Origin of the sequence: Streptomyces sp. NPDC002779, assembly GCF_042888685.1 — a bacterium.
Classification (GTDB): domain Bacteria; phylum Actinomycetota; class Actinomycetes; order Streptomycetales; family Streptomycetaceae; genus Streptomyces.
Genome location: NZ_JBIAQC010000002.1, coordinates 670,274 through 727,126, shown reverse-complemented (window position 1 = coordinate 727,126; position 56,853 = coordinate 670,274). Strand labels below are relative to the sequence as shown.

52 protein-coding genes and 1 pseudogene (2 of these 53 only partly in view) are annotated in these 56,853 nt (G+C 71.7%); 35 read left to right on the top strand and 18 right to left on the bottom strand.

From position 1 onward, the window contains the following. Positions 1-191, bottom strand: partial view of an NADP-dependent oxidoreductase gene (locus ACFYW5_RS08830; protein ID WP_389416237.1) — the 5' end (the start) only. 832 nt of this gene lie to the left of the window's left edge; 191 of the gene's 1,023 nt are visible here — the first part of the coding sequence; it begins with the start codon at positions 189-191; the stop codon falls past the left edge of the window. Between the two features lie 90 nt (positions 192-281). On the opposite strand from ACFYW5_RS08830, the gene ACFYW5_RS08825 reads away from it, so the two are divergent. Further along, the gene (locus ACFYW5_RS08825) at positions 282-719 is read left to right on the top strand and encodes a MarR family winged helix-turn-helix transcriptional regulator (protein ID WP_389416236.1); all 438 of its coding nucleotides are present in this window, start codon (positions 282-284) and stop codon (positions 717-719) included. Positions 720-740: 21 nt separating this feature from the next. Here the strand turns inward: ACFYW5_RS08825 and ACFYW5_RS08820 are convergent, their stop codons facing one another. Next, the gene (locus ACFYW5_RS08820; RefSeq protein ID WP_389416235.1) at positions 741-1,520 is read right to left on the bottom strand and encodes a hypothetical protein; all 780 of its coding nucleotides are present in this window, start codon (positions 1,518-1,520) and stop codon (positions 741-743) included. A gap of 279 nt (positions 1,521-1,799) precedes the next feature. Here ACFYW5_RS08820 and ACFYW5_RS08815 point away from each other — a divergent pair, with 279 nt between their 5' ends. The 8 genes from ACFYW5_RS08815 (at position 1,800) to ACFYW5_RS08780 (ending at position 11,891) form a co-directional block, all read left to right on the top strand. Beyond that, a complete protein-coding gene (locus ACFYW5_RS08815; RefSeq protein ID WP_389416234.1) occupies positions 1,800-2,960 on the top strand; it encodes a mandelate racemase/muconate lactonizing enzyme family protein in 1,161 nt (386 codons plus the stop codon). Further along, the gene (locus ACFYW5_RS08810) at positions 2,957-3,961 is read left to right on the top strand and encodes a zinc-binding dehydrogenase (protein ID WP_389416233.1); all 1,005 of its coding nucleotides are present in this window, start codon (positions 2,957-2,959) and stop codon (positions 3,959-3,961) included. The genes ACFYW5_RS08815 and ACFYW5_RS08810 overlap by 4 nt, the downstream gene beginning before the upstream one ends. A 113-nt stretch (positions 3,962-4,074) precedes the next feature. Then, positions 4,075-5,043 (top strand): hypothetical protein, encoded by a 969-nt coding sequence (locus ACFYW5_RS08805; RefSeq protein ID WP_389416232.1) that lies wholly within the window; start codon positions 4,075-4,077, stop codon positions 5,041-5,043. 87 nt (positions 5,044-5,130) lie between these two features. Further along, positions 5,131-6,243, top strand: coding sequence for a multiple monosaccharide ABC transporter substrate-binding protein (gene chvE, locus ACFYW5_RS08800; protein ID WP_389416231.1), 1,113 nt, complete (start codon positions 5,131-5,133; stop codon positions 6,241-6,243). Between the two features lie 32 nt (positions 6,244-6,275). After that, a complete protein-coding gene (gene mmsA / locus ACFYW5_RS08795; protein WP_389416230.1) occupies positions 6,276-7,826 on the top strand; it encodes a multiple monosaccharide ABC transporter ATP-binding protein in 1,551 nt (516 codons plus the stop codon). Then, positions 7,823-9,067, top strand: coding sequence for a multiple monosaccharide ABC transporter permease (gene mmsB, locus ACFYW5_RS08790; protein ID WP_389416229.1), 1,245 nt, complete (start codon positions 7,823-7,825; stop codon positions 9,065-9,067). Before mmsA ends, mmsB begins: the two co-directional genes overlap by 4 nt. A gap of 54 nt (positions 9,068-9,121) precedes the next feature. Further along, on the top strand, positions 9,122-10,267 hold the full coding sequence (locus ACFYW5_RS08785; RefSeq protein WP_389416228.1) for an aldose epimerase family protein: 1,146 nt from the start codon (positions 9,122-9,124) through the stop codon (positions 10,265-10,267). Positions 10,268-10,406: 139 nt separating this feature from the next. Continuing rightward, complete coding sequence (locus ACFYW5_RS08780; RefSeq protein WP_389416227.1) at positions 10,407-11,891, top strand: pyridoxal phosphate-dependent aminotransferase; 1,485 nt, start codon at positions 10,407-10,409, stop codon at positions 11,889-11,891. Positions 11,892-11,963: 72 nt separating this feature from the next. Here ACFYW5_RS08780 and ACFYW5_RS08775 read toward each other — a convergent pair whose 3' ends face one another. The 10 genes and pseudogenes from ACFYW5_RS08775 to ACFYW5_RS08730 all read right to left on the bottom strand — a co-directional run bounded on the left by ACFYW5_RS08775 (position 11,964) and on the right by ACFYW5_RS08730 (position 21,393). Further along, positions 11,964-13,397 carry a family 43 glycosylhydrolase gene (locus tag ACFYW5_RS08775; protein WP_389416437.1) on the bottom strand — a complete coding sequence of 478 codons (1,434 nt, stop codon included), beginning with the start codon at positions 13,395-13,397 and terminating at the stop codon, positions 11,964-11,966. Next, entirely contained in the window at positions 13,379-14,377 is a 999-nt protein-coding gene (locus tag ACFYW5_RS08770) for an arabinan endo-1,5-alpha-L-arabinosidase (protein WP_389416226.1), read from the bottom strand. The genes ACFYW5_RS08775 and ACFYW5_RS08770 overlap by 19 nt, the downstream gene beginning before the upstream one ends. 153 nt (positions 14,378-14,530) lie before the next feature. Beyond that, entirely contained in the window at positions 14,531-14,725 is a 195-nt protein-coding gene (locus tag ACFYW5_RS08765) for a hypothetical protein (protein ID WP_389416225.1), read from the bottom strand. A 73-nt stretch (positions 14,726-14,798) separates the two neighbouring features. Next, positions 14,799-15,080 (bottom strand): annotated as a pseudogene (locus tag ACFYW5_RS08760) (sulfite exporter TauE/SafE family protein); the annotation flags it as partial. Positions 15,081-15,180: 100 nt separating this feature from the next. Then, a complete protein-coding gene (locus ACFYW5_RS08755) occupies positions 15,181-15,639 on the bottom strand; it encodes an RrF2 family transcriptional regulator (RefSeq protein WP_389416224.1) in 459 nt (152 codons plus the stop codon). Positions 15,640-15,673: 34 nt separating this feature from the next. Beyond that, positions 15,674-17,179 (bottom strand): alpha-N-arabinofuranosidase, encoded by a 1,506-nt coding sequence (locus ACFYW5_RS08750; protein ID WP_389416223.1) that lies wholly within the window; start codon positions 17,177-17,179, stop codon positions 15,674-15,676. Between the two features lie 104 nt (positions 17,180-17,283). Beyond that, complete coding sequence (locus tag ACFYW5_RS08745; RefSeq protein ID WP_389416222.1) at positions 17,284-18,255, bottom strand: arabinan endo-1,5-alpha-L-arabinosidase; 972 nt, start codon at positions 18,253-18,255, stop codon at positions 17,284-17,286. After that, on the bottom strand, positions 18,252-19,109 hold the full coding sequence (locus ACFYW5_RS08740; protein WP_389416221.1) for a carbohydrate ABC transporter permease: 858 nt from the start codon (positions 19,107-19,109) through the stop codon (positions 18,252-18,254). The genes ACFYW5_RS08745 and ACFYW5_RS08740 overlap by 4 nt, the downstream gene beginning before the upstream one ends. Next, positions 19,106-20,047, bottom strand: coding sequence for a carbohydrate ABC transporter permease (locus ACFYW5_RS08735; protein WP_389416220.1), 942 nt, complete (start codon positions 20,045-20,047; stop codon positions 19,106-19,108). The genes ACFYW5_RS08740 and ACFYW5_RS08735 overlap by 4 nt, the downstream gene beginning before the upstream one ends. Next, the gene (locus ACFYW5_RS08730) at positions 20,044-21,393 is read right to left on the bottom strand and encodes an extracellular solute-binding protein (RefSeq protein ID WP_389416219.1); all 1,350 of its coding nucleotides are present in this window, start codon (positions 21,391-21,393) and stop codon (positions 20,044-20,046) included. Before ACFYW5_RS08730 ends, ACFYW5_RS08735 begins: the two co-directional genes overlap by 4 nt. Before the next feature lie 248 nt (positions 21,394-21,641). Between ACFYW5_RS08730 and ACFYW5_RS08725 the strand changes: the two genes are divergently transcribed. From ACFYW5_RS08725 to ACFYW5_RS08715, 3 genes are all read left to right on the top strand, one after another. Further along, positions 21,642-22,253 (top strand): toxin-antitoxin system, toxin component family protein, encoded by a 612-nt coding sequence (locus ACFYW5_RS08725; protein ID WP_389416218.1) that lies wholly within the window; start codon positions 21,642-21,644, stop codon positions 22,251-22,253. Continuing rightward, complete coding sequence (locus ACFYW5_RS08720) at positions 22,250-23,479, top strand: MAB_1171c family putative transporter (RefSeq protein WP_389416217.1); 1,230 nt, start codon at positions 22,250-22,252, stop codon at positions 23,477-23,479. Before ACFYW5_RS08725 ends, ACFYW5_RS08720 begins: the two co-directional genes overlap by 4 nt. A gap of 152 nt (positions 23,480-23,631) precedes the next feature. After that, on the top strand, positions 23,632-25,044 hold the full coding sequence (locus tag ACFYW5_RS08715) for an FAD-dependent oxidoreductase (protein ID WP_389416216.1): 1,413 nt from the start codon (positions 23,632-23,634) through the stop codon (positions 25,042-25,044). Here the strand turns inward: ACFYW5_RS08715 and ACFYW5_RS08710 are convergent, their stop codons facing one another. The 3 genes from ACFYW5_RS08710 to ACFYW5_RS08700 all read right to left on the bottom strand — a co-directional run bounded on the left by ACFYW5_RS08710 (position 25,045) and on the right by ACFYW5_RS08700 (position 27,404). Further along, on the bottom strand, positions 25,045-25,890 hold the full coding sequence (locus tag ACFYW5_RS08710) for an SMP-30/gluconolactonase/LRE family protein (protein WP_389416215.1): 846 nt from the start codon (positions 25,888-25,890) through the stop codon (positions 25,045-25,047). It abuts the gene before it with no gap. Next, entirely contained in the window at positions 25,887-26,660 is a 774-nt protein-coding gene (locus ACFYW5_RS08705; protein WP_389416214.1) for an IclR family transcriptional regulator, read from the bottom strand. The genes ACFYW5_RS08710 and ACFYW5_RS08705 overlap by 4 nt, the downstream gene beginning before the upstream one ends. Before the next feature lie 123 nt (positions 26,661-26,783). After that, positions 26,784-27,404, bottom strand: coding sequence for a TetR family transcriptional regulator (locus ACFYW5_RS08700; RefSeq protein WP_389416213.1), 621 nt, complete (start codon positions 27,402-27,404; stop codon positions 26,784-26,786). A 119-nt stretch (positions 27,405-27,523) separates the two neighbouring features. Between ACFYW5_RS08700 and ACFYW5_RS08695 the strand changes: the two genes are divergently transcribed. From ACFYW5_RS08695 to ACFYW5_RS08640, 12 genes are all read left to right on the top strand, one after another. Next, positions 27,524-28,225, top strand: coding sequence for a DUF2993 domain-containing protein (locus ACFYW5_RS08695; RefSeq protein WP_389416212.1), 702 nt, complete (start codon positions 27,524-27,526; stop codon positions 28,223-28,225). 144 nt (positions 28,226-28,369) lie between these two features. Then, on the top strand, positions 28,370-30,694 hold the full coding sequence (locus tag ACFYW5_RS08690; protein WP_389416211.1) for an MMPL family transporter: 2,325 nt from the start codon (positions 28,370-28,372) through the stop codon (positions 30,692-30,694). A 351-nt stretch (positions 30,695-31,045) separates the two neighbouring features. Further along, complete coding sequence (locus tag ACFYW5_RS08685; RefSeq protein ID WP_389416210.1) at positions 31,046-32,131, top strand: type III polyketide synthase; 1,086 nt, start codon at positions 31,046-31,048, stop codon at positions 32,129-32,131. Positions 32,132-32,239: 108 nt separating this feature from the next. Next, positions 32,240-33,352 (top strand): sulfotransferase, encoded by a 1,113-nt coding sequence (locus ACFYW5_RS08680; RefSeq protein ID WP_389416209.1) that lies wholly within the window; start codon positions 32,240-32,242, stop codon positions 33,350-33,352. Continuing rightward, positions 33,349-33,897, top strand: coding sequence for an adenylyl-sulfate kinase (gene cysC, locus ACFYW5_RS08675; protein ID WP_389416208.1), 549 nt, complete (start codon positions 33,349-33,351; stop codon positions 33,895-33,897). Before ACFYW5_RS08680 ends, cysC begins: the two co-directional genes overlap by 4 nt. After that, complete coding sequence (gene cysD / locus ACFYW5_RS08670; RefSeq protein ID WP_389416207.1) at positions 33,894-34,802, top strand: sulfate adenylyltransferase subunit CysD; 909 nt, start codon at positions 33,894-33,896, stop codon at positions 34,800-34,802. Before cysC ends, cysD begins: the two co-directional genes overlap by 4 nt. Positions 34,803-34,935: 133 nt before the next feature. Beyond that, positions 34,936-36,174 (top strand): sulfate adenylyltransferase subunit 1, encoded by a 1,239-nt coding sequence (locus ACFYW5_RS08665; RefSeq protein WP_389416436.1) that lies wholly within the window; start codon positions 34,936-34,938, stop codon positions 36,172-36,174. Continuing rightward, on the top strand, positions 36,161-37,306 hold the full coding sequence (locus tag ACFYW5_RS08660) for an ABC transporter substrate-binding protein (protein ID WP_389416206.1): 1,146 nt from the start codon (positions 36,161-36,163) through the stop codon (positions 37,304-37,306). Before ACFYW5_RS08665 ends, ACFYW5_RS08660 begins: the two co-directional genes overlap by 14 nt. A 19-nt stretch (positions 37,307-37,325) precedes the next feature. Next, positions 37,326-38,114 carry an ABC transporter ATP-binding protein gene (locus ACFYW5_RS08655; protein WP_389416205.1) on the top strand — a complete coding sequence of 263 codons (789 nt, stop codon included), beginning with the start codon at positions 37,326-37,328 and terminating at the stop codon, positions 38,112-38,114. Continuing rightward, entirely contained in the window at positions 38,101-39,000 is a 900-nt protein-coding gene (locus ACFYW5_RS08650; protein WP_389416204.1) for an ABC transporter permease, read from the top strand. The genes ACFYW5_RS08655 and ACFYW5_RS08650 overlap by 14 nt, the downstream gene beginning before the upstream one ends. 43 nt (positions 39,001-39,043) lie before the next feature. Further along, positions 39,044-40,330: a PucR family transcriptional regulator gene (locus ACFYW5_RS08645; RefSeq protein ID WP_389416203.1), complete on the top strand. Its 1,287-nt coding sequence runs from the start codon at positions 39,044-39,046 to the stop codon at positions 40,328-40,330. A gap of 161 nt (positions 40,331-40,491) precedes the next feature. Further along, entirely contained in the window at positions 40,492-41,604 is a 1,113-nt protein-coding gene (locus tag ACFYW5_RS08640) for an MBL fold metallo-hydrolase (RefSeq protein WP_389416202.1), read from the top strand. Positions 41,605-41,624: 20 nt separating this feature from the next. Here ACFYW5_RS08640 and ACFYW5_RS08635 read toward each other — a convergent pair whose 3' ends face one another. Both ACFYW5_RS08635 and ACFYW5_RS08630 read right to left on the bottom strand, forming a co-directional pair. Next, entirely contained in the window at positions 41,625-42,869 is a 1,245-nt protein-coding gene (locus ACFYW5_RS08635) for a helix-turn-helix domain-containing protein (RefSeq protein WP_389416201.1), read from the bottom strand. Positions 42,870-42,872: 3 nt separating this feature from the next. Next, a complete protein-coding gene (locus tag ACFYW5_RS08630; protein WP_015660618.1) occupies positions 42,873-43,025 on the bottom strand; it encodes a hypothetical protein in 153 nt (50 codons plus the stop codon). Positions 43,026-43,223: 198 nt separating this feature from the next. Here ACFYW5_RS08630 and ACFYW5_RS08625 point away from each other — a divergent pair, with 198 nt between their 5' ends. From ACFYW5_RS08625 to ACFYW5_RS08575, 11 genes are all read left to right on the top strand, one after another. Continuing rightward, entirely contained in the window at positions 43,224-44,198 is a 975-nt protein-coding gene (locus ACFYW5_RS08625) for a DUF3068 domain-containing protein (RefSeq protein ID WP_389416200.1), read from the top strand. 225 nt (positions 44,199-44,423) lie between these two features. After that, complete coding sequence (locus tag ACFYW5_RS08620) at positions 44,424-45,572, top strand: glycosyltransferase family 4 protein (protein ID WP_389416199.1); 1,149 nt, start codon at positions 44,424-44,426, stop codon at positions 45,570-45,572. After that, complete coding sequence (locus ACFYW5_RS08615) at positions 45,569-46,333, top strand: class I SAM-dependent methyltransferase (protein ID WP_389416198.1); 765 nt, start codon at positions 45,569-45,571, stop codon at positions 46,331-46,333. The genes ACFYW5_RS08620 and ACFYW5_RS08615 overlap by 4 nt, the downstream gene beginning before the upstream one ends. Next, positions 46,330-50,610, top strand: coding sequence for an alpha-(1->3)-arabinofuranosyltransferase family protein (locus ACFYW5_RS08610; protein ID WP_389416197.1), 4,281 nt, complete (start codon positions 46,330-46,332; stop codon positions 50,608-50,610). Before ACFYW5_RS08615 ends, ACFYW5_RS08610 begins: the two co-directional genes overlap by 4 nt. Beyond that, positions 50,607-52,151 (top strand): condensation protein, encoded by a 1,545-nt coding sequence (locus ACFYW5_RS08605; RefSeq protein ID WP_389416196.1) that lies wholly within the window; start codon positions 50,607-50,609, stop codon positions 52,149-52,151. Before ACFYW5_RS08610 ends, ACFYW5_RS08605 begins: the two co-directional genes overlap by 4 nt. After that, on the top strand, positions 52,148-52,891 hold the full coding sequence (locus tag ACFYW5_RS08600; protein WP_389416195.1) for a methyltransferase domain-containing protein: 744 nt from the start codon (positions 52,148-52,150) through the stop codon (positions 52,889-52,891). Before ACFYW5_RS08605 ends, ACFYW5_RS08600 begins: the two co-directional genes overlap by 4 nt. Before the next feature lie 28 nt (positions 52,892-52,919). Next, the gene (locus tag ACFYW5_RS08595; protein WP_389416435.1) at positions 52,920-53,831 is read left to right on the top strand and encodes a hypothetical protein; all 912 of its coding nucleotides are present in this window, start codon (positions 52,920-52,922) and stop codon (positions 53,829-53,831) included. Continuing rightward, positions 53,828-54,055, top strand: a complete 228-nt coding sequence (locus ACFYW5_RS08590; RefSeq protein WP_389416194.1) for a Trm112 family protein — start codon at positions 53,828-53,830, stop codon at positions 54,053-54,055. Before ACFYW5_RS08595 ends, ACFYW5_RS08590 begins: the two co-directional genes overlap by 4 nt. After that, positions 54,052-54,858 carry an FkbM family methyltransferase gene (locus ACFYW5_RS08585; RefSeq protein ID WP_389416193.1) on the top strand — a complete coding sequence of 269 codons (807 nt, stop codon included), beginning with the start codon at positions 54,052-54,054 and terminating at the stop codon, positions 54,856-54,858. The genes ACFYW5_RS08590 and ACFYW5_RS08585 overlap by 4 nt, the downstream gene beginning before the upstream one ends. Beyond that, entirely contained in the window at positions 54,836-55,477 is a 642-nt protein-coding gene (locus ACFYW5_RS08580; RefSeq protein WP_389416192.1) for a hypothetical protein, read from the top strand. The genes ACFYW5_RS08585 and ACFYW5_RS08580 overlap by 23 nt, the downstream gene beginning before the upstream one ends. A gap of 87 nt (positions 55,478-55,564) precedes the next feature. Further along, entirely contained in the window at positions 55,565-56,386 is an 822-nt protein-coding gene (locus ACFYW5_RS08575) for an MEDS domain-containing protein (protein WP_389416191.1), read from the top strand. Between the two features lie 3 nt (positions 56,387-56,389). Here the strand turns inward: ACFYW5_RS08575 and ACFYW5_RS08570 are convergent, their stop codons facing one another. Beyond that, positions 56,390-56,853, bottom strand: partial view of a MerR family transcriptional regulator gene (locus ACFYW5_RS08570; RefSeq protein ID WP_389416190.1) — the final stretch only. The gene runs 583 nt beyond the window's last position; the window shows 464 of its 1,047 coding nt (coding positions 584-1,047); its start codon lies beyond the right edge, outside the window — the gene reads right to left on this strand; it ends in the stop codon at positions 56,390-56,392.

Genomic DNA, 56,853 nt, shown 5'->3' with positions numbered 1-56,853 from the left:
GCGGCGCTCATCCGGCCGCGCATGTACGGGTCGACCGAGAGGTACGCGTTGCGCACCAGCACCTCGTCCGGTCCGGGCTGCCGGATCTCCGCCTCCACGAGGGCGAAGTCCTCGGGCTTGGGCCAGCCGACCGGGCGGCTGAGCAGGTGCCACTCGCGGCTGACGGCGGGGCGGGCGGGGGATTCGGGCATGGCGGGTGACCTTCCTGAATACTTCATTACCTGAAACAACCATGCGCCTGAATATTTCATGATGTCAAGTAACGGGATACGCTGGACGCCATGGCCACCCCGCACCCGCCCCACCGCCCCGACGAGCTGACCATGGAGGTCGTCGACCTGATCGGGTCCGTGGTGGCGCGGTACCACGAGGAGTACGAAGAGGCCGCCGGCACACATGCGCTGACCGGGGCGCAGGCCCGGCTGCTGGGGCTGCTGTCGCTGGAGCCCCTGCCCATGCGGAAGCTGGCGCAGCGGCTCAAGTGCGAGCCGTCGAACGTGACCGGGATCGTCGACCGGCTGGAGGCACGGGGGCTGGTGGAGCGGCGGCCCGATCCCGCGGACCGGCGGGTGAAGGTCGCGGCGGCGACTCAGGAGGGGCGGCGGGTCGCCCTCAGTCTGCGGGAGTCGTTGCGGTTTGCCCGGGAGCCGCTCGCGGGGCTCTCCGAGGACGAGCGGCTGGCGCTGCGGGATCTGCTGCGGCGGATGCTGGAGTCCTGAGCCGGCCGCACTCCGGTCACGTCAGCCGCACCACCACAGGAAGCGTGTGCACGTCTCCTCCGGATCCGGCTCGGGTTCCGGTGTCGTCGGGTCCGCCGTCGGAGTCGGGTCCGGGTCCTGCGTGGTGGGCTCCGGGGCCTGGGAGGTCTCGGGGACCGCTCCCCCCGTCGCCGACGACTGGGCGTCCTTCGTCGGCTTGTCCTCCGGCTGCGCCGACTCCGTGGCCTGCGCGGACTCCGACTCCGACTCCGAGGGTGACGGAGAGGCGGAGGTGCTCGGGGACGCGGTGGCCGGTGTGTCCGTGGTGTCGCTGATCGGCTGCGCCGTTTCGACCGCCTCCTCCTCGGCGCCGCCGTCCGTGGAGGCCCCGCCCGCCGCGGCCGGGGCGGGGGACGAGCCGGGGGCGTCCAGGCCCAGTTCGGCGAGGCTCAGGCCGCCGGCGGCGAGCAGGAAGCCCGCGGTGACCAGCAGGGTGCGGCGGCGACGACGGCGGTGCGCCGCCGCCTTGCGGTCGCGGCGACTGGCGCCGGTGCCACCCTCGGGCGCGACCTCATCAGCGGCCCCGGGCTCGTGGAGGTCCGCGCCACGTCCGCCCCGGGCCGACCGGCGGGCCGCCGCCCGGCCCCCGGCCCCCGCGCCCGCCGCGACCGGCTCCGGCGCGCGCTCGGCCTCCTCGTACGCGGCGTACGCCTGCGGGTCCTCCTCGCTCGGGTACGCGCGGAGTTGTTCGGCCGGTGCGCCGCAGCCCGGGCAGGCGAGGGCGCCATTCAGGTGCCGTCGGCACGGGTGGCAGTAGTCCATGACGCGGGAAGACTAAGTTCCGGGGAGATCACGTTCATAGGGCAGCCTGTGAAAGTTATGTGCGGAACTACCCCCTCCGCAGCGCCTGTTGAGGTATACGCCCCATCCGTCACCGATGCCGTACCGAAAGGCGTATCGAAAGCGGTGTCGAAACCGTTATGCGTGCGACCCATTGACACCCCCGCCGCCCCCTCCCTACTGTCACGTCAGCATTTCGAACGTGTGTCGAAATCTCGAACACACGCTAATGAGCCGACGACGCAGCAAGGGACAACTGCCGTGCGCATCACCGGAATCAGCACACACGTGGTCGGAACGCCGTGGCGCAACCTGACCTATGTACAGGTGCACACCGACGAGGGAATCACGGGAGTCGGTGAGACCCGGATGCTGGGTCACACCGACGCGCTGATCGGCTATCTGCGAGAGGCCGAGACCAACCACATTCTCGGCTCCGACCCGTTCGCCACGGAAGACCTCGTGCGCCGCATGAAGTACGGCGACTACGGCCGCGCGGGCGAGATCGTGATGTCCGGGATCGCCGTCATCGAGATGGCCTGCTGGGACATCAAGGGCAAGGCGCTCGGGGTGCCGGTCTGGCAGCTCCTGGGCGGCAAGGTCACCGACCGGGTCAAGGCGTACGCCAACGGCTGGTACACCACCGAGCGGACGCCCGAGGCCTACCACAAGGCCGCCCAGGGAGTCATGGAGCGCGGGTACAAGGCGCTCAAGATCGACCCCTTCGGCACCGGGCAGTTCGAGCTCGACCACGAGCAGAGCCTGTACGCCGTCTCCCTCATCGAGGCGGTCCGGGACGCCATCGGCCCGGACGCGGAGCTGATGCTGGAGATGCACGGCCGGTTCTCCCCGGCCACCGCGGTCCGGCTCGCCCACGAGCTGGCGCCCTTCAAGCCGGCCTGGCTGGAGGAGCCCTGCCCGCCGGAGAACCTGAAGGCGCTGGAGAAGGTGGCCGCCAAGGTGGACATCCCGGTCGCCACCGGTGAGCGGATCCACGACCGGATCGAGTTCCGGGAGCTCTTCGAGAGCCAGGCCGTCGACATCATCCAGCCCGACGTCGGTCACATCGGCGGCATCTGGGAGACCCGCAAGCTCGCCGCCACCGCCGAGACCCACTACATGCTGGTCGCCCCGCACAACGTGGGCGGCTCCGTGCTGACCGCGGCCTCCCTCCAGGTCGGCTTCAGCTCCCCCAACTTCAAGATCCTCGAGCACTTCAACGACTTCGCGGACTCCGAGATCAAGAAGGTCGTCAAGGGCGCGCCGCAGGTCGTGGACGGCTACTTCCACCTCTCCGACGCCCCCGGTCTCGGCGTCGAGCTGGACGTGGACGCCGCCGCCGAGTTCCCGCAGCAGCAGGCCCGCTTCGACCTGTGGGCCGAGGGCTGGGAGCGGCGCCAGCCGAAGGGCACCCAGAAGTGAGCAGCGCCGTCGTCGTCGAGGCGCCCGGCGAGCACCGGCTGGCCGAGCACACGCCGCGCGAGCCCGGCCCCGGGGAGGCGCTGGTGCGCGTCCACGCGGTCGGCATCTGCGGCAGCGACCGCGAGGTGTACCAGGGCAACCGGCCCGAGGGGTACGTGCGGTACCCGCTCACCCCCGGCCACGAGTGGTCCGGGACCGTGCAGCGGGTCGGCGCCGGGGTGCCCGGGTCCCTCGTCGGCCGCAAGGTCGTCGGGGAGGGCTTCCGCAACTGCCAGGTCTGCGACCGCTGCCACGCCGGCGAGACCACCCTGTGCACCGCCGGGTACGAGGAGACCGGGTTCACCCAGCCCGGCGCGATGGCCACCACGCTCACCCTGCCCGCCCGGCTGCTGCACGTGCTGCCGGAAGACTGCGATCTGACGGCCGCCGCCCTGCTGGAGCCCGCCGCCTGTATCGCCGCCGCGGCGATCAAGGCGAACGCCCGCCCCGGCGAGCGGGTCGCGGTGGTCGGCACCGGGACGCTCGGCATGTTCGCCGTGCAGTTCCTGCGGGCCGGATCGCCGGGCGAGCTGCTGGTGGTGGGCACCCGGCGGGACCGGGAGGCGCTGTCCCGGGAGTTCGGCGCCACCGGCTTCCGCACCCGGGACGAGGAACTGCCCGACACCTTCGACGTGGTCATCGAGACCGCCGGGTCCGCGTCCGCCGCGCGCACCGCCGCCTGTCTGCTCAGGCGCGGCGGACGCCTGGTCCTGACCGGGATCCCGGCGCCGGGCGCCGAGGGTCTGGACCCGACGGACCTGGTCGTACGGCAGCTGGAGGTGCACACCGTCTTCGGGGCCCCGCCGGATGCCTGGGCGCACACGGTGCGGGTGTTCGCGGCCGGGCTGCTCGATCCACTGCCGCTGGTCACGCACGAGCTGCCGCTGGAGGGGTTCGCGCGCGCCATCGAGCTGGTCGGGTCGGGCGATCCGAAGGTCGGGAAAGTCCTGCTGCGCCCCTAGCCGTGCGCCGGTGCGGGGGCGACCTGACGGCCCCCGCACCGGCGTACCACCAAGCCTTTGCCGTACCCAGAGCCGCGAACTTCGTCCGAAATAACGAACAAGAAGGACAGCTTGTGACCGACGCTTCCGCCACGGCAGCCCGTCGACCCGGCGAGCAGGCGCTCGCCGCCCTCGGCCTGGGCGCGCCCGACCTCTCCCCCGCCGACGCCTCGCCCCACTCGTTCCCGGGCGGCGGCCGCTGGCGCACCGAGATTCCCTCGTGCGAGGGTCCCGAAGCGCTGGCCGTTGTCCTGAAGGAAGCCTCGCGGCTCGACGTGCCGATCCACCGGATCAGCCAGGGCAGCGGCGTCTGGATGCTGACCGACGCCGAGATCACCGAGATGGTCGAGGCCACCGGCGAGCGCGACATCGAGCTCTGCCTGTTCACCGGCCCGCGCGGCACCTGGGACATCGGCGGCTCCACCCGTACCGACTCCCGGGGCGCGGGGCTGCGGGCCCGCGGCCACGACGCGGTGGCCGGCTGCGTCGAGGACGCCGTGCGCGCCACCGAGCTGGGTGTGCAGTGCCTGCTCGTCGCCGACGAGGGCGTGCTGTGGACCCTGCACCGGGCGCGCGCCGCCGGGATCATCCCGGCCGACACCACGCTCAAGGTGAGCGCGCTGATCGGCCCGGTCAACCCGGCCGCCTACGCGGTCTACGAGCGGCTCGGCGCGGACTCGGTCAACGTGCCCAGCGATCTGACGCTGGACCACCTCACCGAGATCCGGCGGGTCTCCGCCGCCCCCATGGACATGTACATCGAGGCCCCCGACGACCTCGGCGGCTACGTCCGGATGTACGAGGTCGCCGAACTCATCCGGCGCGGCGCTCCGCTGTACCTGAAGTTCGGTCTGTCCAAGACGCCCGGGATCTACCCCTACGGCCACCACCTGCGCGAACTCACGCTGTCCACCGCCAAGGAGCGGGTGCGGCGGGGCCGGCTGGCGCTGGACCTGCTCGCCCGGCACGGGGCCGACGGGGAGATGGCTCCCCTGGGCTCACGACTGCCGGGGGACCTCCGACGTTTCGAAACATATTCATAAAGGTTTCGGCGCCCCCTTCACAGAAGGCGACGCAGCCAAACAGAATCCCACACACCCAGCCGTGCTGAGACATCAAGGAAGATGACCATGCGCAACCGCAGAGCCGCTCTCGCCGCGATAGCCACCGCCGCCTCCCTCGCCCTCACCCTGACCGCCTGCGGCCAGGACGGCGAGGGCGGCAGCGAGGAGGGCAAGGGGAGCACCGAAGGTGCCACCATCGGCATCGCGATGCCGACCAAGTCCTCCGAGCGCTGGATCGCCGACGGAAAGAACGTCGAGACGCACCTGAAGGACATGGGCTACAAGACCAAGCTGGTCTACGGTGAGGACGACCCCGACCAGCAGGTCTCGCAGATCGAGAACCTGATCACGCAGGGTGTGGAAGCGCTGATCGTGGCGGCCATCGACAACAAGTCGATGAACAACGTCCTGCAGCAGGCCAAGGAAGCCGACATCCCGGTCATCTCCTACGACCGCCTGATCCTCGGCACCGAGAACGTCGACTACTACGCCTCCTTCGACAACGAGAAGGTCGGCGAACTCCAGGCCACCTACATCGTGGAGAAGCTCGGCCTGAAGGACGGTTCCGAGAAGGGCCCGTTCAACATCGAGCTGTTCGCCGGCTCCAACGACGACAACAACACCCGCTACTTCTTCCAGGGCGCGATGAACGTCCTGCAGCCCTACATCGACAAGAAGCAGCTCGTCGTCCGCTCCGGCCAGACCGACCTGACCCAGGTCACCACCCTGCGCTGGGACGGCGGCACCGCCCAGAAGCGCATGGACGACATCCTCACCTCGGCCTACAAGTCCGAGCGGGTCGACGCGGTGCTCTCGCCGTACGACGGCATCTCCATCGGCATCCTGTCGGCACTGAAGTCGGACGACTACGGCTCCAAGTCCAAGCCGCTGCCGATCGTCACCGGCCAGGACGCCGAGGTCGCCTCGGTGAAGTCGATCATCGCCGACGAGCAGTCGATGACCGTCTACAAGGACACCCGCGAACTCGCCAAGGTCGCCTCCAACATGGTCGACGCGGTGCTCAACGACAAGAAGCCCGAGGTCAACGACGAGGAGACCTACGACAACGGCTCCAAGGTCGTGCCCGCCTACCTGCTGGAGCCGGTCAGCGTGGACAAGGAGAACTACCAGAAGGTCGTCGTCGACTCCGGCTACATCAAGGAAAGCGACCTCAAGTAACCTCCGGCACCCACTGATTGGAAGGCACGACCATGGCGGGACCCGTCCTGGAAATGCGCTCGATCGTCAAGACCTTTCCCGGCGTCAAGGCGCTGTCGGACGTCACACTGACCGTCCGGCAGGGCGAGGTCCACGCCATCTGCGGGGAGAACGGCGCCGGCAAGTCGACCCTGATGAAGGTCCTCTCCGGCGTCCACCCGCACGGCACGTACGAGGGCGAGATCCTCTTCGAGGGGGCGGCCTGCGAGTTCAAGGACATCCGGGCCAGCGAGCAGCACGGCATCGTGATCATCCACCAGGAACTGGCGCTGATCCCCTACCTCTCCATCGCCGAGAACATCTTCCTCGGCAACGAGCACGCCACCCGCGGGATCATCAGCTGGACCGAGACGCTCCGGCACGCCACCGAGCTGCTGCGCCGGGTCGGGCTGAGCGATCACCCCGACACCCGCGTCGCCGACATCGGCGTGGGCAAGCAGCAGCTGGTGGAGATCGCCAAGGCGCTCTCGAAGAAGGTGAAGCTGCTCATCCTGGACGAGCCGACCGCGGCCCTGAACGACGAGGACAGCGGCAAACTCCTCGATCTCATCCTGGAGTTGAAGAACCAGGGCATCACCTCGATCATCATCTCGCACAAACTGAACGAGATCCGCAAGGTGGCGGACTCGGTGACGATCCTGCGCGACGGCCGGACCATCGAGACCCTCGACGTGAAGGCCGAGGGGACCACCGAGGACCGGATCATCAGCGGGATGGTCGGCCGCGACCTGGAGCACCGCTTCCCCGAGCGGACGCCGCACCAGCCGGAGGAGGGCGCGGCGCCGGCCCTGGAGATCCGCAACTGGACCGTGCACCACCCGATCGACCAGCAGCGCAAGGTCGTCGACGATGTGTCGATCGAGGTACGGCGCGGCGAGATCGTCGGGATCGCGGGCCTGATGGGCGCGGGCCGCACCGAACTCGCGATGAGCGTCTTCGGGCGGACCTACGGCCGGTACGCGGGCGGCACGGTCCTCAAGGACGGCACGGAGATCCGTACCAAGTCCGTCCCCGAGGCGGTCAAGCACGGCATCGCCTACGTCACCGAGGACCGCAAGCACTACGGCCTCAACCTCATCGACACCATCAACCGCAACATCTCGCTCAGCGCGCTGGGCAAGGTCTCCAAGCGGGGCGTGGTGGACGAGCACGAGGAGCGGCAGGTCGCCGAGGGCTTCCGCAAGTCCATGAACATCAAGGCGCCCACCGTCTTCGAACCGGTCGGCAAGCTGTCCGGCGGCAACCAGCAGAAGGTCGTCCTCAGCAAGTGGATCTTCGCGGGTCCCGATGTGCTGATCCTGGACGAGCCGACGCGCGGTATCGACGTCGGCGCCAAGTACGAGATCTACACCGTCATCGACCAGCTGGCCGCCCAGGGCAAGGCGGTCGTCTTCATCTCCTCCGAGCTGCCGGAACTGCTCGGCATGTGCGACCGCATCTACACGATGGCCGCGGGGCGGCTGACCGGTGAGTTCTCGCGGGCCGAGGCCTCGCAGGAATCGCTGATGCGCCGGATGACCAAGGACAAAGAGGTATCCCGATGAGCACGGATGTGACCGCGAAGACGCCGGCCCCGGCGCCGCCCGGCAAGGGCGGTTCGGCCACCGCCGACGGACTGTTCCAGCTGGTGCTGGACGGTATGCGCCGCAACATGCGGCAGTACGGCATGCTGTTCGCGCTCGGGCTGATCGTGGTGCTGTTCGCCGTATGGACCGACGGTGATCTGCTGCTGCCCCGCAACGTCTCCAACCTGGTGCTCCAGAACAGCTACATCCTGATCCTCGCGATCGGCATGATGCTGGTGATCATCGCGGGTCATATCGACCTGTCGGTGGGGTCGCTGACGGCGTTCATCGGTTCCATGGCCGCCGTGTTCATGGTCAGGAACGATCTGCCCTGGCCGGTAGCCGTCATCCTCTGCCTGGCCATGGGGGCCATCGCGGGCGCGGTCCAGGGGTTCTTCATCGCCTACGGCGGCATACCCTCGTTCATCGTCACCCTCGCGGGCATGCTGATCTTCCGCGGTCTGACCGAGATCTTCCTGGAGGGCCAGACTCTCGGCCCGTTCCCGGAGGGGCTGCAGAAGGTCTCCAACGGCTTCATGCCCGAGGTCGGCCCGGACACCAACTATCACAACCTCACCCTGTTGCTCGGGTTCGCGCTGATCGCCTTCGTGATCTTCCAGGAGTACCGCGACCGGCGCCGCCAGCAGGAGTTCGCGCTGGAGGTCGCGCCGCGCAACCTGTTCCTGCTGAAGCTGGTCGCACTCGGCGCCGCCATCCTCACGCTGACGATGCTGCTCGCCAGCTACAAGGGCGCCCCGTACGTCCTGCTGGTCCTCGGAGTGCTGCTGGTCGGCTTCGGCTACCTCATGCGCAACGCGATCATCGGCCGCCACATCTACGCCATCGGCGGCAACCTGCCCGCGGCCAAGCTGTCGGGTGTGAAGGACAAGAAGGTCACCTTCCTGGTCTTCCTGAACATGGGCATGCTCGCGGCCCTGGCGGGTCTGGTCTTCGCCGCCCGCTTCAACGCGGCCTCGCCCAAGGCCGGCCTCAACTTCGAACTGGAGGCGATCGCCGCCGCGTTCATCGGCGGCGCGTCGATGAGCGGCGGTGTCGGCACGGTGCTCGGCGCCATCATCGGCGGTCTGGTCCTGGGCGTGCTGAACAACGGTATGAACCTCGTCGGCATCGGCACCGACTGGCAGCAGGTCATCAAGGGCCTGGTCCTGCTGGCGGCGGTCGGGTTCGACGTGTGGAACAAGCGCAAGGTCGGTTCGTAAGTCGCTCGGGCCCCGCCGGAAGGCGGGGCCCGCTTCCTTTGCAGGAGCCGCAACATGGAACTGAGCAGACGTACCGTCATCGCCGGGGCCGCAGCCGCCGGTGTCACCGCCGCCATGAGCGGCACGGCCCATGCCACAGGGGGGCACAAGCCGGTGAAGTCGCTCTTCGGCAAGCTCGCCGACGGCACCAAGATCTACCGCTGGTCGCTGGAGAACGGAGGGACCCGGCTGAAGGTCCTCTCCTACGGCGGCATCGTCCAGTCCCTGGAGGTCCCCGACCGCCGCGGCCGCCGGACCAACGTCTCGCTGGGCTTCGACACCATCGAGGAGTACGTCGCCTCCAGCCCCTACTTCGGCGCCCTGATCGGCCGCTACGGCAACCGCATCGGCAAGGGCCGCTTCACCCTGGACGGCAAGACCCACCAGCTCTCCGTCAACGACGGCGAGAACAGCCTGCACGGCGGGTCCAAGGGCTTCGACAAGGTCGTCTGGGACGTCGAGCCGTTCACCAAGGGCTCCGATGTCGGCCTGTACCTCTACTACACCTCCGTCGACGGCGAGATGGGCTACCCCGGCACGCTGCGCACGAAGGTGACGTACACCCTCACCCGCTCCGGCGACTGGCGCATCGACTACGAGGCCACCACCGACAAGGCCACGGTCGTCAACCTCACCAGCCACGTCTACTGGAACCTGGCCGGCGAGTCCAGCGGCACCATCTACGACCACGAGCTGTCCATCGCCGCCTCCCGCTACACGCCGGTCGACTCGGGGCTGATCCCCACGGGCGAGCTGGCCAAGGTGGCGGGCACCCCCTTCGACTTCCGCCGCACCAAGACCGTCGGCGAGGACATCCGGGTCGCGCACCAGCAGCTGCTGTACGGCAAGGGCATCGACCACAACTGGGTGCTGGACAAGGGCATCACCGCCAGGCCGGAATGGGTGGCAACCCTGCGGGACCCCTCCTCCGGCCGCACCCTGAAGATCGCCACCACCGAGCCGGGGCTGCAGTTCTACTCGGGCAACTTCCTCGACGGCACCCTGGTCGGCAGCGGCGGCTCGGTCTACCGCCAGGGCGACGCCCTGTGCCTGGAGACGCAGCACTTCCCGGACTCGCCGAACCAGCCGTCGTTCCCGTCCACCACCCTGCGCCCCGGCCAGACGTACCGGACGACGACGGTGCACTCCTTCAGCGCCTGAGCCGCACAGCGCCTGAAACCTCACAAGGCGTTCACAACTTCCCGGCGAATTCACAGAGGTTGAACAGCGCCACACCGGCATCCGTATCCCAGGGTGGCCCGCGCTCCCCCGCGCGGGCCACCCGGACCCGGAGGTTGCCTTGGCTGAGAACGTCACCTCGCTGTTCCGCAGCACGGCGGCGCACAGCCCCTCGATGGCCGCGCTGACCCGTGAAGGCGGTGAGGATGCCGGGCCGATCGACTTCTGCATCCCGTGCAACCCGTACTTCCCCACGCCCGCCATGTTCGACGACATGGCGGGCCGGCTGCGCGACATCATCACGTACTACCCGAGCAGCGCCGACACCATCACGGCAGAGCTGTGCAACCTCCTCCGGCTCCCCCCGCAGGCCGTCGCCATGGGCAACGGCTCGACCGAGCTGATCACCTGGATCGACCATCTGCTGGTGCGGGAGTCCCTCGCCGTCCCCGTCCCCACCTTCGGCCGCTGGACCGACCAGCCCATGGAGACCGGCAAGCGGGTCGACATGTTCCCGCTCCAGGAGTCCAGCGGCTTCGCCCTCGACCTCGCGCAGTACGCCGAGTTCATCCGGGCCCGCGGCACGCGTGTCGCGGTGATCTGCAACCCCAACAACCCCGACGGCGGCTTTCTGCACCGGCACGCCATCGTGCAGTTCATGGACGCCATGGCCGACCTCGACCTCGTCGTCATCGACGAGTCGTTCCTGGAGTTCGCCGACGCGGAGGCCGAGCCGTCGGTCGTGCAGGAGGCGATGCTGCGGCCCAACGTGGTCGTGCTGCGCAGTCTCGGCAAGAACTTCGGTCTGCACGGCATACGGTTCGGATACCTGGTCGCGAACCCGGCGCTCGCGGGGCGCGTCCGCTCGATGCTCCCCAAGTGGAACCTCAACGCCTTCGCCGAGCACGTGGTGTTCATGCTCAAGCACCATGGGCCCGAGTACGCGGAGAGCCTGCACCAGGTGCGCCGGGACCGGCTGGACATGGCGAGCCAGCTGGCCGCGCTGCCCGGACTCACGGTCTACCCCTCGCAGGGCAACTTCCTCTTCGTACGGCTGCCCGTCGGCGCCGAGGGCACGGTCGTACGGGACCGGCTGCTCACCGAGCACCGGATCCTGGTCCGTGAGTGCGGCAACAAGATCGGTTCGTCCAGCCGCTTCCTGAGACTCGTGGTGCGCCCCCAGGTGGACGTGCGTCGCCTGGTGTCCGGCCTGGAACAGGTGCTCTACGGGACCAGGAGGGGAGCGGCCGCCGTACCCGAGCCGGCTACCGGGACCAGCTACAGCTCGGGCACGGCGGCCGTGGACCGGTTGGTGGGGTCGACCAACGGGGCGGGGATGGCTATGCCGATGCCAGTGCCTCCGGCGGTTGTGCCGGCTCCAGTTCCGGCGCCTGTTCCCGCGCCGATGCCCATGCCTGCGCGCATGCCTGCGCGCATGCCTGCGCCTATGCCTGCGCCTATGCCTGCGGCGGCGGCTTTCGAGCCTACGCCGCCTGGGGTTCCGGCCCGGGGTGGGCTTACGGCGGCGCAGGTTCGGGGGACGACGGGGCCGGGGTTGGCCCCTGCCCCGGCTACGGGGTGGCCCAACGCGGCCGGGATGGGGTGAGCTTGTTGTTCGGCGGGTGCGGGGTGCGCTGTGGCTGGTCGCGCCGTTCCCCGCGCCCCTAGGTGGGTTCACTTACACCGGGTTGAGGCGCCACTGTTGGCAGTTGTTGTTCAGCCATGCCCATTGGCGGACGTCCGCTCCGTCTGCCGTGCCGCAGTTCGACACGTCCGCCACCTTTCCCGTGGCCTGATTGACGATCCTTACGTAGCCGTCGGTTGTCGCTATGAAGCGGAAGCGCTGGCAGGTGTTGTTCAGCCAGGGCCACTGGCGCAGATCGGCGCCGTCGGCCGAGGAGCAGTTCTCGGTGTCGAGGACCTTGCCGGTGCCGGCGTTCACCAGACGGTGGGTGTCGTCGCCCAGGTCCTCCAGGCGCCAGCGCTGGTTGGTGCCGCCGTTGCACGTCCACTGCTGGACATTGGCCCCGTCCGCCGTCGAACCGCCCGCCACCTCCAGGCACTTGCCGCTGTTGCGGTTGCTGAGCGTGTACGTGGTCGACGCCGACCCCGGTTCCCCCGAGGGCCCCGCCAGGCTCGCGCCCAGGGCCACCGGTCTGCCGAGGTTCGGCGAACCGTCCGCGTTCCAGGTGAACTTCTGCGCCCTGGTCGTACGGCCGTTGTCGCAGCCCTCGGACGCGGCGTCGTTGGCGTGGTAGACGATCCAGTTCTCCGTGCCGTCCGGCGAGGTGAAGAAGCCGTGGTGGCCGGGGCCGTACACGCCCGCCGAGTCGTTGCGCTGGAAGACCGGCGTGGACTTCTTCGTCCAGGCGGCGGCGGACAGCGGGTCGGAGCCGGTGAGGCGCAGCTGGCCCAGCTTGTAGTCGGGCGTCCAGCAGCCGCTTGCCGAGTAGACCAGGTAGGTCTGGCCGCCCCGCTGGAGGAGTTCCGGGCCCTCGTTCACGGTGCCGCCGGACCGCTCCCAGTCGTAGGTCGGCGTCGAGATGGTGGAGAAGCCCGTGGCCAGGGTGTACGGGTTGGACATCCGGGCCGCCACCAGGTTCTGGGTGCCTCCGCTCGCGCTGCCGAAGAGGTAGAGCTGACCGTTGATCGTGCCGACGGTCGGGTCCAGCATCCAGGCCGAGTTGAGCTGGTTGCGGTAGGTGTACGGGCCCATGGGATCGGAGCCCGCGCTCTCCAGGACGTGGGTGCGCTGGGTGGGCACGTAGTCGGAGACGTTCTGTCCGGCCACGTAGTAGAGGTACCAGCGGCCGTTGAGGTAGTGCAGCTCCGGCGCCCAGATGTTGCAGCAGCGGGAAGCCGCGTCCCCTTGCCAGACCTGCACGCTGGGCGCGGTGGCCAGACCGGCCAGCGTGGCGGACTTGCGGATGGTGATCCGGTCGGTCCAACTGGTCGTCACCAGGTAGTAGTTGCCGTTGTGGTATGAGATCCACGGGTCGGCGCCCTTGACCGACTTCACGGGGTTGCTGAACGAGGCGGCACTGGCGGGGGTCTGCCCCAGGGCGAGCACGAAGACCAGCGCGGCCAGCAGGGTCAGTACGCGACGGGCCATCCGCTGCTCCAGTTCAGGAGGTTGATGCCGAGCTTCGGTGTGCCGTTGTCCTGGCCGTCGTAGTAGTGGTAGACGATCAGGTCGCCGTCGACGTCGTTCATGATCGACTGCCCGCCGGGGCCGATGTAGCGGCCGTGGGACTCCAGCACGGGCGTCCCGCCGTTGTTCATCATCGACACGCCGTTCCGGTCGTAGTACGGCCCGGTGACGCTGGTGGCGCGGCCGACCTTGACCTTGTACGTGGAGCTGGTGCCGGCGCAGCAGGTGTCGTACGAGGCGAACAGGTAGTAGTAGCCGTTGCGCTTGACGATGTAGGGCGCTTCCACCGCCTTGGTGCCGGTCGGGCGGGAGGCCAGGGAGTAGCGGGTGGTGTTGGTGGCGAGCTGTTTGCCGGTGGCGGGGTTGATCTGGATCATCTTCAGGCCCGTCCACCAACTGCCGAAGGACAGCCACCACTTGCCGTCGCTGTCGACGAAGAGGTTGGGGTCGATGGCGTTGTAGTCGCTGGCCGAGCCGGAGGTGTAGACGGTTCCCTGGTCGGTCCAGCTGCCCGGCCGGCCGGTGCTGGAGGTGGCGAGCCCGATCGCCGAGGTGTTGGAGCCGAACTTCGAGACGGAGTAGTACAGCAGGTACCTGCCACCGTGGTACGAGATGTCCGGCGCCCAGGCCTCCGGCACGGAGGAGTACGCCGACCACCAGCCCGGGCGGGTGGAGAAGGCGTCGGCGCCGGCGGTGAAGGCGATGCGGTTGCCGGACGTCTTGCCGGCGATGCCGCCGCCGGTGGCGTACAGCAGGTACTGGCCGGACGCGGTGCGGATCATCGTGGGATCGTGGACGACGGTGGAACCGGTGACCGTGCCGGGGTTGGGGTAGGCCGACGCGCTGGACGGGATCAAGGCCAGCAGGACGGCTGCGGGGAGGGCGAGGAGAGCGGTTCTGGTGCGGCTCACGTGAACGCTCCTGTTCTGTATATCGAACATCGATCGTCACTTCGGACGGACCGTAGAATCGAACCCCTTGCGCGTCAATGGTTCGCGCAGCAACTAAACAGCCCCGGCAACGGAGTTGGTCACCGCCGGCTCCGCCTGCTCTCCGCGGTAGGCGCGGATCGACCAGGCCAGTGCGGCCGCCGCCTACCGCCCCGCCGAGGATGCGGGGCGCGGGAGCAGGCGGACCAGCCAGGCGGCGAGCGGCGCGGCGATCAGGCCGCCGAGCAGGAACGCCGTCACCCAGACGACGTCGATGCCCTGTGAGCCGAGCGAGAAGAGGAAGCCGAGGCTGGCGGCGACGGCCACCAGGAACTCGCTGGTGTCGATCGAGCCGATCACCTTGCGCGGCTCCCGCGTCCAGGAACCCGGCGACCAGGCCGAGCGGGGACAGGAACCGCTTGCGCAACGGCATGCCGAGCTGCCCCTCGGGGAGGCCGCGGAAGGTGAAGCGGGACATGACGTAGACGCCGAGGCTCAGCAGGATCAGGGACATCAGCGGCTCGGCGAGCTGGGTCGACAGCCTCGGCAGGACCGTCGCGCCCAGGAAGGCGCCCGCCGCCCCCGGTACGCCGATCCTCGAGACGACCTTCCAGTCCACGTTCCCGAACCGCCAATGCGCGGCGCCGGACATCAGGGTGGTGCCGATCTCGGCGAGGTGGACGGTGGCCGAGGCGGCGGCCGGGTTGGTGCCCATGGCCAGCAGCAGCGTGGGCGAGGTGACGCCGTAGGGCCGTGCCGAGGCTGCCGTCCACTAGCTGGGCGCCCAGGCCCGCGAGGGCGAGCCGAGAGGGCTTCTAAGGGTTTTCCCAGGCGGCCGGTTCCGCGGCCAGCAGCTGGACGTTCTCGGGCAGCGCGCCGGTGGCGATGTCCGCGACGGTGACGCCCTCCAGGATCCGGCGGACGTTGGCGCGCAGCGCGATCCACAGCGGCAGCAGCGGCTCGGCCGACCCGGCGTAGGTCAGCCCGGTCGGGCGGACGCCGCGCACGGAGACGATGGGGCCGTCGACGGCCCGGATCACATCGGCGACCGTGATCGCCGACGCGTCCCGGGCCAGCCGGTACCCGCCGTTGCCGCCGCGCCGGCTGTCGACCAGACCGGCGCGGCGGAGGTCGCCGAGGATCCCCTCCAGGAACTTGTGCGGAATGTCCTGCTCGGTGGCGATGGCCTCCGCCTTCACCGGGCCGTCGTCCTGGCGCACGGCGAGCTCCAATACCGCTCGTACCGCGTAGTCCGCCCGTGCCGAGATCCTCATACGACCATTGTCACCGCTGTCACAGGTGTCCGTGTCAGCCCAGCCGGATCACGTTCCAGGACAGCGGTTCCAGTACGGCGGTCAGGACGCCGTCCGTCAGCGCCGTGCCCTCGCCCGGGTGCGGGGCGACCCGCTCCGGCTCGTCGAGCGTGTTGCGGGCGTCCGGGTCGGCGTCGGCGAGCGCGCTGTGCTCGACGACCCGGGTCAGGTCCAGCCCGTTCAGGGCGACTTCGAGCGGCAGCGACTCGGTGCGGCTGCGGTTCACCGCGAACACGGTGACCGTCCCGTCCTCGGCGCGCACGGCGGTGGCGTGCAGCAGGTCGGCCTCGCCGTACTTCTTCGTCTCGTACGTCGGCGAGTCGACCCGGACGTCCAGGACCTGGCCGCGGCCGTACCGCGACGCCTGGGCGAACGGGAAGAACGTCGTCTGCCGCCACGCCGGGCCGCCGGGCTCGGTCATGATCGGGGCGATGACGTTCACGAGCTGCGCGAGACAGGCGACCGTGACGCGGTCGGCGTGCCGGAGCAGGGCGATGAGCAGCGAGCCGAAGACGACGGCGTCGGTGACGCTGTAGTTGTCCTCCAGCAGCCGGGGCGCCTCCGGCCAGTCCAGGGCGCTGACCTGGGCCTCGGTGCGGGACAGGTACCAGACGTTCCACTCGTCGAAGGAGAGGTCGATCTTCTTCTTCGACTTCAGGCGGGCGCCGATGTGATCGCAGGTGGCCACGACGTTGTCGATGAAGGACTCCATGTCGACGGCCGAGGCCAGGAAGGAGTCGACGTCACCGTCGAGCGGCTCGTAGTAGGCGTGCAGGGAGATGTAGTCGACGAGGTCGTACGTCTCCTTGAGGACCGTCGCCTCCCATTCGGCGAAGGTCTCCATGGACTGGCCGGAGCTGCCGCAGGCGACGAGTTCGACGGACGGGTCGATCTGGCGCATGGCGCGGGCCGTCTCGGCGGCGACCCGGCCGTACTCCTCGGCCGTCTTGTGGCCGGTCTGCCAGGGGCCGTCCATCTCGTTGCCCAGGCACCACAGCTTGATGCCGAAGGGGTCCTTGTCGCCGTGGCTGCGGCGCAGCTCGGAGAGTGCCGTGCCGGAGGGGTGGTTGGCGTACTCCTGCAGCTCGATGGCCTCCGCGACGCCCCGGGTGCCGAGGTTGACGGCCATCATGGGCTCGGCCTGGGGGCCGACCTTCTTGAGGAAGGCGATGTACTCGGAGAGGCCGAAGCGGTTGGACTCCGTCGTGCGCCAGGCGAGGTCGAGGCGGCGGGGGCGGTCCTCGACCGGGCCTACCGAGTCCTCCCACTTGTAGCCCGAGACGAAGTTGCCGCCGGGGTAGCGGATGGCGGTGACGCCGAGTTCCCTGACGAGGTCGAGGACGTCCTGGCGGAGGCCGGCCTCGTCGGCGGTGGGGTGGTCGGGTTCGAAGATGCCGGTGTATACGCAGCGGCCGAGGTGTTCTACGAAGGATCCGAAGAGTCGGGGGTTGACCTCACCGACGGTGAACGCGGGGTCGAGGGTGAAGCGGGCGGTGTGCATTTTCGCCTTTCGAAGGGGGTGGTTCCGTGTGGATGGCGTCTGCGGGTCGTGGGGGCTGATCGCGCCCACGCGGCGAAGCCGCAAATAGACACAGCCCCGCGCCCCTATACGGCGTTCGGCCAGCCGCCTTCCGACCAGCTCAGCTTGTTGAGGCCCAGCTTCGGCGTGCCGGCGTCCTCCGCGTCGTAGTAGTGGTACGCCAGCCAGTCCTCGCCTCGGTCCTTGAAGACCGACTGGCCGCCCGTGCCGATGAACCTGCCGTGGCCCTCCAGGAGCAGGTCGCCGCCGCCCTCCAGCATCGGTTTGCCCGTGCTGTCGATGTACGGGCCCTTGATGTCCGTCGAGCGGCCCACCTTGATCTTGTAGGTGGAGTTCACGCCGGAGCAGCAGGCGTCGTAGGAGGCGAAGAGGTAGTAGTGGCGGCCGTGTTTGACGATGTACGGGCCCTCGACGGCGTACGGGACGTGGGGTCGGGTCGCCAGGTGGTGGACCGTGGCTCCCGGGACCGCCTTGCCGGTGCGTTCGTCGAGTTCGACCATGCGGATGCCGGTCCAGTACGAGCCGAAGGACATCCAGAGCCTGCCGTCCGCCTTGATCAGGGCGGGGTCGATGGCGTTCCAGTGGTCGGTCGTCTCGGAGCTGAAGACCTTGCCGTGGTCGGTCCAGGTGCCGGGGAGGCCGGAGCGGGAGGTGGCGACGCCGATCGCGGAGTGGTTGGTACCCCAGGACGAGACCGCGTAGTACAGCCAGTACCTGCCGTCGCGGTAGGAGATGTCGGGGGCCCAGGGATCACCGGTGTCGTTGTACTCGTACCACCAACTCGGCGGCTGGGCGAAGGCGTTGCCCGCGTCGTCCCAGTGCGTGCCGTCCTTCGACAGGCGGGCGCCGATGACGCCGCCGGTCGAATAGGCCGCGTAGCCGCCGGACTTGAGGCGGATGACGGTGGGGTCGTGGATGATCTGCTGCCCGGTGATGGGGCGGGGGTCCGGGTAGGTCCCGGCCGCCTGCGCCGTGTGGGGCAGCAGGGCGATGAGGGCCGCCGCCGTCACGGCGGTCAGGGTGCTGCGCAGGGTCACTGTCCCGCCAATCCCGTGTGGGCGACGCCCGCCACGATCTGCCGCTGGAAGAAGACGAAGACGACGATCAGGGGCAGGCCCGCCATCAGGCCGCCGGCCATGAGCTGGGCCCACTGGATGCCGTAGGAGTTCATGACGGTCGCGATGCCGTTCGGCATGGTCATCAGGTCGGGGTTGTTGGTCACCATGTACGGCCACAGGAAGTTGTTCCAGGAGGCGATGAAGGTGAAGATGCCGACCGCCGCGAGGGAGGGGCGGGCGAGCGGGACGACGATGGTGAAGAAGACCCGCCAGCGGCCCGCGCCGTCGATGAACGCGGCCTCCTCCAGCTCGCGCGGGATGCCCTGGAAGAACTTGTAGAGGATGTAGACCATCGCGGCCGGCGCGCACTGCGGCAGGATCATGCCCCAGTAGGTGTCGACCATCCCCATCTGCTGGACCGTCGTGAACAGTGGCACGCCGAGCACCGCCGGGGAGACCATCAGGCCCGTCATCACCAGGCCCAGCAGGGCGTTCTTGCCGCGGAACTCGGTGCGGGCGAAGCCGTATCCGGCGAGGGCGCTGACGACCAGCACGACGGCCGTGACGCAGACGGAGACGACCAGGGAGTTCACGAACCAGTTGGTGACGTTGCCGGTCTCCCACAGCGACCGCCACGCCTGGCCCGTCCAGACCTCCGGCAGCCAGTGCGGCGGGATCTCGGCCGCCTCGGCCTCGGACTTCAGCGAGGTGAGCAGGGCCGCGACGATCGGCGCCATGAAGACGGCGGAGACGGCGGCGCCGATCAGGGTGAGCACGATCTGGCTGGGGGTCCAGGTACTGCGGGGCTTGAGCCGTATCGGTGCGCCGCTCATCGGGTGCCCTCCTCACGAGTGCGCAGCAGCCACATCCGCGCCAGGGCGACGGCTGCGATGAGCACGAAGAAGATGATGGACATCGCGGAGGCGTAGCCCACGCGGTAGCTGGTGAAGCCCTGTTCGAGGGTGTACTGGACGAAGGAGCGGGTGGACAGCTCCGGCCCGGGGCTGAAGTCCATCATCACGACGGCCTGGTCGAAGAGCTGGAGCGAGGCGAGGATCTGCAGCGCGATCACCAGGCCGGTGATGTTGCGCAGCAGCGGCAGCGTGATGTGGACCATGCGGTGCCAGGCGTTGGCGCCATCGAGTTTGGCGGCCTCGTAGAGGTGGCCGGGGATGCCCTGGAGGGCGGCGAGGTAGAGCAGGAAGGAGAAGCCGACGGTCCACCACAGGGTGGTGATGACGATGGCGAACATCGCGTACGACTTGTCGGTCAGCCAGGGCGTTTCCAGCCCGAAGGTCTCGTTGAACAGGCCGATGCCCTGGGTGAACAGCCACTGCCACATGTTGGCCGCGACCGTGGAGGGCAGGAGGAAGGGCGCGAAGAAGCACAGCCGCCACAGCCATTTGGCGCGCTCGATGTGGTGGGCGAGCATCGCGAGCAGGAAGGCGAGGACGGTGATGCAGGGCACGACGAGCAGCGTGAAGTAGGCGCTGTGGCCCAGCGCGTCCCACATCGCGGCGTCGTTCAGGGCTTCGCGGTAGTTGTCGAGGCCGACGAAGCTCGCGCCCTCGCCGGAGATGTTGGCGTCGGTGAAGCTGAGGTAGACGCCCCGCAGCAGCGGCCAGATCACGAACAGGGCGAACAGGGCCAGGAAGGGGGCGACGAACCAGCCCCCGTGCTGGAAGCCCTGCTTGCGGCGGACGGTGGCACTGGCGGCGGCGGTCCTCGCCCGCGCCGGTGCGACGGCGGTCTGAGCGCTGGTCGCCATCATGCGGCCGCACCTCCCTCGGCGGCGGTCCGGCCGTCCATCGGGTTCTTCGAGGCCAGCAGCCGGGTGAGCCGGCTCTTCATCGTCCGGGCGACGGCGGCCGGCTGGGCGGAGCCCATCGTGGAGGAGACGACGACCGGGCCGAGATCCTGGGCGAGCACGCCGGTGGAGCCCGCGAACCACACCTTCGGCTCGGTGGCCTGGTGGTCCATGGCGCTGACGTACTCGTTCTGCGGGGTGAGCTTCTGGTACGCGTCCGTGGTGAGCGTCGGCGTGTACGCGGGGATGTGGCCGCCGGCCGCCCACTGCTGGGCGTGCTGGACGACGTACGCGGCCAGTCGGTGCGCGGCCTCGTTGGCGGCGCCGCCGCGGCCGGCCTGGTGGGGCAGGACGAAGGCGTGCGACTCGGCGTGGGTGGCCTGCTTGCCGAAGACGGGCGGGAGCGGGGTGGCGCCGTAGTCGAGTTCGGCACCGGAGAAGACCGGCACCGACCAGTTGCCCTCCCAGGTGAAGGGGGCGCCGTTGACGAACTGCTCGCCGGTGGGGGCGCCGGGGATGACATAGCCGTCGGTGACGTGCTGCCGCAGGAACTCCAGGACCTGCGTGGCCTTGTCGGCGTCGAAGAGGACCTCGGTGCGGTCGTCGTTGAACCACTCGCCGCCGAGCTGGGTGTAGAAGGCGACGAAGAACCACCACTGGAAGTTCTGGTCGTTGGTCCACAGGCCGATGGTCTGCAGGCCCTTCTTCTGGACCGCCTTGGCCCGCTTCAGGACGTCGAACCACTCGGCGGTGGAGCCGACCGGGATCATCCGGCCGTCGTCGCCGAGCAGATCCGCCTTCTTGAGCACGTCCTTGCGGTAGAAGCAGAGCTGGACGTGGATGTCGAGCGGCAGGGCGTAGAGCTTGCCGTCGATGACGCCGCGGCTCCACAGCGCGGGGTTGAAGTCCTGCTCCTTCACGCCGTACTCGGCGAGCAGGCCGACGTCCCACGGGTCGAGGAGGCGGCCCGGGGAGAAGCCGGCGACCCGGCCCACGTGCATGACGCCGAGTTCGGGGGCGCGGTCGCCCGCGGCGGCCATGGCCAGCTTGGTGTAGAAGGGGTTGCCCCACTGGAGCGTGGAGTCCTTGACCGCGATGTCCGGGTACTGCGCACGGAAGGCGTCCAGCATCGCGATCATGTTGGAGCCGTCGCCGCCACTGAAGAGGTTCCAGTAGCGCACCCGGGTGTCGGCGCCGGAGGCGAGCGCGTCGGCCCCGGTCCCGAGCGCCGCGAAGCCGAAGCTTCCGGCGACCGTCAACCCGCCCATTCCGGCGAGGAGTTGCCTGCGGTTCAGGCCAGGTCGTCCCATGCCCTGCCCTTACTGTTCGAGATTTCGAATGGTGCTCGTAACTTCGAACGGGACCGTAGGGTCGAAGCGCTCGCGCGTCAATGGGTTGCGCAGGAATTTCAAGGTGCTTTCAGGCCGCGGGCCGTCGCGCCCGGTGGTTCCCGGTTGAACAACGGCCCCCGGACCGCATGACGTGGACAGCGCCGTCCGCGTACTCTCGAACGGCCTGCCGTACGGCACCGGGACGGCGGCGAGACGAAGGGGGACGGATGGACATCGCGGGCGCGCGCGAAAGGGCGGCCCGGGTCGCGGCAGCGCTGCGGCGGCGCCCACGCGGCGGCCCCGCGATGCGTGCGCTGGCGGCCGAACTGGCCACCGCGGCACGGGCGAACGGCCGCCGCCCGGCCGATGTGCGCGAGCTGTGCGCGGACCTGTGCGCGGCGATGAGCGCCCGTCGCGGCGGACGTCCCGTGGAACTGCGCTTCGAGCGGTTCCCCGACGAGATCGAAGTCACCGGGCTGTGGGTGGAGTTCCAGGACTTCGACCTGGTCATCGTCGAGGAGCGGGCCGAGGCCATGCAGCAACTCGTCATCCTGGGCCATGAGTTGTGGCATCTGCACGCGGGGCACCGGCACCACCACATCGCCGGCGCCGCGGCCGTGGACGCCCTGGCGGAGCGGCCCGGCTGGCAGGACGTCGCGCTCGGGGTCGCCGCCCGCAACGGCTCCCGGGAGCGGGACGAGGCCGACGCCGACGACTTCGGCCACCGGCTGGCGGCGGCCTTCCGGCCGTACCTGACGGACGCGCCCGGCTCCCGGCCGCCGCTCGACCCGCTCCAGCGGTCCCTCGGCTACCGCGGACGAGGAGGTCCGACGGGATGACCACGACGTCGGCCCTGGACCCCGCCGCCGCGCTCAGCGACTTCTACATCTCCTTCTGGATCCCCGCCGCGGTGCTCGCCGCCGCCCTGGCGATCAAGCTGCCCAGCATCATCCGGCTCTGGCGCGACCCGCTGCTGCGCGCGGTCGGCGGACTGCTGCTGCTCGCCTGCGCGGTGTTCGTCTTCTGCACGCCCTCGACCATCGCCCGGGTGAACCGGCTGGTCGGCGTGCCCAACATCTCGGCGCCCTGGTGCTATTCGCTCCTGACGGCCTTCTGCGGCTCCTGTCTGCTGCTGATCATCGCCTGGCGCAACGGCCTGTCCGACCGCAACGCCGCCACCCGCCGCGCCATGCGCTGGCTGGTCTCCGTCTACTCGGGCGTGATCGTCGCCCTGTGGGTGCTCTTCGCCCTCGCGGACGCCCCCGTGGAGCGGCTGCGGGACCTGGACACCTATTACGCCACCACCCCGTTCATGCGCGAGGAGATCGTCCTCTACCTCCTGGCGCACACCGTGGCCGTACTGATCACGTCCCGGCTGATCTGGAACTGGGTGCGCACCGACGGCCTCGACGCCTGGCTGCGCTGGGGACTGAAGCTGCTGGGCGCCGGCTATGTGGTGAACCTCGTCTTCGACGGGGCCAAGATCACCGCCGTGGTGGCCCGGTGGACCGGCCACGACCTGGACTGGCTCAGCACCGACCTGGCGCCGCCGGTGGCCGCGGTGTCGGCCATCCTGATCGCGGTCGGCTTCATCCTCCCGCACGCCGGCCAGTTCCTGCACGACCGCTGGCGGGTCCGGCTCGCCCACCGTGAACTGCGGCCGCTGTACCTGCTGATGCGCACGGTCAGCGGCAACCGCCTCCCCTACGTGCTGCGCGCCACCCCCGAGCTGCGCCTGGTGCGCCGGGAGACGTTCATCCGCGACGCCCTGCTCCCCCTCGCCCGCCACCTCGACGAGGACCAGCGGCAGCGCGCCCACGACCGGGGACTCGCCCTCGGCTTCAGCCCGGAGCGCTCCCGGGCGCTGGCCGCCGCGGTGGCCATCCAGGACGCCGTCGAGGCCAAGCGGCGGGCCCCGGACAGCGAGGGCGCGGGCGACCCCGACACCACCGAACTCCTCCGGGAGATCCGGGCGGTGTCCCGGGCCCTGCGCCGCCCCGATCTGCTGGAAACGGTGCGGGACGGGACGGCCGAGTCGCCCTCCATGGCGCGCTCGTCCAGCTAGTCACCGACGCCGCCCCGTCACCGGTGCCGCTGAACTCCTCCCTGCCGATGGGTGTCCCATGCCGTGTTCTCGTGCTGTAGTTCGAGCTGTATTCGCGCCGGAATGGCGAAGAACCAGTCGTCCATGACTGACCGATCAGGAGCAAGCCGTCCATGAGTGATCGCAGTGCCACCGCCGTCGTGCTCGGCGGCTCCGTCGCCGGGATGCTCACCGCCCGTTCGCTGGCCTCCGTCGGCGTCCGGGTCACGGTCGTCGAGCGCGACGCCCTCCCGGCGGGCCCCGAACCGCGCAAGGGCCTCCCCCAGGCCCGCCATGTCCACCAGCTGTGGTCCGGCGGCGCCCACGCCATGGAGGAACTGCTGCCGGGCGTGACGGCGCGGCTCACGGAGGCGGGCGCACGGCGGCTTCCGGTCACCACGGACATGGTCGGCCTCTCACCCCGCGGCTGGTACCGGCGCTGGGCGGAGTCCCACTTCATGCTGCTGTGCAGCCGCGACCTGCTGGACGCGACCGTCCGCGCCCAGGTCCTCGCCGACGAACGGATCGAGCTGATCGAGCGCGCGGAGGTGCTGGGTCTGGAGGGTACGGCCGCCGCCGTCACCGGCGTACACCTGCGGGCCCACGACGCCGCCCGGCGCACCCTGCGAGCCGATCTGGTGGTCGACGCGACGGGGCGCGGATCCCGGACCCCGAAGTGGCTGTCGGCGCTCGGACTGCCACGGCCGCAGGTGCGGGAGGTGGACTCGGGGGTGGCGTACGCGAGCCGCCTGTTCCGGGCGCCGGAGGCGGCCCGCGACGGCTTCCCGGTGGTCAACGTCCAGCCGGAGCCGCGCGCGGGCGGCCCCGGCCGGGGCGGTGTGCTGCTGCCTATCGAGGACGGGCGCTGGCTGGTCACCCTGTTCGGCACCCGCGGAGGCGAACCGTCGTCCTCCACCGCCGACTTCGACGTGCACGCCCGCAAGGAGCAGCGGCATCCGATCCTGGCGGACCTGATCGCGCGGGCGGAGCCCCTCTCGGAAGTCGCCTTCACCCGTACGACGGCGAACCGCCGCCACTTCTACGAGCGGATGGCGGTGTGGCCGGAGAACTTCGTCGTCGTCGGCGACGCGCTCGCCGCATTCAACCCCGTCTACGGGCACGGCATGTCGGTGGCCGCCCAGGCGGCGGTGACCCTACGCGCCACGGTGCAGGATCACGGCTGGGCCACGCCCGGGCTGTCCCGGCGCCTGCAGAAGGCGGTGGCCCGGCCGGCGCGGGCGGCCTGGGACCTGGCCATCGGGCAGGACGTGTTCTATCCCGGGGCGACCGGGGCGACCGGAGCCGCCGGGGCCGGGCCCACGCGGGCGGAACGGCTGGTGGCCGCGTACGTGGACCGTCTGACGTACACCGCCACGGGCAACGGCCGGGTGGCGCGGGCGCTGACGGACGTGATGGCACTGGAGAAGGGCGCGGGCGTGCTGCTCACGCCGCCGATCCTGGTGGCGGCCGCGGTCGGCCCGCTCAAGCCGGCGCTGAGCGGACCGCCGCTGACGGACGACGAGCTGAAGCGGGCCGGGCTGCAGTAGTCAGCCCGCGAAGGCCGGTTGCGGCAGGCCCGTCCCCGCCCCCGGCACCACCAGCAGCGAGCCCGCCACCGGATGCGGAGCGGCCAGGCCCACCCGGGCCGTGGTGATGTACAGGTCGGTCAGGTCCGCGCCGCCGAAGGCGCAGGCCGTTATCCGCGGGGTGGGCAGGACGATCTCCCGGTCCAGCTCGCCCGCGGGCGTGTAGCGCCGTACCGCCCCGCCGTCCCACAGGGCCACCCACACACAGCCGTCGGCGTCCACGGTGAGACCGTCGGGGAATCCGGCGCCGGCCTCGATCTCGACCAGGGGACGCCGGTGCGAGACGGTCCCGTCGCCGGCGTGGTCGAGGACGTCCACGCGGCGGGTGGGCGAGTCGATGTAGTACAGGAGCCGGCCGTCGGGGCTCCAGCCGGTGCCGTTGCTGACGGTGACGTCGTCCAGGACCGGGACCACCTCCCCCGCCCCGGTGATCCGGGACAGCGTGCCGCCGCCCGGCGCCTCGTCGTAGCGCATGGTGCCCGCCCAGAGGGAACCGTCGGGGGCCACGGCGGCGTCGTTGCCGCGGCGGCCCGGGACGGGCTCGCGATGCAGCCAGCGCAGCGAGTCGTCGGGGTCGAGGAGAGCCACGCCGTCCCGGAGGTTCAGCACCAGCCCGCCCTGCGCGCGCGGCTTCACGGCGCCGATGTGCTGGCCGGTGGTACGGCTGGTGCGGCGGCCGGAGGACGGGTCGTAGGAGTGGATGCGCGACCCGAGGATGTCGATCCACAGGAGCCGGCCGGTGACCGGATCCCAGGTGGGCCCTTCACCGAGGGTCGCCTCGGCGCGTACCGCGACGTCGTACCTCATGCCGCGGTCCGGTGGCCGAGCCGCTCGGACAGCTCGGCGGCGCCCTTGGCGGCGAGCTGCTCCAGCTCCGCCTTGCGCTCCTCGCTCCAGCGGATCATCGGTACGGAGATGGACAGCGCGGCCACGACCCGGCCGGTGCGGTCGCGTACCGGCGCGGCGACGCAGGAGACGTCCGGGTTGGACTCGCGGCTCTCCACGGCGATCCCGCGCGTCTGGATCTCGGCAAGGGCCTCGCGCAGAACGGCCGGGTCGGTGATGCTGTTGGGGGTCATCGCGACCAGCTCGGCACCGTCCGGGATGCGCGAGGTGAGTTCCGGCTCCGGCAGGGACGCCAGCAGCATCTTGCCGACGGATGTGCAGTGGGCGGGCAGACGGCGGCCGGCCGCCGACACCATGCGCACGGCGTGCGTGGAGTCGACCTTGGCGATGTAGATGACGTCGGTGCCTTCGAGGATCGCCACGTGTACGGTCTCGTCGCAGGTCTCGGCGACCGTCCGGGCCACGTTCTGGCCCTCGGCGGCGAGGTCGAGCTGCTCGGCGTACCGGCTGCCGAGCTGGTACGGCCGGACGCCCAGCCGGTAGCGGCCCGGCTGCCCCGGCACCGGGACGATGTAGGACCGGGCGGCGAGCGTGGTGACGAGTTCGTGCACGGTGGTGCGCGGGAGCTGGAGCTTGCGCACGATGTCGGGGGCGGAGAGTGTGCCGTCCCCGTCGAGAAAGAGCTCGAGGATGTCGAGAGCCCGGGTCACGGCAGGTACGAGGCGTCCCACGTGCGGCCCCCTCCCTAATGTTCGAAATTTCAACGGCTGGTCGGAATGACGAACACAGGCTACTCATGCTGGGTTTGCCTGGGCAATGGGACTGCGGCGACCCGATGTCCGGATGTCCCGCGCTCATGACTCCCGGAGGCAGTCGAACGCGGAGGCCAGCAGCTCGTGCGCCCTGGCGGGCGTGCGTTCCGCCTCCGGCAGACCGGCGTACGCGAACAGCGCGGAGCGCATCGCGCCGACGGCGGCCCGGGCCAGCACGGCCGCGCGCAGCGGCGTGGCCGCGCCGGGACGATGCCCGGCGAGCCGCTCCAGCAGGGCGTCGGCGAGACCGTCCTCGAACTGGCTGAGCACCGGCAGGAACTGGCGCACCGGCCGGCCCGGAAAGCGTTGCGGCGGCCCGCTGAACATCAGGCCGGGAGTGCCGTCGGCGATGAGGTCGAGGCAGGCGCCGAGGACGGCGGTGTAGGGGTCCTCGTCGGCGGGCCGGGCGACGACATGGGCCCGCATGACCGGGATGAGGTCCAGGACCTCGTCGAGGACCAGGTCCTCCTTGGAGGGGAAGTAGCGGAAGAAGGTCCGCTCGGTGACTCCGGCGGCGGCCGCGATGTCCCGCACCGTGGTCTGCGCGTACCCACGCTCCTCGAACATGCGGTGGGCGGCCTCCTGGAGGGCCTTGCGGGTCGCCGCCTTCTGCGCCTCGCGGCGCCCGCGTGGCTCCGCGGGGGAGGTGTCGAGGGTTGCCATGTGCGGAGTATCGCAGGCGGAAAACCGACGGTGCGGAATCTGTCAGTCATGACACCTTCGGTATGGTGTCAGTCATGACACTTTTTCGGAGGAGGCGTGTGCCCCGCGGTCCGAGGCGTGTGCCCCGCGGTCGCATCTCCCGCAGGTCCCGTCTGATCGCCCTGGGCGGGGTCGGCGCCGTGCTGGTCACCGGGGCCGCCGTCGAGGCGGTGGCACGTCATCAGGCGGCCGACCGGCTCACGGACCGCATGGAGGAGCGCCTGCACACCGGCCTCGACGTGGGCTTCGGACCGACACCGGTGATGCTGCAACTGGCCCGCGGGTCCTTCCCCCGCGTGGAGGTCTCCGGCGAGGGCGCGACGTTCCGCCGGTTCTCCGGGGTGGACCTGCACGCCGAACTCGCCGATGTGGTCCGTACCGGCGACGGACTGTCGGTGGCCGACACCCAGGTCAGCGCCGAACTGACGGACACCGCCCTGGCCGGTGCCGTCACCACGATGACCGGGGGCGCGCTGAACATCGCGGCGGTGACGACCGAGCAGGAGACGGGCGAGCTGGTCGTGCACGCCGGTCCGGCCGGACGGATCTCCGTCGGTTTCCGGCCTGTCCTGGAGCAGGAGGGCATCCGGTTCGAGCGCACCGCCGTGCACGTCGGCGAACGCGTCCTCCCCGAGGCCCTCGCCGGGCAACTGCTCGGGGACGCCCCGCGGGAGGTCGACCTGTCGGGGCTGCCGCTCGACCTGGAGCCGGAACGCCTCGACGTCACCGGCGACGGGCTGCGCATGGAGCTGGCGGGAGGCAGTACGACCGTGCGGGCCTGACCCTCCCCCCTCGGCGGGCCGTCACCGCGCACCGGCATCCGTCCGGCTCCCCCTCGGCCGGCCACCACCGCCCACAGCGCCTGTCCGGCCTCCCTCCCCCACGCCTCCCACCGCACTTGCCACTACTGCACGAGGAGCATCTCCGTGGCGACTTGGCTCTATCGGCTCGGTCTCGGCGCCTTCCGCCGTCGGCGGCTCGTCCTGGCGGCCTGGCTCGCCGTGCTGACCGGCAGCGTCTGCGCGCTGCTCGTCGTGGGCGGCGAGCTCGACAACGAGTTCACGATTCCCGGCTCCGAGTCCCAGCGCGCGCAGGACACGATGGCCAAGGACTTCCCGGCCGCCGCGGGCACCAGCGCCCAGATCGTGTTCACCGCGCCCGAGGGCACCAAGGTCACCGATCCAGGGGCCGTACAGGGCATCCAGCGGACCCTCGCCGCCGCGCAGGACGCCCCGCAGGTCGCCGCGGTGATCCCGCCCGACAGGGCCGGCACCGTGACCCCCGACGGCCGCACCGCACTCGCCCAGGTCAACTACGACGCCGCCCGCTCCGACCTGGACGACGGCACGCTCGACACGCTGGAGGAGACCACCTCGGCCGCCGAGGAGGCGGGCCTTGAAGTCTCCGTCGGCGGTCAGGCGTACGGCAACGGCGTCCTCACCCCCAGCGTCCTCGAACTGCTCGGTGTCGTGGTCGCGTTGGCGGTGCTCGCCCTGACCTTCGGTTCGCTGCTCGCCGCCGGGATGCCGCTGCTGACCGCCTTCGTCGGCATCGGTACCGGGCTCGCCGGGCTGCTGGCGCTGTCCTCGGGGGTGACGGTGTCGTCGACCGCGCTGAGCCTCGCGCTCATGCTCGGCCTCGCGGTGGGCATCGACTACGCGCTCTTCGTGCTGTCCCGGCACCGGACCCAGCTCGCCCAGGGCATGGAACCGCGCGAGTCGGCGGGGCGGGCGGTCGGGACGGCGGGCAGCGCGGTGGTCTTCGCCGGGACGACGGTCGTCATCGCGCTGGTGGGGCTGGTCGTGGTGCGTATCCCGTTCCTGACGGTCATGGGTCTGAGCGCGGCGGCGACGGTGCTCATCGCCGTGCTGGTCGCGGTGACGCTGCTCCCGGCGCTCTTCGGCTTCGCGGGGGCCCGGCTCACCCCCCGGCCGGGGTCAAGGGCAGCGCGGCGAGCGGCGGTTGCCTACGGGAAGGAGCCCGCGAGGCATACAGAAAGGGCCACGGAAAAGGGCACGGAGGAAGCCACGGGAGAAGCCACGGAAGGAGTCACGGGAGAAGCCGCGCCGGAGGACGCCGCGGCCAAGGCTTCCGTCCTGGGACAGCGCTGGGCCCGGCTCGTCACCCGGCGCCCGCTCCTCGTCGTCGTCGGCACCGTCGCCGCCCTGGTGACCCTGGCGCTGCCCGCCGCCGACCTGCGGCTCGCGCTGCCCGACAACGGCACGGCGGCGCACGGGACATCGCAGCGCGAGACGTACGACGCCGTCGACGAGGCGTTCGGGCCCGGCTTCAACGGGCCGCTGCTCCTGCTCGCCGAGACGGACACCCGGGGCCAGGCAGGCCAGCAGCAGGCGGCCGCCGTGGCCGGACGGGTGCGGGAGCTGCCGGGCGTGGTCAAGGTCGGCCGGCCGCAGTACGCGCCGGAGTCCGGGCGGGCGGTGATCCAGGTCGTGCCGGAGGGCGGACCCCAGGACGAGTCGACGCAGGATCTGGTCGACGCCCTCCGCGGTGACGCGGCCGTCATCGAGCGGGAGACCGGCGCCGCCCTCTCCGTCACCGGCACCACGGCGATCGGGATCGACGTCTCCGACCGGCTGACCGCGTCCCTCCTGCCGTTCGCGGCGGTGGTCGTCGGGCTCTGCCTCGTCCTGCTGCTGCTGGTGTTCCGCTCGCTGGTCGTGCCCGTCAAGGCGACCGTCGGCTTCCTGCTGTCGGTCGGGGCGTCCTTCGGCGCGGTGGTGGCCGTGTTCCAGTGGGGCTGGCTCGCCGACGCGCTGGACGTGGCCAGGACCGGGCCCGTCGTCAGCTTCCTGCCGATCGTCCTGATGGCCGTGCTCTTCGGACTCGCCATGGACTACGAGGTCTTCCTGGTCTCCGGCATGCGCGAGGAGTGGGTGCGCACCGGCCGGGCCCGGGACGCTGTGATCGACGGGGCCGGACAGGCCTCGCGGGTGGTGACGGCGGCGGCGCTCATCATGTTCTTCGTCTTCGCCAGCTTCGTGGCGACGGAGGACGCCATCGTCAAACCCATCGCGTTCGCGCTGGCCTTCGGCGTGCTGGTGGACGCCTTCGTCGTACGGATGACCCTGGTGCCGGCGGTCCTGGCGATGGTGGGACGCGGCGCCTGGTGGCTGCCCCGCCGGCTGGACCGGCTGCTGCCCGATCTGGACATCGAGGGCGCACGGCTGCACCAGCCGGCCCGCACCGGACCCACGCGCCCGCTGACCGAAATCAATGTCGGCTCTGGCTGAATTACCAGGAATTGATTCCAGACATCAGAACCGGTCGCAATAACGCGATGTCGGCCTGCCTCCGAGTTTACCCGGAGGCAGGCCGACGTTTTTACGCCGCTCGATGTCACCGGCACGGAAATTTACCCTGGAACATTTGATTCCACCGGAACTCCCGTGTTTGACTGAGGTCACCGGATCGGCATCCGGCTCGAACGGGGGAGAGTCTGACCACTCTTCTTTCCATCTTCCATGCGCCCGTTCGGCGCATGTTCACTGGACAGTCTGACCTGCGCAAAGAAGCCCGGGTCGGCTTCCATCGGCACGCACGATTCCCTCCTTTACGCCGCCCGAAAGCCAAGGGAAACACGCATGCATCTCGAAGCGAAAATCGCCCCTGCCCGTCATGGGATGCGCGCCGCCGCGCGTCCCGTCATCACCGGGTCCTCGCATTCCTTTCCGGAGACCCGGACCAGCCAGGACGACCTGTGGAAGGAATTCTTCCTGGAGCACTACGACGGCTTCCCGCTGGCGCGTCGGATATTCGAGAATTCCGGGATCAGCGCCCGCTCCACGGCCGTGGACCCGCGCGCCGAGCGTGCAGTGTCCGGCTGGAGCACGGGACAGCGCATGGAGCGCTACATCGAGGAGGCCGTGCCGCTGGGCAGGCGCACGGTCTCCGAGGCCCTGGAGTCCGCGGGCCTGGCCCCGTCGGACGTGGGCATGCTGGCCGTCGCCTCCTGCACCGGCTACACCACGCCCGGCCTCGACCTACGGCTCGCGGACGAGCTGGGCATGAGCAGCAAGGTCCAGCGGCTGTTCATCGGCCACATGGGCTGCTACGCCGCCGTGCCCTCACTCGGTGCCGTCTCCGACTTCGTCGCCTCGCGCGGCCGTCCCGCGGTGCTGCTCTGCCTGGAGCTGACCTCGCTGCACGTCCAGCCGCCCACCCAGGACATCGAACAGATCGTGGCGCACGCGCTGTTCGCCGACGCCGCCGCGGCCGTCGTCCTGGAGCCCGACGCCGGTTCCGGCTACGAGGTCCTAGACGTCGTCGCGGTCACCGACCACAGCACCGCCGACCTCATGAGCTGGCAGATCACCGACCTCGGCTTCAAGATGGGCCTCTCGCCGAGGGTGCCCGACGTCCTCGCGCAGCACGTCGGCGAGGTGGTCCGCGACCAGTTGCTCGCCCCGCACGGACTCAAGCCCGAGGAGGTCACCGGCTGGGCCGTGCACCCCGGCGGCAAGCGCATCCTGGAGGTCGTCGGTGAGCGGCTCGAACTGCCCGCCGGCGCACTCGACGCCTCCTACGGCGTCCTCGACGAGTGCGGCAACTGCTCCTCGCCCACCGTCCTGATGGTCCTCGAGCGGCTGCCCCGCACCGAAGGACCGGTGGTCGCCATGGCCTTCGGCCCCGGCCTGACGCTGTACGCGGCCCTGCTGCGCCGGACCTGACCCCGGCCGGGGCACCGGCGGACCGCACTCCGCCGGCCCACCCGCAACACCTTCCCGCACGACCCCACGGACACCGCCCCAAGGACGCACGGAAGGAACAGCTGCGCCATGCCCACTCCGACCTCACCGGGCCAGGTCTTCGTCACCGGCACCGGACGCTGCGGCTCGACCCTGGTCTCCGAGCTGCTGCGCGAACACCCGCAGGCCCTCAGCCTGTCCGAGCTCTTCAACCACCTCACGGACATGTACCGGATCACCGCCCGGGTCTTCCCCGAAGGCCCCCTCACGGCGGCGGAGTTCTGGGACGTCCTGTCCGCCCGCAACACCGTCAACCGGCTGCTGGGCGCCCACGGCCTGGCCCCGAGGGAAGTCCTCTACCGCCCCTCGGCGACCACCCGCTTCCAGGCCGCCACCGGCATACCGGCCGTCCTGATGACCACCCTCCCCCACCTGTCCGACACCCCCGACGAGCTGTACGACGAACTCCGGGCGGCCGTCGCCGGGTTCCCGGACGCCCGGGCCGGTGAGCACTACCGGCGCCTGTTCGCCTGGCTGTGCGCCCGCTTCGGCAAGACCCTGTGGGCCGAGCGCAGCGGCGGCTCGCTGATCCTCGCCGGGCAGTTCCGCGAGCACTTCCCCGACGCCCGCTATCTGCACATCGTGCGCGACGGCCGGGACACCGCGCTGTCGATGAGCCGGCACACCGGCTTCCGGATGGCGGCGGTGGTGATGGCACTGCATCTCACCCTCGGCCACGACCCGTACGCCGAGCCGCCCGCACCGGACACCGGACGGGACCTGGGCTTCGTACCGGAGGAACTGCTGCCGTTCCTGCCGGACCGTTTCGACGCGGACGCCGTGCGCGACTACCGGCTCCCGGTGTCGCTGTTCGGCACGTACTGGGCCGACGAGATGAAGCGCGGCATGGAGGCGATGTCGATGCTGCCGCAGCAGAACGTGCTGCACCTGTGGTACGAGGACCTGCTCGCCGCGCCCGAGGAGTCCCTGCACCGCATCGGCGAATTCCTCGGCGCGGACTTCGTGGACGGCGACTGGGAGCGCCGCTGCGCGGCCAAGGTCGGCGCGCCCTCGTCGTCCTGGCGGGACCTGCCCGACGCCGAGCGCGCGGAGCTGGACCAGGCGTGCGCCCCCGGGTTCGCCGTGCTCGCCGCGCACGGTGTCGTCCCGCTGGCCGGCACGACGGCGGGGAGCAGCGCATGAGGACCCCGCCGACCCCGGGCGCCACGGTGTGGCTGACCGGGCTGCCCAGCTCCGGCAAGACCACGCTCGCCCAGGCCCTGGCAAGCCGCCTCACCCGGGAAGGGCGGCGGGTCGAAGTGCTCGACGGCGACGAGATCCGCACCTTCCTCAGTGCCGGCCTCGGCTTCACCCGCGAGGACCGGGACACCAACGTGCAGCGCATCGGCCTGGTCGCCGAGGTGCTGGCACGCAACGGCATCCTGGTGCTGGTCCCGGTCATCGCGCCGTACGCCGACAGCCGGGAGGCGGTCCGCAAGCGGCACGAGGCGAGCGCCACCCCGTATCTGGAGGTGCATGTCGCGACACCGCTCCAGGTGTGTGCGGTACGCGATGTGAAGGGCCTGTACGCGCAGGCCCGCGCGGGGCGGCTGTCCGGCCTCACCGGTGTCGACGACCCCTACGAGCCTCCGCAGCACCCGGACGCGAGGGTGGAGACCCAACTCCAGTCCGTGGCCGAGTCGGTGAACGCCGTGCACGCGCTGATGACCCAACGGGGGGTGCTGTGAGCACGGTTGCCGCCCGGCTCGGACACACCGACGTCCTGGAGGCGGAGGCGGCGTACATCTTCCGGGAGGTGCTCGGCGAGTTCGAGCGGCCGGTGCTGCTCTTCTCCGGCGGCAAGGACTCCGTGGTGATGCTGCATCTGGCGCTGAAGGCGTTCGCACCGGCCCGGCTGCCGTTCGCGCTGCTGCATGTGGACACCGGGCACAACTTCCCGGAGGTGCTCGCCTACCGGGACCGGGTGGTGGCGGCGCAGGAGCTCACCCTCCATGTGGCGTCCGTACAGGACTGCATCGACCGGGGTGTGCTGCGCGAACGCCCCGACGGCACCCGCAATCCGCTCCAGACGCTGCCGCTGCTGGAGGCGATCAGCGGCGGCGGGTTCGACGCGGTGTTCGGCGGCGGGCGGCGCGACGAGGAGAAGGCACGGGCCAAGGAGCGGGTCTTCTCCCTGCGGGACGAGTTCGGTACGTGGGACCCGCGCCGCCAGCGGCCCGAGCTGTGGCAGCTGTACAACGGCCGTCACCTGCCCGGTGAGCATGTGCGCGTCTTTCCGCTGTCGAACTGGACCGAGCTGGACGTCTGGCAGTACATCGCCCGCGAGGGCATCGAGCTGCCGTCCATCTACTTCGCGCACGAGCGGGAGGTGTTCCTGCGGTCCGGGATGTGGCTGGCGCCGGGCGACTGGGGCGGCCCGCGGGACGGTGAGCCGGTGGAGAAGCGCCGGGTGCGCTACCGCACCGTCGGCGACATGTCCTGCACCGGCGCCGTGCTCTCCGAGGCGTCCGGGGTCGACGACGTGATCGTGGAGATCACCGCCTCCCGGCTCACCGAGCGCGGCGCCACCCGGGCCGACGACCGGCTGTCGGAGGCCGCGATGGAGGACCGCAAACGCGAGGGGTACTTCTGACGTGACCGCCGACCTGACGGCCCCCGGCCATCCCCCTCATTCCACCGCCGCGCTGCTGGTGCGCGGCATCTTCCAGGAAGCCAGGTCCCGGCTGAGCGCCGGTTCCGGCACGCCGAAAGGACGCGTGAACCCCATGGCCACCGCCCAGCCGACCGAGCCGGACCTGCTCCGCTGGGCCACCGCCGGCTCGGTGGACGACGGCAAGTCCACCCTCGTGGGACGACTGCTGCACGACTCCAAGTCCGTCCTCGCCGACCAGTTGGAGGCCGTCACCCGCGCGTCCTGCGGCGAGGGCCCCGACCTGGCCCTGCTCACCGACGGGCTGCGCGCCGAGCGCGAGCAGGGCATCACCATCGACGTCGCCTACCGCTACTTCGCCACCCCCCGGCGCCGGTTCATCCTGGCCGACACCCCCGGACACGTGCAGTACACCCGCAACATGGTCACCGGCGCCTCGACGGCCACGCTGACCGTGATCCTCGTCGACGCCCGCAAGGGCGTGGTCGAGCAGACCCGGCGGCACGCGGCCGTCGCGGCGCTGCTGCGGGTGCCGCACGTGGTCCTCGCCGTCAACAAGATGGACCTCGTCGGCTACGAGCAGTCCGTGTTCCGCCGCATCGCCGAGGAGTTCGGCCGGATCGTCGCACAGCTCGGCATTCCCGAGGTCACCGCCGTCCCGATCTCCGCGCTCGCCGGTGACAACGTCGTCGAGAAGTCCACCCGCATGGACTGGTACGAAGGCCCGACCGTCCTCACGCACCTGGAGAACGTCCCGGTCGCGGACGACGTGGCCGACGGACCCGCCCGGTTCCCGGTCCAGTACGTCATCCGCTCCGGGGACGTCCGGCTCTACGCCGGTCAGGTCGCCGCCGGTGCGCTGCGGGTCGGCGACCGGGTCACCGTGCTGCCGTCCGGGCGCACCACCACGGTCACCGGCATCGACGTGCTGGGCGCCCCGGCCCAGCTGCTCCGCTCGCCGCAGTCCGGCGCGCTGCGGCTCGCCGACGACCTGGACGTCTCCCGGGGCGACCTGATCGTCCCGGCGGGGGCGCTTCCGACGGTGTCCCGGGACGTCGAAGCGGCCGTGTGCCATCTGCACGAGCGGCCGCTGAAACCCGGGGACCACGTGCTCCTGAAACACACCTCGCGCACCGTGCGCGCGGTGGTCCGCCGGATCCACGGGCCGGGACGGCTCGACCTGAACGAGATCGGCCAGGTCTCCTTGCGCACCGCCGAACGGCTGGCGTTCGACCGGTACGAGGACAGCCGGCGCACCGGCTCCTTCGTGCTGATCGACCCGGCCGACGGCGCCACCCTGACCGCGGGCATGGTCGGCGCGACCGCTCCGGGATCCCCCGATGCGGCTGCCTGAGCGCCGCCCGGCGTCCCCCCGCTCCCGGCGTCCGCTCCGCGCGGCCCTCGCGCTGCTCCTGCTGCTGTTCCTGGCGGCGGGCTGCGGCTACGGGTCCCGGGCGCCGGGGGCGGCGGCGGCGCCGGCCGTGGGCACCGGACCACCGCTGTCGGCGGACGAGGTCTCCGTCGGCTACTTCGCCAACGTCGGCCACGCCACCGCGCTGGCCGGTGTCCAGCAGGGTTCCTTCACCCGCGAGCTGGGCGGCACCCGGCTGCGCACGCAGGTCTTCAACGGCGGCTCGTCCGCGCTGGAGGCGCTCAACGCGGGCGCCGTGGACATCGCGTGGATGGGACCGTCGCCTGCCGTCAACGGCTACCTGCGGTCCGGGGGGCGCGGACTGCGGATCATCTCGGGTGCCGCCTCGGGAGGGGTCGCGCTGGTCGTCGACGGCGACGCGAAGGTGCGCGGCACCGACGTCCGGGGGCTCAGGATCGCGACGCCGGAGGCGGGCAACACCCAGGACGTCGCGCTGCTGCACTGGATCCGCGAGCAGGGCTGGGAGGTGGACCCGCGCACCGGGCGCGGTGACGTCACGGTGGTACGGCAGTCGCCCAAGGAGATCCCGACCAGCTTCCGGCGGGGCACGATCGACGGAGCGTGGGTGCCGGAGCCGGTGGCCGCGCAGCTCGTCGCCGCCGGCGGACGGGTGCTCCTCGACGAGTCGGACCTGTGGGACGGCGGCGCGTTCGTCACCGCCCTGGTGGTGGTGTCCCCGTCGTTCCTGGCCGACCATCCGGACGTCGTCGAGGCCGTGCTGCGCGGCTCGGTACGCACCAACGCCTGGCTGAAGAGCCGCCCCGCCGAAGGGAAGGCGGCCGTCAACGACGCCATCGAGGCAGTGACCGGCCGACCACTGGAGCCCGGCGTCCTCGACGCGGCCTGGCGTCATGTGCGCCTCACCGACGATCCGCTCGCCGCGACGCTCTTCGAGGAGGCGGACCGGGCCGAACGGCTCGGGCTGCTGGAGGGAAGCCGTGCGGGCCTGGCCGGAATCTTCGATCTGCGCCCGCTCAACCGGGTCCTCGCCCAGCGGGGCGAACCGGCCGTGGACGACGCCGACCTGGGTGTCGCAGCCACTCCGACCACCTGAACCCAAAGGATCTGATCACATGTCAGAAACCGCGCTGCGGGCCGTATCACCGGCCCGCCCGATCGCCCTGGCCGGGGTGGCGGAGCCGGCCGTACGGCTCACCGGCGTCTCCAAGTGGTTCGACACCGCGGGGCGGCGCCAGACGGTCCTGGACGACATCAGTCTGACCGTCGGCCGGGGGGACTTCGTCTGTGTGCTCGGCGCCTCGGGCTGCGGCAAGTCCACCCTGCTCAACCTGGTGGCGGGACTCGACCGGCCGTCCGCCGGCGCCATCGAGGTCACCGGCGGCCGACGGCCCGCGCTGATGTTCCAGGACCACGCCCTGTTTCCCTGGCTGACCGCGGGCCGGAACGTCGAACTCGCCCTGCGGCTGCGCGGAGTGCCGCGGCGCGAGCGGCCGGAGGAGGCCCGCCGGCTCCTCGAACTGGTCCGGCTGAAGGACGCCTACGGCAAGCGCGTCCACGAGTTGTCCGGCGGCATGCGCCAACGCGTCGCCCTGGCCCGCGCGCTCGCCCAGGAGGGCGATGTGCTGCTGATGGACGAGCCGTTCGCCGCGCTCGACGCCATCACCCGGGACGTGCTCCACGAGGAGCTCACCCGCATCTGGTCGCAGAACAAGCTCTCCGTCGTCTTCGTCACCCACAACGTCCGCGAGGCGGTCCGGCTCGGGCAGCGGGTCGTACTGCTGTCCTCCCGGCCGGGCCGGATCGCCCGCGAGTGGGCCGCCACCGGCACCCCTGAAGCCGCCCTGACGTCCCGGGTCACCGACGCGCTGCGGGAGGAGATACGCCGCCATGGCCGCCGGTGAGACGGTCGCTCCCCGCAAGGTGAGCGAGACCGCGGCCGTCGAGGCCGGTCTCGACGCGCTGGACAGCGCACCCGCCAAACCCGCCCGGACACCCGTGCGGCGAATCCTGCGGGAACGGGTGCTGCCGCCCGTGGCCGCCGTCGTTCTCGTCCTGCTCGCCTGGCAGGTCGCCTACGAGGCCGAGGTCAAGCCGGACTACCTGCTGCCGTCCCCGGCCGACGTGTGGCGGGCGCTGTCGGACCAGTGGTACGAGGGCACGCTGTTCTCCACGGTGTGGACGAGCATGCAGCGCGGCGCCCTCGGGTTCGCGGCGGCCGTCGTCATCGGCACGGCGCTGGGACTGCTGCTCGGCGCGGTGCGGTCGCTGCGGACCGGGATCGGTCCCGTGCTGTCGGGGCTGCAGTCGCTGCCGTCGGTGGCGTGGGTACCGGCGGCGGTCGTGTGGTTCGGGCTCACCGACGCCACCATCTACGCGGTCGTCCTGCTGGGCGCCGTCCCGTCCATCGCGAACGGGCTGCTGGCGGGCGTGGACCAGGTGCCGCCCCTGTACCTGCGGGCCGGACGGGTGCTGGGCGCCACCGGGGCCGCCCGGGTCCGGTACGTCCTGCTGCCCGCCGCGCTGCCCGGCTACCTGGCCGGGCTCAAACAGGGCTGGGCGTTCTCCTGGCGGTCCCTGATGGCGGCCGAACTCATCGCCAGCAGCCCGGAGTTGGGCCTCGGACTCGGCCAACTGCTGGAGAACGCGCGCACCTACCAGGACATGGCCCTGGTGCTCGCCACCATCGGGGAGATCCTGGTGGTCGGCATCGCCGTGGACCTGCTGCTGTTCGCGCCGCTGGAGCGGAGGGTGCTGCGGTCGCGGGGGCTGACCGGGGCGCGGCCGTGACGAGGGGGACGCGGGTGCGGGCGCCGTCTGCTGTACTGGCCCGGTGAGCGTGACCGCCGGTTCGGGATCCTCGTGGCTGCTGCGTCTGGCGCCGTCCGCGGTGCCACCGGAACCGGCGTGTCCACCGGAGACGCTGGCCGTGGCCGAACGGCCCCTGGGGCCGGGGCCGGTCGGCTGGGCCGTCGAGGTGGCCCGGGACATGGCGGCGCACATCGTGCGGCAGGTGCCCGAGCACGGCACCCCCGGCGCGTACCCGCCGTTCCGGCGGGCGGTGGAGGCCACCGTACTGACGGCCCTGCGGGGCCTGGCCACCGAACCCGAGCCGACCGAAGCGCTGGTGGCACCGGAGGCGGTGGCGGGCAACGCCGAACTGGCCCGCCGCAACATCCCGCTGGACCGGGTGCTGCGCGGCGTCCGGCTCGGCCACGCCTATCTGCACGCACGGCTGATGGAGGCGCTCGACAAGGAGCCCGTGGAGACCCGCGCCCAGGAGACCCACCGGATCAGCAGGCTGCTCTTCGTCTACGCCGACGTACAGGCCAGCCGGCTCGCCGAGGAGTACGTCGCCGAACGCGACCGGTGGCGGCGCAGCACCGAAGCGGCCCGCCGCCGCACGGTGGACGACCTGCTGGCCGGACGGCTGATCGGCGGCGCCGTCGCCGCGCGCACCCTCGGCTACGAACTGGCCCGGCACCACGTGGCGTTCATCCTCACCTCCGGCTCCCAGGACACCTCGGCCGACGAACTGCGGTACCTGGCAGCGGAGTTGTGCCGTGCGGTCGGCGGGGAGGGTCTGCTGGCCGTGTCGGCGGGCGCCACCGAGCTGTGGGCGTGGGCCTGCTGGCCGGCGGAACCGGCCCCCGGCGCGCTGACCCGGCTGCCCGCGCAGGTCCCCGAGCGCAGACCACTGCGGGCGGCACTGGGGCCCGTCGGATACGGCGTCGAGGGCTTCCGGCGCAGCCACCGCGGCGCCCGGGAAGCCGAGCGGGTGGCCCGCCTCGGCCGTACGGGCTGGCTGTGCGACTACGCCGACATCAGCACGGCGGCGCTGCTCACGGCCGACGCGGAGCACGCGCGGTGGTTCGCGGCGCGGGTGCTGGGGGCGTTGGGGGCCGATGATCCGCGGGTGCGGGAGCTGCGGGAGACGCTGCGGGTGTATCTCGCCGAGGGGCGGAGCCCGCAGGGGGCGGCCGAGCGGCTGTTCGTGGCGCGCAACACGGTGACGTACCGGGTGCGGCGGGCCATGGAGCTGCTGGGGCGGCCGTTGGAGCAGGACGCGCTGGAACTGCGGATGGCGCTGGAGGTCGCCCGGCTGCTGGGGCCGGGGTAGAGGGCCCCGGCTCCCCGTCCCAAACAGCGGCCGGAGTTTGGGCTGTCGGCCCAAAGCCCTGAACCCGTCTGCGCCGTTCACTGCAACGGAAGACGAACAGCACCTGACACGCGCCCCCACCGTGTACCCCCCAGCCGTCCCCCCTCCACCCGGGATCCGTCATGCCCTCATCTCCCCCCTCCCCGACCCGCCGCGCCCTGCTGCGCACCGCCGCTGCCGCCTCCACCCTCACCACGGCTGCCGCCGCCCTGCCCTCGCACCCCGCGCACGCCGCGCCCGGCGCGAGCCGTGGCACCGAGCTGATCCTGCTCGGCACCAGCGGCGGCCCCGTCCCCATGCACGGGCGCGCCGGTATCGCGTCCGCGCTGGTCGTCGACGGCCGCGCCTACCTCGTCGACTGCGGCCCCGGCACGTTCGGCCGGTACGCGCAGGCCTGGCTGACGGCCGAGCAGCTCGCGGCGGTCTTCGTCACGCACCTGCACTCCGACCATCTCTCCGACCTGTACGCCCTGTTGTGGCTGCGCTTCGGCGGGTTCCAGCCGCTGGAGGGCCCGGTACACGTCTACGGGCCGGGTTCCGCGGGGAACCTGCCCGCCGTCTGGCCGAAGGGCCGACCGGTGGGGACCGTCTGCCCGTCGGAACCCGCGCCCGGCATCGAGAACCTGATCGCCGGGCACATCGCGGCCACCGCCTACGACATCAACGTACGGATGCGCAGCGAGGGCTGGCCCGACATCCGCACCCTGATCCGGCCGCACGACGTGCGCGTCCCGCTGCCGAGGGGCGCGGGGCCGCGCAAGCTGATGGCGCCCGCGATGGAGCCGTTCGAGGTGATGCGGGACGACCGGGTCCGGGTGACCGCGGTGCTCGTCGACCATCCGCCGGTGTTCCCCTCCTTCGCCTACCGCTTCGACACCGCCGACGGCTCGGTGGTGTTCAGCGGTGACACCGCGCCGTGTGCGAACGTGGCGCGGCTGGCCCGGGGCGCGGACGTGCTGGTGCACGAGGTGATGGACCTGGAGACGCTGGCCCTGGGCGGGCTGAGACCGGCGCAGCTGCGGCACATGGAGATCAGCCACACGGACGCGACGCGGGTGGGGCCGATCGCCGAACGCGCCGGCGTGGCCACGCTGGTGCTGAGCCACCTGGTCCCCGGCGCCACGAACGTCGTCTCCGACGCGACCTGGCACACCAAGGCGAGCAAGGGCTACTCGGGCCGCGTGATCGTGGGCACCGACCTCGCCCGGCTGCCCGTGGGGTCCCGGCGGACGTGACGGGCGGGCCTCCTGTGGCGTCAGCCGCGCCGGAATTCGCCGAGACGGCCCCGCAACCGCTGCGCCCGCAGCACCAGTTCCAGCTCGAAGCGGCGGTCGGGGTCGTCTATCTCGTCGCCCCACAGTTCGCGGATCTGGCGCAGCCGGTAGCGGACCGTCTGGGGGTGGACGCCGAGGCGGGCCGCCACCTCGGGGGCGCCGCCTCTCGTCTCCAGCCAGGCCAGCAGGGTCTCGGCGAGGCGGCGGCCGTGGCTCGGGCCGCAGTGGGTCAGGGGGGCGAGGCAGCGCAGGGCCAGGTCGTCGATCAGTTCCTCCGGCTGGAGCAGGACCAGCGCCTCGGTGTGCTCCGTGCAGTACAGCACCTCGCCCGCCGGCAGCAGGCCGCGTTCCATCAGCGCCACCGCCGCCTCCGCCCAGCGCAGCGACTTCGCCGCGTCCGGCAGCGGCACCGGTGGTCCGATCGCGCCCGACCAACCGGTCAGCGCCCGGTGCAGCAGCTCCGAGCGGCCCGCGGCGTCCGGTTCGGGGACGACCATCCGGGGCTGTTCGTACTCCATGTCCAGCAGGACGCCCTGGCCCACCGCCGGGGCCACCGCCTCCCGCGCCGGGCGCAACAGGACGCCCACCGCGACCTTCTCCGGCAGCGGCCAGCCGATCCGTGCGGCCCGTTCGGTGAGGGCCTCGGCCGGGTCGCCCCGGTGGTGTTCGGCCAGCAGCAGTTCCATCAGGCGGCGTTGCAGGCGCAGCCGTTCCCCGGCCTGGCGCGCCGCGGCTTCGGCGTAGCCGCGTACCGACTGGTCCACCAGGCCGTCGAGGTACTCGTAGCCCGCGTCGACCAGTTCGTACATCGCCGGTGGCGGGATCTCGACGCGCTGGCCGATGTCGGCGAAGCGGCGCCAGGCCAGCCGTACCCCCATGCGGTAGATCGCCTGGAGGGAGTCCAGGCTGCGGCCGTTGAGGCCCTCGCCCCTGCCGAACTCCTGGAAGACGCCGGGCGGGACCCTGGGGCGGCCCTCCGCGGTCTCCAGGTGCTGGACGAAGACCTCGATCGCCCGGCGGATGCCGATCAGGGCCATCGGCTCGCCCGACTCGTCGAGGACGACCGGGAGATGGGGGTACTCGCGGCGGATCTCGTGCATGATCTGCTCGGCCAGCTCCGGCGCCTCCGCCATGGCGATGGCCGCGAAGCGGCGCACCTTCAGGCGGGGGACGTCGTGCCAGGCCGAGTGGGTCGAGACGGCGTCGGTGCGGGCGGCGGGCGGCACGGGTCAACTCCCCTGGCCGGCTTGCTCGTACGTGATCAGCGGGTTGTTCGGCTGGTCGGGGGTGGCCTCCAGCAGGGCGACCACGCCGAGCGCGGCTCCCACCGCCAGGGCGGCGGCGAGCGCTACGGTCAGCGCGGCGGCGAGCAGTCTGGACATCGCGGGGTCAGCCTCTCTGTACGGCCGCATCGGTCAGCGGCTCGTGGCGGCCGCTGTCGGTCGCCCCACCCGGGCTTCCCGTCCCTGACTGTCCGCCCCAGTGTCGACACGACATTGACACTCCGTCAAGGGGCGCCTACGGTTCCCGGCCCATAGAGCGGCCCGAACTCCGCCACCACACCTCCCTGGAGTGCCCGGATGCGCCGAACCGCCTCACCCCTGTCGCTGATCCTGCTGGGTCTCGGCACGTTTCTGCTGGTCCTGGCACCCATGCTCGCCTGGTACGTCGAGCCACGGGCTGCCGTGAATCCCATCGACATCGACACCACCGCCGTCTACAAGGGCACCGGCAGCGTCTTCGACACCGAGAAGATCGAGACCGTGCCGGACCGGACCATCACCGTCACCCAGCGGGTGCGCGGAAATGTCGCGGAGAGTGAACAGAGCGGGAACGCCGTCTGGGATGTGATCACGACGGTGGACACCGACAAGTCGCTGCCCGCGGAGGACCCGCACGACGCGCTGGACCACGTACCGCACCGCTGGGTGATGGACCGGAAGACCACCAGGCCGGTGCACTGCTGCGAGGAGAAGCCGCACATCGAGGGTGAGGCCTATCTGAAGTTCCCCTTCGACGTGCAGAAGCGGGACTACCGGTGGTGGGACAACACGCTCGGCGGGACGGTCACGTTGAGTTACCGGGGTACCAAGAAGGTTCAGGGGTACACCGGTTACCGGTTCACCGGTTCGGTGCCGGCCACCAAGACCGGGACGCGGCTGGTGCCCGGACGGCTCGTCGATCTGGACACCCCCCAGGTGCTGGCCGAGGAGTGGTACGCCAACCACGGCGTCGAGCTGGTGGTCGACCAGGCCACGGGCCGGGTGCTGTATGCCCGGACGGGTCCGCGCCGCACCCTGCGCGCGCCGGGCGGCGAGAAGGACGCGGCGGTCCTGCTGGACAGCAGGAAGATCGCGTTCACCACCGAGACGCAGAAGGAGGCGGTGTCGCAGGCGGAGGACGACAGTGGCCGACTGCGCCTGGTGGGGCAGACGTTGCCCATCGGGGCGGGCGTGGTGGGGTTCGTCCTCGCCGCGGTGGGGGGCGTTTTGGTGGTACGTGGGAGGCGTGATCCCGGTTCACCCGAGGTGTCCCAGCCTCCGCTCACGATGTGACTTAACGTCAGTTCTAATAAAGCCCGAAATTGTCACTTCGGTGAGTAGCCGTGGCGAACGGTGAAGCGAAAACTGTCCAATCCACCCGAGCACAACCCGTCCACAGCCGTCACCCAGGAAGCTCCCGGTTCCCCCACAGCACCATCCAGCTCGCCCCAGCCGTATTCATTCGGCGCACTCTTCCCCCACGCTGAGTTCCGCACCCCGAGACATGTTGGAGCACCGATGCCCCAGCACGTGCCGTCCTCGCTGCACGCCCCGTTCACGGTGCCGCAGCACCCCCCGGCGCTCCCCCCACAGCCGCGCCGAATCGTTTTCCTCGCCCATCGAGACCTCGGCAACCGGTCCGCCGGAGGCTCCGAACTGCTCGTGGACCGCCTCGCCGACGGTCTGACCCGCCTCGGCCACGAGGTCACCCTGCTCTGCGGCGGCCCCGCGGCCTACCGCGACTACCGGGTCGTCTCCGCGGGCGGCACCTACGGCCACTACCTGCGCGCCCGTTCCGCCTTCACCCGCCAGGTCGGCGAGACCGACCTGCTGGTCGAGGTCTGCAACGGGGTGCCCTACCTGGCGCCCCTGTGGCACCGCGGCCCCACGCTCTGCCTGGTCAACCATGTGCACACCGACCTGTGGCGGATGCGGTTCGGCGGGCCCCTGGCCCCGGCCGCCCGCATCGGGCGAAAGCTGGAGCACTGGGCGCTGACCGGCGCGCAGCAGCGCGGGCTGCTGGTCGCGGTCTCCCCGTCCACGGCCCACGCGCTGCGTGCGATAGGAGTCGAGCGGGAGCGGATACGGGTCGTCCACAACGGTGTGGAGGAACCGGGTCCGCGCGCCGACCGCTCCGCCGAGCCGCTGTTCGTGGCCGTGGGGCGGCTCGTCGAGTACAAGCGGATCGATCTGCTCCTGCGGCTGTGGGAGCGGGTGCGGCCGGTCACCGGCGGCCGGCTGGTCATCGTCGGGGACGGCCCCGAGCGGCAGCGGCTGGAACAACTCGCCGGTCCCGGGGTCGAGTTCACCGGTCATGTCACCGAGGCCGAGAAGCACCGGCTGCTGTGCGCGGCCTGGCTGCTGCTGCATCCCTCCGCCGTGGAGGGGTGGGGCCTGGTGGTGACCGAGGCGGCCGCCCGGGAGACTCCCACCATCGCCTTCGACGTACCCGGACTGCGGGACTCGGTGATCGACGGGGAGACCGGCCTGCTCGCCTCGGGCGAGTCCTCGTTCGCCGCCGCCTGGTGCACCCTGGCGCTGTCCGGACACCGGCGGGAACTGATGGGCAAGGCGGCGCGGGATCATGCCGCCGGGTACCGGTGGGACCGGACCGTCCGGCAGTTCCGGGCGGTCGCGGCGGAGGCGGTGCGGGGTTGGGCATCGTGACTCCAGCCGGTGCGGGCTGGTCCCCGCGCCCCTATGCCAAGGACCCCTCGTTCCGCAGGTCCCTGACGCTGTTCCGGGCCTTCCTCCGGGAACAGCAGGACCCCGAGGCCTGCTACTCCCTGCTCGCCCGGGACGCCGTCGACCAGGTCGAGGCCTACGACGGATCCGTCTCCGGGCGGATCGTCGTCGATGTCGGCGGCGGCAGCGGGTACTTCACCGAGGAGTTCCGGCGGCGCGGCGCGCACGCCTACCTCTTCGAGCCGGACCTGAACGAGCTGGGCGAGAAGCCGCCCGAGGGAAGCGTCGTCGCCGACGGCTATCTGCTCCCCCTGTACGACCGGGTCGCCGATGTCACCTTCTCCTCCAATGTGCTGGAGCACGTGGCCGACCCGGGCACCTTCCTCAGCGAGCTGATCCGGGTGACCCGGCCCGGCGGGCTGATCTACGTGTCGTTCACCAACTGGCTGTCGCCGTGGGGCGGGCACGAATGGGCCCCCTGGCACTACCTGGGTGCCGAGCGGGCCCGCGCCCGCTACCGGCGCCGTACCGGCAGGCCCGCCAAGCACACCCTCGGCGAGAACCTCTTCGCCGTGCACATCGGGCCCACCCTGCGGCAGGTCCGCGCCCGCGACGACGTCACGGTCGTCTCGGCGCGCTCCCGCTACTGGCCCTTTCTCGCGGAGACCGTCGTCAAGGCGCCCGGCATCCGCGAGATAGCCACCTGGAACCTCCTCCTCATCCTCCGGCGGTGTCACCCATGACGAGCACGGTCCAGGCTCCTCCCCCGGCAGCCGTCCCCACCACCGCGATCATGACGGGCCCCCCGGAGGGGCCGCGGTCGCGGCGCTGGCTGCTGGGGTTCTGGGCCGTGGTGTTCGTGCTCCTCCTCGCGGTGCAGCCGGGCCGGCAGACCTTCGACACCAAGCTCGGCGTGACCGTCGACCCCGGCCGGTTCCTGTCCGACCTGGGCCAGCTCTGGCAGGACCAGGGCAGCTTCGGCGGCATCTCCAACCAGTACTCCGGCTACCTCTGGCCGATGCTGCCGTTCTACTGGCTGGCCGATCTCGTACAGCTGCCGGTGTGGCTGGCGGAACGGCTGTGGCTGTCGCTGATCGTGTCCGTCGCCTTCTGGGGCGCCCTGCGCCTGGCCGAGCGGCTGCGGATCGGCAGCGGCGGCTCCCGGCTGCTCGCCGCCGTGGCCTACGCGCTGTGGCCGGTGTTCACCGTCGTCGTCGGCTCCACCTCGGCGGCCGCGCTGCCCGGCGCGTTCCTGCCGTGGGTGCTGCTGCCGCTGGTCGACGAGCGCCACAGCCCCCGGGTCGCCGCCCTGCGCTCGGCGCTGCTCATCCCGTTCATGGGCGGCGTCAACGCGGCCTCGACCCTCGCCTCGCTGCTCCCGGTCGGCCTGTATCTGCTGACCCGCCCACCCGGACCGCGGCAGCGCAAGCTGATCACCTGGTGGGTGCCCGGGGTGCTCCTGGCCACCGCCTGGTGGTGGATCCCGCTGCTGCTGCTCGGCGTCTACGGCGAGAACTTCCTCCCCTACGTGGAGAGTTCGCACACCACGACCGAGACCATGGCGGCCACCGAAGCGCTGCGCGGCGCCGGGAACTGGGTGGCCTACCTGCACTTCGGGGACGCCTGGCTGCCGGCCGGCTGGGCGGTCGCCTCCTCGGTGCTGGTGATCGTCTGCTCGGCGCTGGCGGCCGGCCTGGGCCTCGCGGGCCTGGCGAGACGGGACCTGCCCGAGCGGCGCTGGCTGGTGCTGACCGTGCTCACGACGGCGCTGATCCTGCTCGCCGGGTACGGCGGCGCGTTCGGCGCCCCCTTCCACGGGGTGGTGCAGGACTGGCTGGACGGCGGCCTGGTCCCCTTCCGCAACATCTACAAGTTCCAGACCGGCCTCGCCCTCGCGCTCGTCCTCGGCCTGGCCCACCTGGTCGCGGCGGCGGCCGAGGCGCGCGGCACCCGCCCGCTGCCGGGCCGGCGGTTCGCCCCGCTGGTCGCGGCCGTCCTCGTGCTTCCGGGCCTGATGTGGCCGTACCTCAACGGCTCCATCCTGCAACCGGGTTCGTTCAAGGAGATCCCCGACTACTGGTCGGCCACGGCGGACTGGATGGAGAAGTACTCCCCGGACGCCCGGGTCCTGGTCGTCCCGGCGACCGCGCACGGCGTCTACACCTGGGGCTCCCCCATCGACCAGCCGCTCGACGTACTCGCCGAATCCCGCTGGGCGCAGCGCGACTACGTGCCCTTCGGCACCCCCGGCAACCGGCGCGCCATGGACGCCGTGCAACAGGCGCTGACCAGCGGAGCGGAAGTCCCGGGCCTGGCCGACTACTTGAGCCGGGCCGGCATCCACTACGTCATCGTCCGCAACGACCTCGACCCCGACCAGGTCGGCAACCTGCCGACGACGATCGTCAAGCGCACCCTCGAACAGTCCGGCTACGAGCGGGTGAAGGGCTACGGGCCCGTCATGACCGGCGGGGTGATCGCCCCCGACACCCCGCTCCAGGTGGAGGGCCTGTACCCGAGGCAGCGGGCGGTGGAGATCTACCAGCCGCCCCAGGACGTGCCGCGGCCCCGGCAGGCGGGGCTGAGTCCGGTCGCGGACACCGCCGTGGTCTCCGGCGGCCCGGAGTCGCTGCTGCCGGTCGCCGGGAAGCTGCGCGGCCGGGCGAGCGTGCTGACCGGGGACCACCACCCCGGGCTCGGCACCCCGCCGGTGCAGGTGATCGGCGACGGGCTGCGGCGCGCGGACACCCGGTTCGGCCTGGTCAACGCCAACACGTCGTACACGTACACCCGCGACGAACGCAACGCCCCGGACGCGACGCAGGACGCGGGCGAGAAACCGCACCAGATCCTGCCCTCCGACGGCCTGGACCATCAGACGGTCGCCGAACTGCGCGGCGCCCGCTCGGTGTCGGCCTCCTCCTACGGCAGCTGGCTGTTCCACCTGCCGCAGTACGACCCGGTGAACGCCTTCGACGGCAACCCGGACACCGCGTGGGCCGACGGGGCCCACGGCTCGCCGGACGGGCAGTGGCTGCGGATCGGGTTCACCGAGGAGTACGAGATGCCGGCCGCCTTCAAGGTGACCCCGCTGCCGCAGGAGGGCGTGCGGTCGGCGCCGACGCGGGTGCGGGTGGAGACCGAGAAGGGCAGCAGGACCAGCTATCTGGAGCCCAGCGGCAGGCGGCAGAGCATCAAGGCGCCGGCCGGGGCGACGGACTGGATGAAGCTGACGATCGTCGACTCCGTGGAGCGCAGCACCGGCCTGAGCGGCGCGGGCTTCTCCGAGATCACCCTGCCGGACGTCCAGGTGACCCGGCTGCTGCGGCTGCCCACCGACGCCGGGAACTCCTCCGCCGACGCCGAGATCATCTCCCTGTCCCGTCCGGCCGACCCCACGGGCCTGTCCGCGACGGGCACCGAGGCGGGGCTGCACCGGCGCTTCTCCACGGCGACGGCGGGGACGTACGAGATCGACGCGAGCGCGGTGGCGGTGCCGGGTGAGGCGCTGGACCGGCTGCTGTACGAGGTGGCGCCCGAGCAGCGGGACCGGATCGTGGCGACGGCGGACTCCACGGCCCGGCTGGGCGCGGGGCTGTCGGCCCGCAATCTGACGGACGGCGATCTGACCACGGCCTGGATCGCGGGCGACCGGCCCACCATCCATCTGGCCTGGGAGGGCAAGCAGCCGGTGGGCGAGATCGTGCTGCCTCCGGCGGGCGGCCTGTCCAGCCGCCCCGCCGAGGTGCACATCAGTTCCCCGGACGGCGCGGTCGTCGCGGGCGTCGACGAGAACGGCAACGTCCGCTTCCCGCCGATCACCACGGACCGGCTCGACATCACCATCACGGAGACGGCCCCGCTGACCCTGTTCAACCCGTTCGCCGACGAGGACGTGCAGCTCCCGGTGGGTCTCACCGAGGCCTACGTCCCGGCGCTCGACCGCTACCGCACCCCGAAGCCGGAGGGCAGCCGGAGCTTCTCCCTGCCCTGCGGCGAGGGCCCGGTGCTGGCGGTGGACGGCGAGCTGTACGAGACGAGCGTGCGGGGCACCGTGCGGGACCTGGTGGAACGCCGTCCCGTGGACGTGACCGTGTGCCCGGAGTCGGGCCTCGAACTCGCCTCCGGATCGCACCGGGTCGAGGCCGGTGACGCGGGCCCGCTCACCGTGACCGCGGTGACGCTGACCCGGGGCACGGTCCCTGACTCCCCGGCCGCGGGACGGGAGCTGGGCGTACGGGACTGGCTCGGCGACCGCCGCGAGGTGACCGTCGGCTCCGGTGCGGCGGCCTACCTGACGACGTACCAGAACTTCAACGACGGCTGGCGCGCCGAGCTGGACGGCGAGGAGCTGACGCCGGTCCGCCTCGACGGCTGGCAGCAGGGCTGGCGGATCCCGGCCGGGCAGGGCGGCACGGTGAAGCTGTCGTACGAGCCCGCGGTGACGTACGAGGCCGGGCTGATCGGTGCCGGGGCGGGGCTCGCGGTCCTGGTGGGCCTCGCGCTGTGGCGCCGCCGCGAGCCGAACCCCGACGACCCGCAGCCGCTGCCGCCGGCACCGGGGCTGTGGCTCGGCACGGTGGCGCTGACGCTGGTCGCGGTCGTGATCGCGGGCTGGTGGGCGCTGCTGGTACCGGCGCTGGCGCTGCTGGCCCGCCGACGCCATGAACTGCTCGTGCCGATCGCCCTGTCGGCGCTCGTGGCGGCGGGCGTCGTGGCGGCGTTCGGTGCCGGGGAGCCGGTGCGGGAAGGGGCGGGAGCCTTCGGGCACACGGCGCAACTCCTCACCCTGATCGGGCTGTTCGCGGCGCTGGTGAGCGTGGGTGAGCGGGAGGAGGAGACGGTCGAGGCGCGTGCCGCGACGGCGGTGCCGGGCGAGCCCGGTCCGACCGCCGTACTACCGCCCTCCCCGCCGCCGCCGTACGCTCCCGGACCGGAGGAGGACCCGCCGACCCGGCGCATCCCGTTCCGCAAGACGCAGGAGCCCACCGACAGCACGGGGAGGGGGGAGCCGACATGACGGCGCTGGACCACCGGGCCGACCGGACCCCTGAGCGCGTCCCCTTCCCGGTGGTGGACGAGGTGGCCCGGCACTGTCTCCAGGAGGAGGAGCCGGAGACGGTGCACATCGAGGTGCATCTGCCCGGTCGCCTGGACCCGGCCCGGCTGCGCACGGCGTTCGCCGAGGCGCTGCGGCGCCATCCGCGGATCCTGATGCGGGAGGCTCCGGGACCCTGGTACCGGCGGCGCTACGAGTGGGAGCTGACCGGGGAACCGGACGTGGAGGTGGTGACCTTCCTCCCGCCGGGCCCGGACGCCCTCCGGGACGCCCGCACCCGAGCCCTGACGGCGGCCCCGCCCCTGTCCGCGTCACCGCCGATCCGCGTGGAGGTGGTCCAGGGGGCAGGCCCGGCGGAGGGCAGCGAGGCAACAGCCTCGATCACGGCAGCCGGCCGCGGTCCCTCTGACTCCGCCCGGCTCACGGCCGACGCCGCAGCGCATCCCGCCGCCGGCAGCCCGGCCGCGCACTCCACCCACGCGCACGACCCGGCCCCGGCCCCGGGCGCCGCGACCCCGGGCGCCGGGGCCGGTCCCGCCGCGCGTGCTGCCGCCGCGGCCGGTCCCGCCAGGGAGGTCGCCGCCGGGGCGGGCCCCGCCGCCCGCCTCCCTCACACCGTCCTGTTCCTCACCATCAACCACACCGCCCTGGACGGCCCCGCCTGTCTGCGGGTTCTGGCGACCGCCGCGGAGTTGTACGGCGGGCGGGACAACTCCGCCGCCGCGCCGCCCGTCCGGCCTCCCGAGCCGCCCCACGTGCTCACCGACACCCCCTCCAACTGGGCCCGCCCGGCGCGGGTGGCGCCGGGGACGCCCGAGCCCTCCCCCGGCAACGGCGTGCTCGTCACCGAGCTGGCGCTGCCGCACCGGCCCAAGGGCTCGCCGTACACGGTCAACGACCAGCTCATGGTCACCACCGCGCTGACCATCGCCCACTGGAACCGCGAGCACGGCGCCCCGCCCCGCCCCCTGCGCATCACCATGCCGGTGGACGACCGGCCCCGGGACATGACCATGCCCATCGGCAACGGCACCCGGCTCGTCGAAGTGCCGTTCAGCCCGGACGAGTTGCGTCCCGCCGACATGCGGGCCCTGCTCAGCCGTACCGCGACGCGGACCCGTGCCCTGAAGTCCCTGTCCCGCCCCCAGCTGGGCCGGGGCGCGGCGCTGCTCACCGCCCCGGTCACCCCCGTGACGTGGCGGGCCGCTCTCACCCGGGGCCTGCGCCGGGCCGCCGCCCCGTGGACGTCGACCACCCTGCTCAGCAACATCGGCCGTATCCCGTACCCGCTCGACTTCGGCGAGGACGCCGGCCGCGCCGACGCGGTCTGGTTCTCGGCCCCCGCCCGGATGCCCCGCGGCCTCACCGTCACCACCGCGTCCACGGCGGGCCGGCTGCACCTGGCCCTGCGCTGGTCCCGCGCACTGCTCGGCCACGGCGACGGCACCCATCTGCGGGACCTGTTCGAGCACTACCTGCACACCACGGAGGTGACCGAGTGACCACCACCGCACCCCCCAAGGACCTGCGGGACTTCTACGAGGACCCCGCCGTCCCCGTCTCCTCCGGCACCCCGCGCAGCCTGCGCCAGGCCCGCATGCTCGCCGCGGCCCTCGGCACCACGCCCTGCGCCACCGTCCTGGACATCGGCTGCGGCGACGGCACCGCGGCCGCCGTGGCCGCCCCCCTCCTGCCCGGCCATCGCATCATCGGCGTCGACTGGTCCCAGGACGCCCTGCGCCGGGCCCGTACCCGCCTCGCCTGCGCCCCGGTCCGCGGCGAACTCACCGGCGGCGGACTGCCGTTCCGGTCGGAGTCCGCCGACGCGGTCCTGTTCAGCGAGGTGATCGAGCACCTGGTGGACCCGGACGCCGCGCTCGACGAGATCCGCCGCGTCCTGCGCCCCGGCGGCCATCTGATGCTGTCCACCCCGAACCTGGCCGCCTGGTACAACCGGGCCCTGGTCCTCGCCGGCGTCCAGCCCGTCTTCTCCGAGGTCAGCCTGCGCGCGATCCACGGCCGCCCGGGCAAGGAGGTGGTGGGCCATCTACGCCTGTACACCGCCCGCGCCCTGAAGGAGTTCGTCGCCGCCTCCGGCTTCGACGTCGTCCGCCTGGCGGGCGCCCCCTTCCACGGCGTACCGCGCCCCCTGCGCCCGCTCGACCGGCTGGCCTGCTCCAGACCCCCGCTCGCCTCGATCCTCCTGCTGCACGCCCAGAAGACACCCGCGCGCAAGACCTAGGAAGGGGACGGGGACCATGTGGTGGGGAGTGGCCGCGGCCCTGTTGGCGAACGTCCTGTACAGCACCGGATTCGTCCTGGAGAAGCGGGCCCTGGCCGCCCTCCCCGAGGTGACGATCCGGCAACCCGCCCGCCTGCTGCGGCTGGTGCTGGGCAGCCCGCTGTGGATCGGCGGCTCCCTCGCGCTCGCCGCCGGATTCGCCGCCCAGCTGGCCGTCTACCGCACGCTGCCGATCGCCGCCGCCCAGGGCCTGTTCGTCTCCGGTCTGGTCCTGCTCGTGCTGCTCTCGGCCCGGCTGCTCGGCGAGGAGACCAGCGGCCGGGAGCGGTACGCCCTCGCCGCGATCCTCGCCGCGCTGCTGATGGTGGTGCTGTCGCTGCGCGAAGGCTCGGAGACGGTCAGCCAGGACGCGCCGTACCCGCTGATCCTGCTGGTGTGCGTGCCCTCGCTGGCCGCCGGGGTGTGGCTGTACAGCTCCGCCGAGCGGCGCGCCCGGCACCGGCACCGGCTGCCGACCACCGGCGTGGAGTACGGCGTGGCGGTGGGCCTGCTGTACGGGGTCAGCTCGCTGGCCATCAAGGGGGTGTCCAGCCGGCTGACGGACGACGGGCTCGGCGGCGCGCTCGTCGGCCTGCTGCGCTCGCCGTACCCGTATCTGCTGCTGTTCACCGGCGCGTTCGGCCTGGTGATGTCGCAGGCCGCGCTCCAGCGCTGCCGGGCCTCGCTGATCGTGCCGGTGTGCACGACCGTGACCTGCCTGTACACGGCGGTGCTCGGCACGCTCTCGTTCGGCGAGGCGCTGCCCGAGGACCCGCTGCGGCTCGCGCTGCGGCTCGCGGGCATCGCGCTGGCCATCGCCGTACTGCTGTCCATGCCCCGGCACGACCAGCCGGCGCGCACCGAACCCCCCATGAGCGCCAAGGAGTTGACTCCACCATGAAACCGGACGACCCGTTGCTGCAGATTCTGGCCTGTCCGCTCGACAAGGGCCCGCTGCATCTGCTCCCGCCGGACGGTCCCGCCGACCCGGGCGAGGCGCTGTACAACCCGAGACTGCGCCGCCGCTACCCGGTGATCGACGGCATCCCGCAACTGCTGCCGTCCTCCGGGGAGCAGGTCGGCGACGACGAGCACGAGGCGCTCCTCAAACGGATGAGGCCATGACCACGACCCTCGCGGCCCGTGTGGCCCCCTTCCTTCCGGTCCGATTAGTGGCCGCGGCCGCGCGGGCGGTGTACCCCCGCTTCGAGCCCGAGCTGGCCCGGCTCGCCGAGATGTGCCCGCCGTCCTGCGGTACGGCGGTGGACGTCGGCGGCTGGTACGGCCCCTGGACGCGGCGGCTGTCGCGGCGGGCCCGCCGGGTGGTGACCGTGGAGCCGGTCCCCCGGCTGGCCCGGCTCCTCGCCGCCGGCGCCCCGCCGAACGTCCGGGTGATCCAGGCCGCCGCCTCCGACCGCCCCGGCACCGACCGGCTCTGGCTGCCGTCCGGCGACGCGGGCGACCGGGGGGTCTCCTCCCTGGTCCGCCGGGACATCCACGGCCGCGCCCTGGACGTCCGCTGCGTCACCCTGGACGAACTCGGGCTGCGGGACGTCGGGTTCATCAAGATCGACGTGGACGGCAGCGAACTGGCGGTGCTGCGCGGCGCGACCGGCATCCTGGCCCGCGACCGCCCGGCCCTGTTCGTGGAACTGGAGTACCGGATCCAGCCGATCGCCCCGGTGGTCACCTACCTGTCCCTGCTGCGCTACACCGGCTGGGTGCTGCCCGGCGACAGCTGGGTCCCGCTGGCCGGCTTCCCGCTCCAGGCCCACCAGGAGCAGGCCGAGCACGTCGTCACCCGGGGTCTGCTGCGCCGGGTGCTGCCCGGGGGCGGTCCGCGGTACGTCAACTCGGTGCTGTTCCTGCCGGACGGCCGCCGCCCCGGCGGATCGGTGCGCGACCATGGATCGCATGCCGTCCACTAGTGCGGGGCCCGGCCCCTTCGGCCCGCTTCAGTTCCAGCTCGTCCTGCTGCGCCGGATGGCCGACCACAACCCGGGCCCGGTGGAGGACGCCCGGCAGGAACTGGGCGTCTCGATCAGCGACATGCGGGAGGCGAACAAGAAGTGGCAGGCGATGATCCGCTCGCCCCGCTCCCGCGCCGCCGCCTCCCGGTACCGCTCGGTCCTCGGCCCGCCGGAGACGGTGGTGACGCGCACGGTGGGCGACCTGGAGTGCGAGGCCTGGCTGTGGCCTCTCCCGCTCTGGCCCACCCTGCGCTTCGAGGTGCTGCTGGCCCCGACCGGCGCCGTGTGGAACGAGTGGCTGGTCCGGGCCCCGGGCGCCGAGCCGCCTGCGCTGCGCACCCTGGACGACCTGACCCCCTGGTCGTGCACGGTCGACGAGGCGGCCCGGGCGTTCGCCCCGGCCCGCCCGCTGGAGGGCTCGGCACCCACCCGCTGGGGCCTGTCTTTCACGGCCCCGGACGCCGGCGGCGCCCGGCACGCGTGCGTGGCGGAGTTCACGTGGGGGCTGCTGCAGCGGCTGGCGGTGGAACCGGCGGTCGATGGCGGTACGCATACGGGCTCAACCGATCGGATCTGACGCCCATCCCTCCAAAAAGCGCCATCGAAATCGGTCATCGGTGATCATCCGGGGGGCCGTGATCCCCCGGTGCCTAAGGTCGCGGTCATGGAGCTTCCCGAGCGGACCGTCCCCGTCGAGCGGCTGCGACTGGGCGACCACGCCTGCCTGGAGGCGGAGGACGGCGAGTCGGCGTGGGCGGTGTTCACCGCCTACACCCGCACCAGCCTCGCCCGCCGCGAGAAGGTCCTGCTGGTGCTGGACCCCGACGACCTCCAGGACGACGAGGTGGTCGCCCTGCTGGACCAGGACGGCACCGGGGCCGCCGAGGCCGCCCGGTCCCGCGGCCAGCTGTCCCTGAAGCGCACCCCGCAGATGTACCTCCCGGACGGCGGCTTCCACCAGGAACGCACGATCGAGGCGTACCGGGCCGAGGTCGAAGCCGCCCACGCGGAGGGATGGGCCGGGCTGCGAGTGGCGGCGGACATGGGCTGGGCCGCGCAGGCGGGCGTCGACGGTGGCAGCCTGCTGGACTACGAGGCGTCGGTGGCCCCCCTCTTCGCGGACCCGCTGTTCACGGCGATCTGCTGGTACGACCGCCGCCGCTTCGGCGAAACCCTGCTGGACGGCATGGCCCGTACCCACCCCCTGCGCGTGACGGAGAGCCCCGGCACCCGCACGGACTACGTGGAGGTCCTGCGCGAGGCGGTGTCCCGCCAACACCCCACCGGGCCCGCCCGCATCGCCCTCGACCTGCGCGACCTGTGCTTCATGGAGGCGCACTGCGCCTGGCAGCTGATCGGCCTCGCCGGGTCCCTGCCGCCCGGCAGCGAGGTCACCGTCCGCTGCGGAGAGCTGCTCGCGCTGCTGCTGCGGCAGCTCGGAGCGGACCAGGCTCCGCAGCTGGTACTGGAGGAGGCGGCCCGGTGAGGCTCAGGCCGCCGTCTCCACCACGTCCGCGACCACACAGCTGACGTTGTCCGGGCCGCCCGCCTCGCGCGCCGCGGCGATCAGCGACCGGACCGCGGCGTCCGGGTCGGGGGCCGTGGTCAGGGCGTCGCGGATCCGGGCGTCGGGGACCACCGTGGACAGGCCGTCCGAGCAGAGCAGGTAGCGGTCGCCGGCCGCGGCGTCCTGGAGGCGGAGGTCCGCGGGCTCCGTCGCCGTCGCGGACAGGGCCTTCAGCAGCAGGGCGCGCTGCGGATGGGCCGCCGCCTCCTCCGGGGTCAGCCGGCCCTCGTCGATCAGGGACTGGACCACCGTGTGGTCGTGGGTGATGCGGAACAGGCCCCCGCCGCGCAGCAGATAGGCGCGCGAGTCGCCGATGTGCACCAGGGCCAGCCGGGAGCCCGTCCACAGCAGCGCCGTCAGCGTCGTGCCGGCGTCCTCCGTCATCC

Bases quoted from the DNA above. Each gene is read 5' to 3' on its own strand.
- ACFYW5_RS08605 (WP_389416196.1), top strand. From the start codon at position 50,607: ATGACGGCGCTGGACCACCGGGCCGACCGGACCCCTGAGCGCGTCCCC.
- chvE (WP_389416231.1), top strand. From the start codon at position 5,131: ATGCGCAACCGCAGAGCCGCTCTCGCCGCGATAGCCACCGCCGCCTCC.
- ACFYW5_RS08825 (WP_389416236.1), top strand. From the start codon at position 282: ATGGCCACCCCGCACCCGCCCCACCGCCCCGACGAGCTGACCATGGAG.
- ACFYW5_RS08725 (WP_389416218.1), top strand. From the start codon at position 21,642: ATGGACATCGCGGGCGCGCGCGAAAGGGCGGCCCGGGTCGCGGCAGCG.
- ACFYW5_RS08590 (WP_389416194.1), top strand. From the start codon at position 53,828: ATGAAACCGGACGACCCGTTGCTGCAGATTCTGGCCTGTCCGCTCGAC.
- ACFYW5_RS08650 (WP_389416204.1), top strand. From the start codon at position 38,101: ATGGCCGCCGGTGAGACGGTCGCTCCCCGCAAGGTGAGCGAGACCGCG.
- ACFYW5_RS08580 (WP_389416192.1), top strand. From the start codon at position 54,836: ATGGATCGCATGCCGTCCACTAGTGCGGGGCCCGGCCCCTTCGGCCCG.
- cysC (WP_389416208.1), top strand. From the start codon at position 33,349: ATGAGGACCCCGCCGACCCCGGGCGCCACGGTGTGGCTGACCGGGCTG.
- ACFYW5_RS08740 (WP_389416221.1), bottom strand. From the start codon at position 19,109: ATGAGCGGCGCACCGATACGGCTCAAGCCCCGCAGTACCTGGACCCCC.
- ACFYW5_RS08665 (WP_389416436.1), top strand. From the start codon at position 34,936: ATGGCCACCGCCCAGCCGACCGAGCCGGACCTGCTCCGCTGGGCCACC.
- ACFYW5_RS08820 (WP_389416235.1), bottom strand. From the start codon at position 1,520: ATGGACTACTGCCACCCGTGCCGACGGCACCTGAATGGCGCCCTCGCC.
- ACFYW5_RS08770 (WP_389416226.1), bottom strand. From the start codon at position 14,377: ATGTTCGATATACAGAACAGGAGCGTTCACGTGAGCCGCACCAGAACC.
- ACFYW5_RS08785 (WP_389416228.1), top strand. From the start codon at position 9,122: ATGGAACTGAGCAGACGTACCGTCATCGCCGGGGCCGCAGCCGCCGGT.
- ACFYW5_RS08700 (WP_389416213.1), bottom strand. From the start codon at position 27,404: ATGGCAACCCTCGACACCTCCCCCGCGGAGCCACGCGGGCGCCGCGAG.
- ACFYW5_RS08660 (WP_389416206.1), top strand. From the start codon at position 36,161: ATGCGGCTGCCTGAGCGCCGCCCGGCGTCCCCCCGCTCCCGGCGTCCG.
- ACFYW5_RS08630 (WP_015660618.1), bottom strand. From the start codon at position 43,025: ATGTCCAGACTGCTCGCCGCCGCGCTGACCGTAGCGCTCGCCGCCGCC.
- mmsA (WP_389416230.1), top strand. From the start codon at position 6,276: ATGGCGGGACCCGTCCTGGAAATGCGCTCGATCGTCAAGACCTTTCCC.
- ACFYW5_RS08750 (WP_389416223.1), bottom strand. From the start codon at position 17,179: ATGCACACCGCCCGCTTCACCCTCGACCCCGCGTTCACCGTCGGTGAG.
- ACFYW5_RS08755 (WP_389416224.1), bottom strand. From the start codon at position 15,639: ATGAGGATCTCGGCACGGGCGGACTACGCGGTACGAGCGGTATTGGAG.
- ACFYW5_RS08775 (WP_389416437.1), bottom strand. From the start codon at position 13,397: ATGGCCCGTCGCGTACTGACCCTGCTGGCCGCGCTGGTCTTCGTGCTC.
- ACFYW5_RS08680 (WP_389416209.1), top strand. From the start codon at position 32,240: ATGCCCACTCCGACCTCACCGGGCCAGGTCTTCGTCACCGGCACCGGA.
- ACFYW5_RS08655 (WP_389416205.1), top strand. From the start codon at position 37,326: ATGTCAGAAACCGCGCTGCGGGCCGTATCACCGGCCCGCCCGATCGCC.
- ACFYW5_RS08575 (WP_389416191.1), top strand. From the start codon at position 55,565: ATGGAGCTTCCCGAGCGGACCGTCCCCGTCGAGCGGCTGCGACTGGGC.
- ACFYW5_RS08720 (WP_389416217.1), top strand. From the start codon at position 22,250: ATGACCACGACGTCGGCCCTGGACCCCGCCGCCGCGCTCAGCGACTTC.
- mmsB (WP_389416229.1), top strand. From the start codon at position 7,823: ATGAGCACGGATGTGACCGCGAAGACGCCGGCCCCGGCGCCGCCCGGC.
- ACFYW5_RS08710 (WP_389416215.1), bottom strand. From the start codon at position 25,890: ATGAGGTACGACGTCGCGGTACGCGCCGAGGCGACCCTCGGTGAAGGG.
- ACFYW5_RS08715 (WP_389416216.1), top strand. From the start codon at position 23,632: ATGAGTGATCGCAGTGCCACCGCCGTCGTGCTCGGCGGCTCCGTCGCC.
- ACFYW5_RS08585 (WP_389416193.1), top strand. From the start codon at position 54,052: ATGACCACGACCCTCGCGGCCCGTGTGGCCCCCTTCCTTCCGGTCCGA.
- ACFYW5_RS08620 (WP_389416199.1), top strand. From the start codon at position 44,424: ATGCCCCAGCACGTGCCGTCCTCGCTGCACGCCCCGTTCACGGTGCCG.
- ACFYW5_RS08610 (WP_389416197.1), top strand. From the start codon at position 46,330: ATGACGAGCACGGTCCAGGCTCCTCCCCCGGCAGCCGTCCCCACCACC.
- ACFYW5_RS08625 (WP_389416200.1), top strand. From the start codon at position 43,224: ATGCGCCGAACCGCCTCACCCCTGTCGCTGATCCTGCTGGGTCTCGGC.
- ACFYW5_RS08735 (WP_389416220.1), bottom strand. From the start codon at position 20,047: ATGATGGCGACCAGCGCTCAGACCGCCGTCGCACCGGCGCGGGCGAGG.
- ACFYW5_RS08685 (WP_389416210.1), top strand. From the start codon at position 31,046: ATGCATCTCGAAGCGAAAATCGCCCCTGCCCGTCATGGGATGCGCGCC.
- ACFYW5_RS08640 (WP_389416202.1), top strand. From the start codon at position 40,492: ATGCCCTCATCTCCCCCCTCCCCGACCCGCCGCGCCCTGCTGCGCACC.
- ACFYW5_RS08730 (WP_389416219.1), bottom strand. From the start codon at position 21,393: ATGGGACGACCTGGCCTGAACCGCAGGCAACTCCTCGCCGGAATGGGC.